Genomic DNA, 57,671 nt, shown 5'->3' on the forward strand with positions numbered 1-57,671 from the left:
AGATACGTACGGTGCATTGTTATTCAAAAAGTATAATGAGGGTGTTTCTTCCCCACTGACGCGGATCGCTGTAAGTATCGGTGGCGTTAATAAATGGGGAGTGGACGATGCCGGGAAACTGACACCTGAGTTCTTGACCACCGAATATGTGGATACGATGAAGCTCTTCAAGCGTCTGTTTAGCGAGGGACTGATTAACAGTGATTTCCCTGCCCTGGACCCTTCTGATGCGGACAAAAAAATGGATTCGGGCCTGGTTGGCATGAAGCTGAATGGTGTGGCTCAGAACGGAAAGTCCTCTCAGCAACGGCTTACGCCGAATGCTCCGGATGGAGAAATTGATGTAGCTCCGTTCCAGGGAACCGACGGCATTCGAATCGCCGGGGAGCCAGGAAACTACGGAATGCTGGTCATCCCGAAAGCATCCGTTACGGATGAGGAGCAGTTGAAGAAGGTTCTTACGTTTCTGGATCAGTTGATGGATGAGGAATTGAGCACGTTGCAGCTTCGTGGATTGCTCGATGTACACTATACCAAGACGGCTGATGGGAAAACCGAACTCAAAGATTTTGACGCTTATCAGCGTGAAGTGAAGCCGTATCGGGATAATTTGTTAAGCATTGAAGGTTATAACGTCGCTGAACTGGTTGATGTTCCCATTGGTATGAAAGGTACCAAGATGGCACGTGAGAATGAGCAGTACGCCATTGCCAATCCTGCCCTAACATTATCTTCGGCGATTTATACCGAGCGTGGTCAGGAGCTGGATCAGATGATCTGGGATGCGCAGACGAAGTACATTATGGGCAAAATCGATGATGCTGGTTGGGAGCAGGAAATCGCAAGCTGGAGAAAAGCCGGTGGTGATCAACTGATCACGGAATTGGAAGCATCCTATAAGGAATTGAACGGAACATAAAACTGGGTGAGAAAAAAAGGGTTGATCAAATGGAATGATATGGTTTATTCTATGAGTGAGTTCATTTTTCCAACAACATACGAAAGACCACACCCTTAAAGCATAAGGCTATGAATCTGCGGATTCATGGCCTTTTTTTGTGTTTTAAACGAATAAAGTGGGTCTGTGGAAGGAGTGTTGCAAGCCTTGAAGTGATGGGGACGAACGAAAAATAATACCAATAGCCTAGGTAGACATGGTAGAATATTGATTATTATGGCAAATTTAGGTTTTGGTTATGAAGAGAAGTGACTAGGTTGACCAAGTAAAGCATCCCCATACTAAGGTACATAGGAGCGTGAGTAGATTGAAGAAACGAATTGAAGGTCATGGGAAGAAGAAAAAACGGAACGTTTGGATAATTGGGTTATTAACTACATTCGTATTGGCAGGAACACTAGTGCCAGTTGAACCGGTAGATTTGGCGTCAACAGCCAATGCTGCATCGGGAACAAGTGACACGGCTCTGAGCAAGTTCAAGGATATTAAAGGCCACTGGGCTCAAGCGACGATTGCCAAAGCTTATGAAAAAAAATTGATCTCCGGTTATCAAGACGGAACGTTTCGTCCCAATGGCAAAATTACGCGTGGGGAATATGCGACAATACTTGCCCGCGCGACTGGACTAGAGAAGGTGCAAGGGCAGAATCCCTTTGCTGATCTAAATGGACATTGGTCTGAAGCGGCGGTTAGCCAGCTTGTAGGACAAGGATTCATTAACGCTGGCGATTACACCAAAGGCTTCAATCCAAATGCGGAGCTAACGCGTTACGAGATGATGAAGTGGATTGCCAATGGACTGATCAAGTCCGGCAGTAGCTTCCAAGACGCTTTTAACGATACGAAAAATACGCTACTTCCTACACCTGAAGTGAACCGCGGCACCATTCGTGCCGAGCAGATTCCGTATCTTGCCCTTGTTCGTGGTACTGGCGTTGTCGGAGGATTTCAGGATGGGACATTGAAACCCGCGGATTCCACCACACGTGCAGAAGTATCGGCCATTTTGCTGCGTTATATGGACGTGGAGGGCACGGATGCCGGGAAGTATAGTGACCTGAATGAAATGAGAGAGGTCGGCACGACGGGTACGAATTTAACGACGATTAGTAATTATAGGTATACTAAAAATTCTGTCAAAGTAAGTGATATATCTAAGGGAGATATAAAACTTTCTAACAAATCAGGAGTGCTTACAATTCATAGGTTTATTGTGGTGAAGGTTCAAAATGGTAAACCTCAAGGAGTATATAGTAAACTTTTTGTGGAATCTAATATCTCGAGTGGCGACTATTATTTAACATTTGCTGATTTATCTTTTATATCAAATACAGATAAGTCAGATCTGATTACCTACAGTAGTGGTTTAAGTAACGGATTACTAAGTTTTAGACGTCTAGATTTAGAATTTGCTGATAAGAACGGATTCAAAACTATTCCTAATAGCCCTAAAGAACTCATCATAAAAGGGAAAAAGGTTAGATTTTGGACAAGGTCAACTTTAGATTACAAGAATGGATCGTATCATGTTAAAGCTGAAGATGTAGGAGAAATGAAAATACAAAATATGTACCAGTAGTGAGGTGATAGCAATTTTATGAGAAAACGAATGCGGCTGTCCGTATTCATTTGGTCCAGATCATTGCTTATATTATTCCTTATAAGTTCTTACCTGATTGGGCTATCTATAAATGATTTTGTTTACGCTTCTAACGATCCGTACGGTCCAAAATCTATGAAAAGTCCTGTTCTTAAATCTATTCAAGCTGAGAAAACAGTGGGTACGCCAGGGGTATATTGGTACCAGGTTGATGATGGAAGATTTAGAGCGGATCACAGTGGTGGTCCCACATATTCCAATAATGCAGGAAGTTGTACAACTCCTTATCCTGCATTGAAGGAGGTACCAGATAGTGTTGACTTTTCACGGTGGCCAGCGGTTTCTTGGCCTGAATATAACGGCAATACATTACACTCCTCTAGTTTTAAAGAAGTAAAAATTAAAAGTGTAGAATATCAAACACCGCCTAATCAACAATCGTACACTGGCGTGGGAAGAACAGTTATTACACCTCCAAGCACAGTTGTTGGAATCAGGACATTAACTGGTGGAAATCATGAATGGACTCAGAATGATCCATTTGAAAATGGGGGAAGAACAACGGCAGGATGTCCTAAGCATAATGTTTCTTATTTTACGCCTATGGATATCATCTGGGAAGGCGATCTGGTTGAAGAGAAAGAAATCGATGTAACTCCAGATAAAACCCTTACCCTAGGTCAAACTCAGCAGATGGTAGCCAAGGTGAAGACGAAGGGTTATGGTGCGACAGCCTTTGGTGAAGGCATCGACGTATCCCGAAGAGAAGCAGAGATCAAATGGTTTTCTTCTGACGAGACGATTGCGAGTATAGAGTTGAAAACAGGGATGTTAAAAGCCGAGAGTCCAGGTACGGTCACTGTGCGTGCGATCTGGAACAATGGAACATATCTGATCTCGGATACTGCGACCATAACAGTCACGTCTGAGCCAGGACTCGTTGTGAATCTACCGAATGCGTGTAAAGTCAATACGACACCTCTACAGGCAGAAGCAGTTCTAACCAAACCGGATCGCTCTGTTCATAAACTGACGGCTCATCCCAAATTGACTTGGCAGAGTTCGAATCCAACTGTGGCCACGATCGGCGCCGATGGCAAAATTACGACAAAAGGGATCGTGGGTAGCACTACCATTAAAGCCCATTTTCTTGATTCTGCTCAGCAACTGGATGAACAAGGGACTCAGGTGCTTGAGGTGAAGGACTGTACGAATAATGGGGGAGGCGGTAATGGTGGCGATCCGGGGGGCGACCCTGTGAATGCTTGCCCTGTGACCATCAGCCCACCTTCTAGAGGTACCGTTATTGAAGCATCGGTGATGGACCCGTCTGTTCGAGGTGTATTGAAGGCGGACGATCGGGGATCGGAGAAGTTCGATGTTACCCGTGGTATTCCGACTTCGGAGGATCTCTATGCCAATGTCCTGGCGAAGGAATATCTGTTTCAGCACCGTTGGGTAAACATGACAGGAACGGTGACTTACACCGTTAATGTGAAAAGGGTTTATCATAAAACCTGGACAATCCCGGGAAGAGCGTCTAGTGGTGAGGGGGATCCTGGAACACCTCCCGAGCCCAGAGAACTTGATGTGCCTGGGGATAAAACCATGCAAGTAACAAGGACATATAGCTATTGGCAGATCGATAACCTGGAGGTATACAAGTTGAATCAGGCAAAGGTATCTAACTATGCACTAGGGGGTTATGGAGATACCGTGACCCTGATGCCCAACGCATATACGCCACCAACTCTGCAATCAGCTATGGATACTGCGGTTACCAATCATGTGAAACCTGCGCCATGTCAAGAAATTGATCTTGGCATCCAAGGGGTTCCGGGTGGTTCGGATGAACCGCCTACGCCGGATGAAACGTCATTGTTTCAATCTGAAGCTGAAGCGAAGGTTAGAGAGAACACTGTGAATAACGATAAGGTAACCTTTAATGGGACGACGATTATGGACCCCGCTCCAGTAGCAAAATCAGCTCCGCAACCGGGAACTATCCCCCAGCCTGGCATGATTGGGGATCTTGTTCTGTACCAGAACCGATTGACGATTAAGAACACATTGATGAACAAAGCTAACCAGCAGACCACGGGGGAGATTACGTATGGATTGCTCCCTGGCAATGTTAACGGAGGGCAAGATCAGAAGATCCCCATTCTGGGCCTCAACTCGGTGACAGTACATACTCCAGTTGTGAACTATGCCTGGGTATCAGATGATCAGCCGCATAATCAGAAGACTACGCCTGATCCGACCAGAGCTGCACTTATTCTAGAGCGTCCATTCATTGTACGAATCCCAACTTCAGGTCAACATTTGGATGCAGCGAGTTACCCTGGTTATGGAGACCATGATTATGCAAAATATTTTAGGATCAAACAGGTTCGTTTCCCATTCGATGTTTATAACGGTGCTAGAAGCCAGTTTATTCCGGCGCTGACACGGGTGGATATCCCGGTAAATCAGTTGGACACCCCTTTCTATCTTCCGGTGTGGGTCGATGAAGGAAATTACCAGATTGAGTTTCGTAATATTGCCGAAAATGCACCAGCAAATTTCACAGAACAACAGGATGCCAACACGAATCTGACTCATCATGTCGCAGCAGATACCGTTGCTGTAGAGGTTATCGGGAGATTGTATGATTTTCACATCACCGATATATCAGACTACAACTGGGAAAATGTGTTCCGTAAACGGATGGGCAGCCCGGAACCAACGGGTGTGAGCTACTGGACCGGAGGAAACAGTATCGACGGAGATCCCCGAGGTAATTTGGCTCCCTATGTCCTGCCTATTCGTCCCGGTAGCCATCCGGTACAAGGTTTCCGAAATGCAACGGTGAAGACGGGCTACCATTTCAAGTTCGACCTGAAAACCAAGGGCAATATGTTTGGGAAACAGGATGGTATACGAATCACGCCAACGTTCTCTTTTGTGAGCAAAGATGGCACCACCCGGCAAGAAGTGGATTTATACTATCATCGGGGACAGGAACGACTCATTCGTATCGGATCGGCACAAGATTTAGAGAAACGCTTTGTTGTGCTGAACTCACGGTTGCGGAATGTACCTGGTACGGAGTTGGGGGATACGGCGCGCTACCAGTATACCTATGAACTGTCGGAGGAAGAACGTATTCAAGGGTCACTCGCCGAACATATGGTTCGTTTCGTGGATCAGACATCTCATCATAAGACATGGGTAGGTCGTTATGACTGGATGATTCTCCCTTCACAGATCCGCACACTTATTGGCCCAAAAACAGATATTCCATCCAGTGTTAATGTGGATCGGGCGAATGCAGCAATTCAGCGCTGGTATGGGGAATATAGCTTACCAGCGGATGCATATGCGGTGCCCAAAGGAACCGATCTCGAATTACTTGCCAGACAAAACCAGTTGGATGAGAAGGCAACAGTATTTCTGAGGGACGGTTACATTGTAGTTAACTTCAATATCGAAACGTTGCGCAGCGGCAATACGAATGCTCCCCATCTGCAATATATTCATGCACCGTTGATGAATCAATGGCAATTGGAAGGTTATGATAACAACCCGGTAGATGGTCAGGGAAGAAGCTGGCCGATGCATGATGGGGACGTGGTTTTGTACCATGCCGATCAATCCAGCCGTAATGATTTCCAATCCCAGGTACCGCATTAGAAAGAGATCATTTTAACACTTCAAGAAGGCAGACGTGATGTGAATCCACATTGCGTTTGTCTTCTTTTGTGTAATTGGGATTATGGTTGGGCATCAGAACGGGTATAAAGACTAAAGAGCACTCGTATCATCCATATTCATAAACTCATCAATTTTCTCAACGAGAGGGGAACAATACACATGATTGAAGAAGATAAGCAGGGAGTAATAGTTCCAGAAGATACATACCAGGGTAGAGATTTAGGTGTCACAATAGAAGCACAGACCTGTCGCTTCAAAGTCTGGTCACCGCTAGCCGTTCAGATGGAGCTACTTCTGTATCCACCTTTAACAGGGGGAACTCCGGAGGAAGAGCCCAATCAACGGAAACAGCAGGCGCTACCGATGCAGAAGAAAGAACAAGGCATCTGGGTGCTGGAACTGGAGGGCGATTTAAATAGCTACCGTTATATGTACAAGCCTACTTTCGAAGATGGACATTCGACCAAAGCTGTAGATCCTTACGCACGAGCAGTGACCATGAATGGAGAAATGGGTGTAATTGTTAGTCTGGAGCAGACAAATCCGAAGGCATGGAATGAGGATTTTCGCCCGGAATTGACCAGTCCTGTAGATGCAGTCCTGTATGAACTGCATGTACGTGATTTTTCCATTCACCCTTCATCAGGGATAACGAATAAAGGTAAATACATGGCTTTTACCGAGACGGGTCTGCGTGATTCGGAGGGCAACACACTAGGGATCGATCATCTGGTTGAACTCGGGATTACCCATGTGCATTTGCTACCCGTATTTGATTTTGCGACGGTGGACGAATCCAGAGTAGATGGTGATACGACGGATGGCTCCAACTATAACTGGGGCTATGATCCGCTCCATTACAATGTCCCGGAAGGTTCCTATGCATCACGTGCAGATGATCCGGAGACACGAATCCGTGAGTTCAAATCCATGGTGCTTGCCCTGCATAACAAGGGAATAGGTGTCATTATGGATGTGGTATATAATCATACGTTTGATACGGCAGACAGCTCTTTTGAAAAACTTGTACCAGGGTACTATTATCGTCAAAACGCCGATGGGACCTATAGCAATGGTTCAGGTACAGGCAATGAGGTGGCTACTGAACGCGCCATGGTTCGCAAGTTTCTCATCGACTCGGTACGTTACTGGGCAGAGGAGTACCATGTGGATGGTTTTCGCTTTGATCTGATGGGCCTGATCGACCAAACTACGATGAAACAGCTTGCAGCGGAATTACACACCGAAGTGTCACCTTCCATATTGTTATATGGTGAACCATGGGGCGCACTGGATTCGCCTCTTGGGGATGATATGACCCTTAAAGGAACGCAACGCGGGGCGGGTTTTGCTGTGTTTAACGATAATTTCCGCGGCGTGATCAAGGGAGACAGCGATGGAATGGGTACGGGATTTGCGACGGGCGCGGAGGGGAAAGAAGACGAATTGTGGACTGGCGTCCGGGGGGCCGTTCAGGATTTTACGGATGGTCCATCCGAGACGATCAACTATGTAACGGTGCACGATAATCTCAACCTGTGGGACAAAGTCGCACGTACACAAGAACTCCACGATACCTTGAATTTCCTCACCTATGACGAGGATGGACGTATTCGTGGTTGCGAAAGTGTGGAAGAGGCTGTGGAGAAGGCTAAGCCTTACCTGCAGATTGATCCGGAACACATTCTGGGGAATGAGACCGTTAGGCGTTGTCTGCTTGCCAATGGTATAGTTCTTACCTCCCAGGGTGTTCCCCTGATCGCGGCTGGAGATGAGCTGCTTCGCAGCAAATATGGAGATGCCAACAGCCACCAGAGTGGGGACGTAGTCAATGCCATACATTGGGAGCAAAAGCAGCTGTTCAAGCCCGTGTTCGACTATTATCGCGGGTTAATCCTTCTCCGGCGGGAGCATCCAGTATTTCGGCTTCGTACACGGGAAGAGATCGAGAAGCATGTTCGTCTAATCGAAAAAGGTCAGGGGCTGTTGGCGTATGAATTGAACGGTACAGCAGCCAGCGATCCGTGGGAACGCATTGTCGTCATCTATAACGCGGCAAAAGAAAACCGCGACATCTCTGTTCCCACAGGCACATGGAATGTGATTGTAGAAAAAGGACAAGCAGGCGTGGATACGATACGTACCGTAAATGACGGACAGGTACATGTGAGTGCACTATCCATAACGGTGATGTATTCGAAATCCTGATCACTACAATACGTGCAAAGAAATGAGGTTTGTCATCTACAAAAGAGTGCTCATAAACACACTTCCAAGATGTCCCTATTCTTGGGTTCAAAATAATAACGATCCCCCTCTCAATTGGAAGGGGGATTTTGTGTCTGGCTGAAAGAGCGGTGGCTCACCGTATCAAAATTTCGTCATGCTCAAAAATGATTATATCATTCACCGGATTCGTGTGGAGTTTAGTATAGTTTTTTCGAATCACGCTCATTGGTATGATATTCGTGTATATTTTCAAACTTTTTTGTCGGGACAGGTACAAATGCTGTCAATCTATAGCGCTAATTTTCATATCTATATTTTGAAAGCGATTGCTAATTGAATACGCGATTTGAACCGATATGATGAGTACAGACAACCCCGGGTTGACAAATCACGTCCCACTCCGTAACATCGGGACAACACGAAAACAATGGATATAAAGGCGGTGGGAACGATGCCGGAATGGACTTCTTTTCGTTACGAAGGCAACGATCTTGGCTTAACATATACTCATGCTGCAAGTACTTTTAAATTGTGGGCACCTACGGCGCAACAGGTTGATATATTGGTTTTTGAAGATGAAGGGCATTACAACGAGACTGGCAAGGTGCAAGAACATGAAGGTGGAAGGGCACACTCCTTGACACGTGATGCGGACGGAATATGGACTTTGGAGCTTTCAGGCGATTGGGCAGGACATTATTATATGTACCGAATTATCCACAATGATCAGCGGATTGAAGTCGTTGTTGATCCTTATGCCAGAGCGGTAACGGCTAATGGGCAACGAACGGCGATTATCGATCCGGAGACCACCAATCCAGTCGATTGGGACCTGGATGTCAAACCTGCTTTTCTGCGTCCCGTCGATGCCGTGTTATATGAGTTGCATGTCCGTGATTTTTCCTCAGACCCACATGCAGATATTCCGTATAAGGGGAAATATCTGGCATTCACAGCAACCGGTTTGACGGATCAAGCCGGTAATAGCATTGGCGTAGACCATCTTGCCGAACTGGGAGTCACACATGTACATCTTCTGCCTGTGGCGGATTATCAGACCGTGAATGAGCTCGCTACGGCAGACGTTGGTTCGAATGTCAGAGCACCATACAACTGGGGATATGATCCGCAACATTATAATGTTCCCGAAGGTTCGTACGCTACCGACCCTCGTGATCCGGCAGTTCGAATTCGGGAGTTCAAATCACTCGTACAATCGCTGCACAGGCAAGGTATTCGCGTTGTACTTGATGTTGTCTATAATCATACGTATAGCGTGGAAGAAGGACCTTTTGAACGAATTGTACCGGGTTATTACTACCGTTATCGGGAGGATGGCACACTCAGTGATGGTTCTGGTGTAGGCAATGAATTGGCGACAGAACGTCCAATGGTACGAAAATATATTTTGGATTCTCTCCGTTATTGGGCAGAAGAATATCATGTGGATGGTTTTCGATTTGACCTTATGGCCTTGATTGATACGGAAACGATGAATGAATTGACACGCGAATTGCGGGAGCAGATCGATCCGGCATTTCTGATCTATGGGGAACCTTGGACGGGTGGAGATTCACCCTTGGACCGCAAAACATTAAAAGGAACCCAGAGAGGTCAGGGATTTGCTGTATTTAATGATCACTTTCGCAGCGCAATCAAGGGGGATAGTGATGGCAGCGGCAGCGGGTTTGTCACGGGTGCCGGAGGGCAGGAATATGAGATTCTCAGAGGATTAGCCGGAGCACTGGATGATTTCACATCTTCACCTGTGGAAGTCGTCAATTATGTAACTGCCCATGACAACCTCAATCTGTGGGATAAAATAGCGACAACAATGAACCTTAGACATGAATTAGGATTTCCCGTATGGAAGGACGGACAGCCCGTGGGTGGCGGGAGTGCTGAGTCTGCTGTAAAAGCAGCAGATCCTTATCGGTATGTAGATGCAGATGATGTTTTAGATCATGAGATGGTGCGTCGCTCGTTACTGTCTTCCGGCATTCTGCTTACTTCTCAGGGAATTCCATTTCTGCATTCAGGAGATGAGATGCTAAGGTCCAAAGCCGGTGATCATAACAGTTATCGGAGCGGCGATGCGGTGAACGCCATCACATGGGCGAACAAATCACGGTTCAGACCGGTGTTCGACTACTATCGCGGTCTTATTTATTTGCGGCGAACACATCCCGCATTTCGTATGATTGACGCTGAACAGGTACGAAATCACCTTCGTGTAATTCGCGCGGATGGCAATGTCGTTGCGTTTATACTTCAGGATGGTGCGAATCAGGACACCTGGAAACAGATTATGGTCATCTATAACGGAACGGAACATGAGCAGCATGTGGACTTGGGGGAAGGGGAGTGGCATGTCGTTGTCAATGATCATCAGGCAGGTACAGACCTGATTGAGACTGTTCGTGGTACTGTTCAGGTAGAACGATGGTCATTGATGGTATTGTATGACACAGAGCATGCTGGGGGTGCTGAACCGTTAACAGTGGAGATTAGTTTTCCTCGCCAGGTATATAGTCCAAAGGAGACGACTCGACTTCGAGCAATCGTACGGGACAGCATTGGCAATGTGGTAGAGAAAGCCCCGGTTACCTGGACTTCTTCTGATCCGAATATTATTCAGATCCAGCCTGATGGAACAATCCATGCAATGGAACGAGGGGAAGCATCGATTACAGTGCACTGCGGAAATATAACGGCAAACTGTATGTTACAAGTGGATCATCGCCATGCGGAACGAATAGAAATTGTGGGCGAACCCGTCATGTACATGACTCGAATCAGTCGCTTCCGTGCCTTGGTTCTGGATCAATTTGGTCAGCCGCTTCAGGATTCGAATATACGCTGGAGCTCTTCCCATCCAGAATTTGCAGCGGTGAGTGCAGCAGGAATCGTACGTGCGATAACATCTGGAGTAACCCGTATTATTGCTGAAGCTGGAGGAATCAGGGCATCTCTTGCCGTGACGATTCATAAACAGATTTCGCGAACCGTCACGCTCCGATACGAACGGGATGACCATCAGTATGAAGGTTGGGATGTCTGGGTATGGGGCACAGGTATGGAGGACGGAGCCGTACGTTTGGAACAAGTCGGAAATGCCGCAGAAGCCCGCTTCCGCGTTGCTCCGGGTCTGCATCATCTGGGATTGATCATTCGATTGAATGAATGGGAAGCCAAAGATACGTGCGGAGACCGTTACGTGGACATTGTACCTGAAGATGGGGACGTGCATATTATTGTCCGTAGTGGATCAGACGAGATGCAGATCGTTCGCGAAAGTGAAAAAATGGAGGATCGTGATAGCGCATAGTTTCTTTGTTGATACCATCGTACGTTGTTCGTCAACACCTTGATAAACCAGCAGCTGGAAGAGATTCCGGCTGCTTTTTTGGTTTAAATATATGAAGTCTGGCTTGCCTAAAAATAAAGAAATGTCCCGTATCGTGTTTTAGATCCTTAATCATTGGGGTAAATATAGATATGGCCCACGATTCGGCCAGAGAAAAAAAGACCACTATGGTCTACGAGAGAAGCCTTAGCGCTTTCCAACAAATATAATGTAGTGATCCCTTGAAGGAGGATGTTCAATCATGAAATCCAACGGAAAAATGGCTCAACTTACAGCAACGCCAAGAACTGAAAAGAAAGGTGCAGCATTGCGCCTGTTAAGACAAGGTGGACGAGTTCCGGCTGTCGTTTACGGCCCGGGACAAGAAGGTGCCTCCATACATGTAGATGAAAAGGAAATGCTGAAAGTGGCACGTACAGGCCGCTCCGAAATGTTCAACCTGAATGTTGAGGGTGGTAAAACGGTTCCGGTACTGATCAAGGATCAGCAAGAGCGTAACGGACGTTTGCTGCATGTCGACTTTTTGCAAATTTCCAAGAACAAACCAATCAGCGTAAGTGTAACAATCGACTTCCAGGGTACAGCAGCCGGTTCAAAAGCGGGTGGTGTATTCCAAACACAAGAAACACAATTGGAAGTAGAGGGTTTGCCAGCGGATCTGCCAACTTCCATTGAGGTTGATGTTAGCGGATTAGACATTGGTGATCGCTTGACTGCCGAGGATATCAAACTGGATAAAGGTCTGACACTGATAACATCACCTGAATCCATCATCGCTTCCGTTATGCCGCCACAAGCAGTTGAGGAAGAGCCAACGGCTTCTGCTGAGGAAGCTGAACCAGCAACTGAAGAAAAAGCTGCAGAAGAATAATTCAAGCTCAGGGATCTCATCAGATCCCATGCTTAGCCGTAAGCCCAGTCCTAGGACTGGGCTTTTTATATTCTCAGGTCAAGAGATTGTTGCTGGTCGCATGGAAACTGAGAATGTACTACAATACATGTTAAAGGGCAAGAAAGTAGGTTTAATGCAATGTTTGATCCAACGGTGTATGACAACCTGAAAGTCGGGTTTGAGAACTGTCTCTATGATATGGATAACCTGGATGAACGTATTCAGATTACGGGGCGTAAAGATCGGCTGGAGTTGGCTGTGATGTCCAGAGAATTCACATTACAATTCTGTCTCAGGGATCGCCCGGAAGTAACAGGAGAGGTCCTATTAAGCAGTTCCCTGGAGGAGCTTGCAGCGGAGATACTGGAGACGCCGGGAGCGCATCCAGGTTGCCGTTTGGAACTGCGGTTTGGTATGGTTGTGAATGAACCTGAGCTGAAGTGCCCGGCTATTCTTACGATATTACAGAAGAGCTGGCCTGAGCTGAGGATATGCCAGAACATTCGATATATTTTTGATGAACAACCAGTCACGTATAACGTCACCGCTCACGTTTATTTTGACCGCAGTGTGAATGAAGATCAGATGGGGGATATTGCTGAACTCTGTGAGCATATGGCAAATGTGATGAATCAATTATTACAGTTGCATAACTGTTAATTCCAAGAAAAGCCTTGTCTCCTTGTTGAGATCAGGGCTTTTTTTGTACTATTTTTAGAAAATTGTATAGGCTTTCAGGCTTAGGTTTAAAGGCTTTTGGGTTAATATTTTACGCAAGCAAGTAAGAGAATGTATATTAAGAGGGGGTAAGAGTGCAATTGGACTATACAAAAATGGTGAAATTGCGAAAATAACATTGGGACTAAAGATTTAGTTCTGTACTAAAGGAACTAGTTTTCCTTGCCGATAAAATATCGAAGGGGAGAAACTACATGACAGAGAAATTAATTCGTCTGCTGCGTATACTTCAGGCTATACAAGCAAATCCTGGAATTTCGGCCAAGGAGTTGGCGCTGAAATGCGGTACGACTGTACGCACGATTTATCGTGATCTCCGGATTTTGGATAGGGTGGCCCCGATTATGAATGAAGGATACGGCAAGGGATACCGATTTATTGGTGAGTTTGCGATGTATCCATTAGATTTTACTGAACAGGAAGCCATGGTCTTCTCCATGCTTCCGTCCGTAGTTGATACCTCCAAGTTACCTGCTGAGTTCGATTCAGCTTTTGACAAGGTCATGTCGGCTCATACCAAATTAAAATCAAGAAACAGTGACATTGTAGAGAATATTGCGGGAATTATTCGGATGGGCACGCCAGCTTATCGTGAAGAAGGGAAAGACCCCAATTTGCTGATTCCCATCATCGAAGCTATTTTAAGCCAGCAAACCATTCGTACTCAATATCATACGCTGACAAGAAATGAGATCACCGTCCGGGATATCGATCCCTATTATCTCATTCCACGGGATCAACGTTTTTATTTGATCGGATACTGCCATTTGCTGCAAAAAGTTCGATTGTTTCGGATCAGCCGTTTTTTAGATGTGACACGAACAAATGCCGATTTCGACAAGGGTGATTTCAACATAACGCAGTACATGAAGAATACATGGTCTATTGACCGTGGCGACGAACATATCCATTTCAAGGTAAGATTTTCTGAGAAAGCGGCCCCCTACATAAAGGAAGAAGAAATGTTTGTTCGCCCGCGAATGACGAATATGTCGGATGGGGGCTTGTTATTTGAAGTGACACTGAATAGCAGCCGAGAATTTTTGAAATGGTTGTATCAATTTGGTCCCGAGGCAGAGGTACTTGAACCTCCTGAGTTTCGTATAGAGATACGCAGGCAACTTGTCGAGTGGTTGGAACATTATGAAACCGATATTCCTATGTTAAAATTTTAATTATAAGAAATACCGGAAAAGGAGCAGGAATATGAGTACCAAATTATTTGCAGCTATGTATGGGATGGACCATTTCCATGGCGTGCAGGCTTTACATGTGGGGGATACCGTGTATCTCGTCAAAGATCCAGATAATCGCTTGGATCATCAAGCCATTAAGGTTGTTATTCCACCGATCGGAGCCGTAGGTTATATCGTTAATGATCCGCTTGTCGTACCGCATGGCTGTTGGACCGGGACGGCATTCTACGATGTATTTCATCAATTAACATGTGCCAAAGTACGATTCATGATGAGAGATATGGTTATTATGGAGTTAATTGAGATGAGTCACATTCCCGTTCCGCAGATGGATTCTTTGATTAAGGGATGGCAATTTCGTGAAAAAGCTTGATCATCTGGTATATTTTATTTTTGTCAAAATGATTCATATGACTGAAGAAGGCTCATTTACGGATGAGCCTGGTATAGGTCGCTTCCAGATGCATGGCTGTTCTGGCCCAACTGAAATGTGACCTTGCGCTGTCTCGGCCAGCCTTCCCTAACATCTCGGCAAAAGTGGGATTGCTCGCAAGTTTGTACAGACAAGAGGCGAAACGTTGGGGATGCTGATAAGTGGTGACAAGGTATCCATTGATACCTGATTCAATAATCTCACGAATACCTCCGTTATCAGAAGCAATGACGGGTAATCCTGAAGCCATGGCCTCAACATTAACCAGGCCAAAAGCTTCATGTTCTTGAGATGGACAGACCAGGCAATCGACGGCCCGATACAACTGATCGATATGCTCATGGTTTATCTGACCACGGAAGGAAACATGGACTTTTAGCTTATGGGCAAGTTCGCGAAGTTTACGCATGTAATATGGAGGTCCTTTGCCCGCAACAACCAGTTGAACAGGCATCTGTCGCTGCAGGATGGAAGTCGCACGAATTAATACGTCTACACCTTTTCCAGGGATAAGCCTGCCGACATACAGAATAGAGAATGGTTTAGTTATTCCAAATTGTGTACGAAGATGAACCTGTTCTTCGCTGGATTCAACAGGTCTGAATCGGCTTAAGTCTGCACCCAATGGTACAACACTCATCCGGCGTTTTACCAACGGAAATCTGCGGCCTAGCCTTTGTCTCAGGGATTGGCTGTTGACGGCAATCCAATCAGCTTTTTTCATCAATGTGAGTCTGGAAGGTCCGGGCTGAGCAAACGTTAACGAGTGAAGATAGAGTACAACAGGAGTTCGTGGAAATGCTCGTTTGATGGTCGCCATACTTCGTGGCCTGTTATCGACTTGAATTACATCGTAGGGTTGTTTGGCTAACAGACGTATGACTGCTTTGGTATACCTTTCAGGACTCGATGCAGGAACACGTTGGATGGTGATCCCATCGATCTGTTCCGTGGTGGCGAGACCGTCCATTTGACGACTTATAATGGTCACCTGATGGCGGTGTGCAAGTTCGCGTGCGATCCCCAGTATACAGATTTCCACGGACCCGTTGCCTGGCAGAGGTAATTTCTCGGGTGCAACCATAGCAATTTTCATGATGAGGCTCCTCCTTGTCCGACATCTTAACAATCTTCGTCATATATCTTATGAGAAGCTGAGGCATTTGGCTCCTGCAAAAAGGTAGGTGATCCACCCATATGAGTGTGCAGGAATAATCTGCTGCGTGGAATGAAGCGGAGATATTGGGCTTTTGTGATATACTGTACGGGAACAATTGAATTCGTTACATGTATAGAAGCAGGAGGAAAATAATGTTACATTCAATGCTGGGGCGCTTCCGGCTAATGTTATGGTTGCAGGGAATTTCGTACGTCTTGTTACTGTTTGTTGCTTTTCCGTTGAGAGATGCCGGGGTTATGCCGCAGGCTGTCACGTGGTTTGGAAACTTGTATGGTTTTTTGTTTTTAATGTACTTGTTATTTATGGTGAGTATGTACACCTCGCAGAAGTGGCGTCTGCGCCGTCCAATTGCGCTGTTCTTCATTTCTTTCATTCCATTGGGAAATATGATCTACGATATTGTCGTATTTCGTAAGCTGTACCGTCAATTAAATAAAGCTTGACTTTATTTAATATTATGAAATATGATGAATACAGATTAAACAACCCGTTTCAACTAAAACTACATATTCCTGTTAAAGGGGAGTAGCTTTTACAGTAAAGTCGTCAATTCGGGATTGCATCCCCGGCTTTATTGGCAGCAGATTTGTTGTTAGCGAGACCTTTACCAAGTTTTCATGCTCGGTAAAGGTCTCTTTTTGTGGATATAAAAGGACCTTACCAGCGATGGTAAAGGTCCTTTTTTTTGTACATCATAAGGATATTAAGGAGGAGTCAATGTTGGAAGTTTCATTGTTATTAGAATATGGGTGGGTGCTGGCTGTCCTAGTTGTGCTGGAAGGATTACTTGCAGCGGATAATGCATTGGTACTCGCAATTATGGTTAAACACTTACCTGAAGAAAAGCGCAAAAAAGCGTTGTTCTATGGTCTGATGGGCGCATTTATTTTCCGGTTAGGTTCGTTATTCCTGATCTCTTTCCTCGTCGATGTATGGCAGGTACAAGCGATTGGTGCCCTGTATCTCCTGTACATTTCGATTAACCACATCGTTAAAAAGGTACTGGGTAGTCGCAATAAGACAGATGAAGCAGCGGATTCAACGCCTAAGAAACCGAAAAAACAATCTGGTTTCTGGATGACCGTTTTCAAGGTCGAAGTAGCGGATATCGCATTTGCAGTCGATTCCATTCTGGCAGCTGTTGCTTTGGCCGTGGCGTTGCCACCAAGTGGATTGCCTGCAATTGGGGGACTTGACGGTGGACAGTTTATCGTTATCTTCCTGGGTGGATTTATCGGGCTTGTGATCATGCGTTTTGCAGCCTCTTACTTTGTAAAATTGCTTCATTCCCGTCCAGGGCTGGAAGTTGCGGCTTTTGTAATCGTAGGTTGGGTTGGGGTTAAACTGGCAGTTATTACACTTGCACACCCTTCGTTGGGTGTTCTGGATGAGCATTTCCCGGAAAATAAAATTTGGAAATTTGGATTCTATATTGTACTGATCACCATAGCGGTATGTGGTTGGTTCCTTTCTTCCAAAGTTCCTGCAAAAGAAGATGAGAATCCGGTTGAAGAGTTGGAAAAACAAGCTGGACTGTAATAATCATGTTTCGCTAACTACATCATGATTAGTTTTATAACAGGAGGTTGTCCCAGGACAGCCTCCTGTTTTTGTGCAGATATGAGACACACGCGAAGTCCCAATTTCCAAGAAAAGGGTTGACACATGAATTTCAATCCCTTTAATATAAGACTTAACATTAACGAAGGGAGGCCGAGAGACATGATGCTTGGTTATGATCTGAATCAAACAGGGCGCACAGTAGATACAACTGCATATCAGGCTCATCGTCTCATTGGCCTCATACGGTCGACATAGGAGATAGGCATATCGTTTAGCGGTTTTATAATCGATATGCGTTCTTCGCTTATATTATAGCGATGGATGACAGACACACAGCATGTTTATGCTGTTCTGTTCTCCATTATTGTCATTCAGTAGAAGTCATGGGCGACTAGCCTATGGCTTTTTTTATATTTATATTACAGATGAATCAGCAAACCGAATTTGCTGAACGTACAGGAAGGAATCAACATTTTTATGAATACAGAATTTAATTTATTTGCCAATCCCAATGAAACAACAGGTGCCTACCGGCATGAAGTGAAATTGCCCGCAGGGGACCTGACCGTATATGCTGCGCAACAGCTCTTTTCCTCGCTCGACTACAAGGTATTCGAAATGGCGAACAATAATCTGCAGATTCCGGGAATCTCTTATATGAGTTACACACCTGACGTACATGTCGGTGTAGGTACCTGTATTGGAACAACAGCCGTGTGGGATGCGCAGAGCGGATATGTATCTCCTTCCATCGTGGGCAGTGACATTGGCTGCGGCATGCGAGTGCATATGACGAACTTGCACCAAGACGAATTGAAGGATATCAAACTTCGCCGCAAACTCGTTAAGGCTATTGAAAAAGTATTGCCGATGGAGGCGAACCAGCGAGGTCATTACTCGGATATCAGACTGGAGCATATTGTTCGTAAAGGGCTGCATGGGTTACCCAAAAAGTATATTCCGGACAGCTATACCCCGAAAAAATCATCCTCGATGACGCATGTGGAAAGCAGCAAGTTCAGTTACGATGAGGATGTGTTAAATCACGTTCCCGATATGACGTGGCATCGTTCGCATCGGCAGCTAGGAACACTGGGTGGCGGGAATCATTTTGCCGAGATCCAGGCGATCGAGATCGCTGAAGAGAATCGTGAAATTGCCGAAGCTTGGGGAATGTTCGATGGACAGGTCGTGGTCATGATTCATTCCGGTTCTCGTGCATGGGGTGGTTATGTAAGCCAGACCAGTTCGTCAGCGATTGCCAAAGTCATGCAGCGACTTAACCTGGGAACATCCGATCCCAGACTGGTGTTTGCTCCATTGGAACATGCGGAAGGTCGTCATTATGTGAACATGATGTATTCTGCATTGAATTATGCTGTTGTCAATCGGCACCTGATTGCGTATGCTATTCGCGAAGCATTCCGGGATGTGTTTGGCTCCAAATGTGAATTCCGTACGTTATACGATCTGATGCACAACTATGCCTGGGAGGAGTCTCACGCAGATCAAGGTTCCGTTTTTGTGCATCGTAAAGGAGCGACACGTGCGTTGCCGGCAGGTCACCCGGACAATCCAAAGCCTTATCTGGCAACAGGACATCCAGCACTTATTCCGGGGTCCATGGGGACTGCTTCATATATTATGGTAGGTCAGCCGCAGGGTGCTGATAATTATTATTCAATATGTCATGGTGCGGGCCGCATTCGTTCACGGACGGCAACGAAACGATTGGTTTCCGTAGAAGATTTTGCTTCGGCACTGGGTGTAGGCACAGAAGATGAGATCGTGGTTAACCAGCGCTCACTTGAATCCATTATTGATGAATCACCTCAGGCTTATAAAAATGTAGATGAAATTATAGACAGTGTTACCGGCGCAGGCCTGGCTCAAGTTGTAGCCAAATGCAAACCGCTTGCAGCGGTGAAGGGAGCGAAATAATGACAGTTAACGAAAAACAAACCGATCCAACCCAGGCGATCTATACCTATGATGAACAGCATGATAACCGAATTCGAGTAGAAGGGTACGCCATCTATTCAAGGCTGATCCGTGGAATCAGTGAGGCACTGCATCAGCGCTATGGCATTGAATACAAGCTGTATGCCAGTTCTGACCCGAACAACGAATACTGGGAGTTACTCCGGGAAGACTTGCAGAATGGTAGTGCTGAAGTGGAATTGGTAGCCCGCATATTCGAGGATCTGGAGCTTCAGACGTTGCATTACGACGATGATGGCGATGTGCCCACGTATGGTGTGCATTACTCCATTCGCAACAACGTATTTGCCTATCCGAAATGGGGCGTAGCCCTTGTGCGGGTTCCATTTTTCCGAGAGAACGGAATCTACAGTGAGGACTTTGTCTTTGCTGTCGGTGATGAGGAGATGAAGCAGTTTCTGGGAAGTGTCCGCGAACGGGAACGTCAGCAAAATATGAAAAAGGTGACAGTATATACTGATGCTCGTAACGGTAGCGATCGTCATGTCGAATCCATTACTCGCTCCGTGGGAAGAGAGGATGTTGTTCTCTCAGCACAGATCAAACAGGATATTTTCCGCTCGCTGGATCAGTTCTTTGAAGCGGATCGTTCCTTCTACAGAGATTATGATATCCCGTACAAACGGGGAATTCTATTGTATGGACACCCCGGAAACGGAAAGACCACGCTGGTGAAATCCATTGCGGGAAGTATCCCGGGACCGGCTGCGTATTGGCAGATAACGGAGTATACCAACAGTGAATCGGTGCGTGAAGTATTCGAAGCTGCCAAACGGCTCGCACCGATGGTACTGATCATTGAGGACATCGATTCGATGCCGGATGAAGTTCGTTCCTTTTTCCTGAATACATTGGATGGAGCTACGTCGAAAGAAGGTATTTTCCTGATCGGGACAACGAATTATCCGGAGAAAATAGATCCTGGCCTCATGAACCGTGCTGGACGGTTTGACCGGGCATACGAAATTCCCTTGCCAGATGAGGCGCTGCGCCTGCAATATCTGCGTCAACGTGGCTTCACCGTATTCGCGGGTGAAGAGGGCACGATAGAAGCAGCTCGTCTGACCGATACGTTTTCTCTTGCGCAGCTAGGTGAGTTGTATGTGAGCGCTGCGCTGGAATGGCATCAGAATGGCCAGACCGACATTGTGAAAGTCATTCAGTCCATGCGTGGCGAGCTGGACAAGAGTCATAAACATACTTGGCTGGCGCAGCCAGGCAAGGGCCGTGCAGGCTTTTATTGATCAGACTTAATCCATCAATCCTATACTATGACGCAATGTTATAAATAATCCTACCTCAATTGGTGATACTAACCTTGTCTACTCTAACATACAATGACTTTCGGGAGGTACATAACGCAGCCCTGAGCTGGTGAGATGCCGGAAAGTAACTTGATCTGTTTCATACTGGGCTACGGCCTATTTTGCAGAGAAGAATGCATAGGACAAACGGTAATATGCAAAAATTTTTATGCCAATTGTTTAAATGCTTCTGTAGCGGTTAATAGTAGACAGACAACAACAAAAACTTTAATTAGAGGTGAATGATATGGGTTGGTTATGGTCATTAATTATCGGTGGTATCATTGGATGGTTGGCAGGTTTAATCGTAGGTCGTGACATCCCGGGTGGTGTTATTGGTAACATCATTGCCGGTTTCATTGGTGGATGGTTAGGTGGAGTAATCCTGGGCGATATGGGTCCTGAGATGGGCGGATTCCACATTGTACCTGCATTGATTGGTGCGATTGTTCTTGTAGCGATCGTAAGCTTGATCTTCCGTTCGATGGGACGTAGTCGCGGGTAACCAGTTCAAGATAACTTCTTGAACAAGTTGTCAGCCAAAATGAATCACCAATGAAGAGGTTGATTGAGAGCCATAACGATGGCTTTCAATCAACCTCTTGTTGTTTTAGAATATATGAAGATATGCGTATCAGCTATCTATATAAATTGAACTAACATTTACACGAGAAAACGTAGAGGACAGAAATAACCTGAAGAAGCGGAGTTAAAAGCTTTCTGAAAGAAAGCTACTTCGTAAGCATAGACATCGCCTTTATCACCAGATTTCCCCTTGTAAAGCCAAATAAAAAATCTGGGGATAACAGCGATCGGAAGGTTGTTCTGTCATCGGAGTGGCAAGTGTAAAAGGTAGTTTTGATAAGAGGGGATGAAAGTAATGGAAAAAGCTACATTTGCCGGTGGATGTTTCTGGTGCATGGTTACACCGTTTGAAGAACAACCGGGCATTCATGGCATTATATCGGGTTATACTGGCGGTCACGTCGAGAATCCAACATATGAGCAAGTCAAAACCGGAGAGACCGGACATGTCGAAGTGGTTGAAATTACATTTGATCCGGATGTATTCCCTTATGAACGACTGCTGGAGCTGTACTGGCCTCAGATTGATCCGACAGATGACGGAGGACAGTTCCAGGATCGGGGGACACAGTATCGTACGGCAATCTTTGTGCATAATGAACGTCAACGTGAGCTTGCTGAACAGTCCAAGCAGGAACTGGGAGCGAGCGGACGATTTAATCAACCGATTGTTACGGAAATACGTGATGCAGCTGTATTCTATCCGGCTGAAGACTACCACCAGGATTACCACAAGAAAAACGAGAAACATTATAAGGAAGACCGTGCGTTATCCGGACGGGACGAATTTATAGACGAGAATTGGAAATAGGATAATTCGATCCTACGCATGCAAAAAGCCGGGAGGGCTCCTTATGGAACTCTCCCGGCTTCTTATTGAATAGAGATTATTATTGGGGTCACAGGCATATAACTAGCCAGTACGACTCTTTTTATTTTGCAGAGTTGGACTTCAGTACATACTTGGACAATGTCTCATCGTTCATGGAATAGATGACGTCATCTACATAGGTGGAGACACCTTCTAATGAAGGAACTGTGGCACTGGTCGTGTAGATATGCACGTCTTCCAGCGTCTGCGGATCAAGAATGTATCCTGTTTTGGCAAAATCAAGCTGGTACTGACCATCCTGGGTCTGGTCAACATGCATCAATGCAGGCTGTGCGTCCTTGAACGTACGCTCAGTCACTTTGCCCTTCATCGTGTACAGTTCCAGCTTCTGCCCTGTAAGGACCGTATAGCCGTTGCCAGCCGTTTGGATGTAGGCATCGCCAGCAATGGCACGTCCCCAAGCAAGCCTGCCATCGGTGCCAAAGCCCATCAGCCGGTTACCCGTATTCTCGAAATTGGCACGCATAAGGATGGAACCATCGTCCAGAATGGCCAGCGATTCGCCGCCGCCATCTCCCAGTGTATTTGCATTGGCAGGAAACTGGTAGAAGGACAGACGATTCAACGTACGATCATAGATTTCCACCTTGGGATTCGCAGCTTGCTGCCAGAAGTTGCCTACCTTGGTTTGTTTGCTGGCATCCACTACAATTCGACCATGATCAGCCTTGAGCACGTTGCCGTTAATGGTCTTTTCGGTAATCAACTTGCCCTTTTTGTCATATAACGAGATGGCTGAGCGAACGGAACCATTCGATTGTACACCCTGACTTGAAGCAACCATCAGTGTATCGTTATCCAATAGGGATATGCTTGCAGGTGAATTCACCGTTTTGATCCAGTTGGTTTTACCGGATGTATTGAATGAGTACAATTTTTTGGTTTTGTCCGAATATTCCATATACACATATGCTGTACCGTTGCTGGCATATACCGAATCGGAGTAGGTGGTGTAAGGGCCACTTTTCTCATGGAATATCGTATTCCACTTCAATTGTCCAGTTGTAGCATCGAATGCCTGGAGAGAGTCCAGTTGCCAGTCCAGTGTTGTTTTGCTGCTTGTTTTCGTTACGGGCTGGGAGGCATGTACATATACAAGATTTTTGGATGGCACGGCATGGATTCCCTTGATCAGGACATCTTTCTCTGTATTAGCCTCAGAGAGCATCAGGGAAGATGACGTCCACGCGGGTTTTGGCATGGACTCGGGTGAAGCTGCAGCGTAACTCGTTGTATTCATGGTGAAGAGCAGCATGCCGCTAAGAATGAGGGCAGCCCATGTTTTGGACTTGTGTTTGGTCAATGTATGCAAGTGATAAACCACCTTTCTTCTTCGGTTCAAAAGGGAACCGATTGTTGAATTTTACCATTGATGTCATATTGAATTCAACCGAACGCACTGTAACCTTTTATCATTGGTTTGTCGATATAACCATGTTTGGTGAAGCATGACGGTTACAGGGAATTCATCTTCTTTCGATGAAGGTGGAAGTCTGATATATTTAGTGCGGTGATAAGCCATATCTGCGTAAAACGTTGGATAGAACATAGGGAATAGAACAAGGAGAAGAGCTATGAACTGGAGTGAAAATGTGACCCTATGGGTCATAGGAATTATTGTCATATTATTGCTGCTGGCCTGGATTATTCGGCGTGTTATCGGGCGTGGGCAGCGAATACGTAGTGAAGCCAATCCCCGGAAAATTACGATAAAGGACATCGACAAGATGGAGGATGGTTCGGAATTTGAATTATATCTCTATCATTTATTCGAAGAGCTCGGGTACGATGAGGTTCATAAAACGACGAGCAGCCGGGATTTTGGGGCCGATCTGGTGTTTGTCGATAGACTTGGCAGACGAAGTGTTGTGCAAGCGAAGCGATATGGTGCAAACCATCCGGTAGGGTTAAGTGCCGTGCAGGAAATCTATACATCCATGCGTTATTATGAAGCCGACCGGTCGATAGTATTAACGTCAGCCCGATACACCGAAGCTTGCCGAACACTTGCAGCAGTCAATGGAGTGAAGTTGCTGGACCGGGAAGACCTGATGGAATTAATTCTGTTATTCAAAGCCAGAAGAGTAGAGGAAGCATTGGAACTGATTGAAGAAGATGATCACGAACCCATCGAGACTTGGCAGTCCCGGCGAAAACGGCAATCCCGCTAAGATCTTAAGTGGAAGCCTTTATAATTGGGTACATGCCCATTCCAGTAGAAAGCACCTTCACTTGCGTAGCTGCACATGATATATTGAGTGTATATCAACCAAAGGAGTGTGTAATCCAATATGGCACGTACACAAACACAAAAAGCATTACGCAAAGCAGAGCTTTCAGGTCAATGGTGTTCGGAACAGAGCCGGAGAGTGAACGGAGATTATGGTGCGTTATCCCAGCATGTACGGCTTATGCCTACGAAGCAGGAAAAATTGCAAAAGGTCAAACACAAGAAGCAGATCATCCAGGATGGTGGTGCTTCTTTTTATTTTGGAAAGAAGTTATACATATGACAACAGCACTGCACATGAATAAGAAAATCGTTCGGCGTTTTTTGCTGCATACGCAAGCTTTACTGGGACGTTGGCCCGCAGTTTCCTTCCCTTCGGGACCCGATCAAGTTTTAAGTTTGATTCGCTCCCTCGGCTGCGTGCAGATCGATCCTGTCGCTGCTGTAACCGGGAACCAGCATTTGGTGCTGGGTGCCCGTGACCCGGGTTATACAGCTGACAGCCTGAATGCGCTGCTCAGTGATCACAAGGTGTTTGAATATTTTGCAAATGCTGCTTGTGTCATTCCAATCGAGGATTATGCTCTCTTTGAACCTGTGCGTGCCCGGTTAAGGGAGCGTCTGGCTCCCTCCTTGCAAGGTCTGGAGAAAACCGTGCAGCATGTGTTACAGCGTTTGAAGGAAGAAGGCCCTTTACCTTCAAGAGCTTTCCGTGCTGTTGAACGGGTAAGTGGTTATTGGGACAGTGCAGATGTACCGAAGACGAAGGATACCACACTTGCTCTGAATCTACTGTTAGACTCTGCTGTGATTCGTGTGGTGACGAGACAGGGGAACGAACGTTATTTTCATATTACCGAATCCGTATTGCAGCAACAGGGACTTCCGATGGAAGAAGATATGGATGTGTTGTCCCAGAGACAGGCTCTGTTGGATAAATACATTCATGCGTATCGTGTCGTGGATGCCCGGGATCCCCGTCTGGGTTGGCTAAAATCTACAGCGGCTGAACGACGCGCCGATATTGCTGCCCGTGTGTCAGATGGGCGAATGATCCCGCTTAAGGTGGAGGACGTAACGACGCCTTATTATATACGTGCCGAAGATGAGGATTTGTTATTACACATGGAGAGGGAAGAGCCACACTATGATCCATCAGGCCCGGTCCGTTTCCTGCCGCCACTGGACAACCTGTTATGGAGAAGAGAACGGATTGTCGATTTGTTCGATTTTCATTATAAATGGGAGATCTATACGCCAGAGGTGAAAAGAACCTACGGTTATTATGCCATGCCGATTCTTCATGGTGATCGGTTAATCGGACGTATGGACCCGCGACTTGATCGTAAAACAGGAGTCCTTACGGTCCGCTTGTTGTCCATGGAAGAGACTGCTCCGCCTGTGGAGGAATGGATTACGGATTTTCGGGAGGGGCTGCAATTCTTTGCAACCATGCATGGAGCGCGTTCCATCTCTATTGAGAAGACGGTGCCGAAAGAGCTGAAAAAGCTGCTTAAATCAATTTGAGCAGGGGATATACGACAGAATGTATGGATACGGAAATTGGAATGGATGAAAGGAATTAGGATGAAAGGATCTAGGATCAAAGGATCTAAAAAGGACATAAAAAGAGGGAACCAAATGGTTCCCCCTTCATTGATTCTAGAATCATATGTGTATCATTTGCATTGCATCAGTAGCAATAACGAACCCCAAGCTTACGTCCATGCAAAAACTTCTTTAGTTCACCAGATGGGGCACTTCAACGTTTGGATCAACGTCTGCTTCATAATCCACACCATCGGTCTCAAAACCAAACAGTTGGAAGAATTCGCGACGATAACCTTCCAGATCGGACAGATCGTAGATATTCTCTGTGGTCAACTCATTCCAGAGTTTCGCCACTTCTTCCTGAACGTCAGCTCTCATCTCCCAATCGTCAATGCGAATGCGACCTTCGGCATCGGTTGGAACTTCTCCACCAGCATACAGGCGATCAGCAAACAGACGCTGCAATTGCTCGATGCATCCCTCATGCAAGCCTTTTTCTTTCATGACTTTGTACAAAGCAGAGATGTACAGTGGCACCACTGGAATCGCGGAGCTGGATTGAGTCACAAGCGCTTTGGCTACAGTTACGTAAGCACGTCCGCCTTTGGCACTTAAACGATCGTTCAGCTTGTGCGCCGTGGCTTCCAGATGATTTTTGGCCTGACCGATGGAACCATCACGATAGATGGCATGGGTAAGTTCGGGTCCGATATAGGAGAAAGCAATCGTTGTTGCATCATCTGCAAGTACGCCGCCTTGTTGCAGGGCATCCATCCATAGTTCCCAATCGTCGCCACCCATTACGGTTACCGTCTGACGAATTTCCTCTTCAGTTGCCGGCTCCAGAGTAACCGAGCTGATTTCGCCTGTGTGGAAGTTTACCGTTTTGTTCGTGTAAGATTGTCCAATAGGCTTCAACACAGAGTTGTAGACTTCGCCCGTGTTTGGATCAATACGTCGTGCGGACGCAACGCTGTAGACAACCAGATCCACTTGACCGAGTTCACTGCGAATCAGTTCAACGGCTTTGTCTCGTGTTTCGTTTGCGAATGCATCACCTGTAATGCTGTAAGATTTGAGTCCTGCTTCTTCAGCAGCTTTCTCAAATGCAGCGGAGTTGTACCATCCTGCTGACGCTGTACGTTTTTCTGTAGAACTGCTCGGACGGTATATGCCGATCGTATTCGCTCCTGCTCCAAAAGCAGAGACAACGCGTGACGCCAGACCGTATCCGGTGGAAGCACCAATCACGAGTACGTTACGCGGTCCTTTTAGCTCCGGTTGGGATTTCACATAATCAATCTGTTCCTGCACTTGCGCAGCGCAACCTACAGGGTGGGAAGTGGTACAAATAAAACCACGTGTTCTTGGTTTAATGATCATTTATTTGCATCCTTTCATATTCAGCTCATGTTTCAGCATTTCGATAAAATGCTCCTATACATACCTCCTTATTGTAAAACAATTACCACGGAAACGGAAACCGTTTCGTTTGATTTCGCCGGAAGAATGGCGTTATATCTTCAATTTTGCGATGATGTGAATAGATTGTACTCGCTTGTTACAATAGAAAGGACAGGGTTACCATGCTGAAGGAACGTATTGAACTGCTAAGCAAAAAGAAACAAATCTCCCGTAAAGACCTCGTGGAAGGTCTGGTCACACAGGCCCACTTTGCCAATATCCTGGCGGAACGTTATCCGCTCCCTGAGGACTTGGCAGAAGCGATTGCCGAGCGTCTTGGGGTAACTTCTTCCTATATTACGAAGGCTGCGAATCAGGACGAGGAGACACTCGAGCGGGCAGAGGTTATTTTTGAACAAATGTCCGTTCCAGCGTCAGCGATTTCCGAAGATACGGTGCATGCGCTGGCAGATCGGGATGACACGCTGACGGTTGAGCTGACAACGGCCTTGATGAAGGCGGTCTATTATCAGCAATTAAACGATGCAACGGCTCATGAGTATATACATACGTCCTACCTTAATTTTTACCTGGAGAAATACGGTCGTCCAGACGATATTGATCTGCCGCGTCCGTTAGTTAAAGCACTTTTGTTCTATAAAATACAATATTACCGCTCCAAAATGGCCTTTGTGGATGTATTAACTCATGCAACCCGGCTCAGTGAGCTGGCACTTCCCGGCAGTGAATTCTGGCTGTCTGTGCAAAATATCAAGATGGAAGCCTACATTCAGGTTAAACAGTATGAAGAGGCAAAACAGGTATTTGAGCTTACGATGCGTAATGTCTATGATCAGCGGATGTTCCATCGGTTGTCCGGGTTATATGTGGCATATAGTGGATATTGCTTCGCGATGGGGCTGGTTCAGGAGGCACTCTCGGCATTAACAATGGCGGAGGCAAACCTCGTGTATGCGGGCAACCAGGGAGATCTGGTGACGGCAATTGCCAACAATCGAATTGTCATGCTGACGATGTCAGGCGAACTGGATCAGGCACAGGCGGAGATTGAACGATTTGAGTCACTGTTGCAGCAGGAACCGGTGGAAACCCGGCAGGCCATGCAGCCGCTCATCAGTGTTTATCGATGTGAGGTGTCTCTGGCACGAAAGAACTGGGGCGCGCTTGCACAGAGTGTAGATCAACTTTTGAAATGTGCAACAACACAGGATCAACAGATGAGTGCAATGTTTTACCAGAGCCAGCTGTCTCTGGCGCACGGGGATCGGGAAGTTTTCATGGAGCGGGCGCTTGCCTGTCTGCCTTATTATGAATCCGCGCAACATGTCATGCGGCTTGAACCGTTATATGAGGGGATGGCCGTAGTATCCGAGGATCAGCGGAAATACAAGGAAGCAGCCATGTATTATCGAAAATTGGTATATTTGTTACGCAAAAAATAGACTGACTGAATTTGAACGTAATTTTAGTAATAAATGGTGTTAAGCAGAAGGGGTACAAATGTTGAATAACGCTACTGACATACCGTTGTCAGTAGCGTTATTTTATCATCACTGAAGGAAACATAAAGAGATGAAAGGCCGATTCTAGCTCAAAAAATGATAGGTAACCTATCATTTAACAGGAAGGGTTGTATTTTTATGTATTTTGCTTCTGTACGCATTATTACCGACGACGTGGATCGTCTTGTCGAGTTTTATGAGAAAGTCATGGGTGTTTCGGCGGTACGCCCCGCGCCTGTCTTTGCAGAACTCGTTATGCCATCGTGCACCCTGGCGATCGGCCACTCCCAGACGGTGCCCCTGTTTGGCATTGGTTCTGCAGTGGCAGCCAACAATCACACGGTCATCCTCGAATTTCGCGTCCGCGATGTGGATGCCGAATACGAGCGCTTGAAGCCTTTTGTGGACGAGTGGGTAAAGGAACCGACCACGATGCCGTGGGGTAATCGTGCCGTGCTGTTCCGTGATCCTGATGGCAATCTCATCAACCTCTTTCAGCCAGTGACAGAGGAAGCGATCAAACGTTTTAGCGGCAGAGGCTGATTCAAGAGGAACAGCTTGTTCAGTGTAAAGGTTGAAACAACGTATGTATTCGCAATGCTTATGCTTATGGGTTGAAATTCTACTGTTTTTGGCAAGATTTTGGCGTTGCCAACGCATCTGGTACAAAATATGGTTGCTAATCGTGAAATGAAGATCGAATTAGCGGATCTTTTTTGCGGAATTAGCTTAATTCCTTCCCAAAGAAACGATTATCCGGTATTTCAATTGCCGGATTTTTCGTTTTTTTTGTATGCGGCCAGAAGGGTATTCAAAGACAAGCTGTGGTGTTTATAATTTAATTATAAATAAAAAATGACAAATGAGGTGCTTGATATGGGATGGTTCGGTAAAAAGAACAAGCAGGAAGATGCGATTGCCAAAGCGGATAAAGTAATGAATAAAGGACTTACTGGCATGATGATGAAAGGTTTTGTATCGAAGGAACATCGGGAGGCCATCAACCAAAGTCTGGATTCGGCGAAGCAGGCGCAATTGGCGGGAAGTGGTTCACTTCCATTAACAGCTACAGCTACGGTGGTGACAATCACCGATACAGGCAAATTGATCAATTTTGATCCGATTGTTGTGCTTGTCTTGGATGTGACGGAGACAAACGGTAACCAGTATCAGCGAACACTAGAGACACTGGTGTCCAAAATGCAGATTCCACGAGTTGGAGATCGGGTGGGATTGGGTCAGAATCCAGCGAATCCGACTGAACTGATCTATATGGGGTTGTTGTCAATATAGAAGAGAGCGGGTACGAGGAGATAATAACCAACCAATTAATGCGTATAACAACGGATGAAGAATGACACAGAGATATTCATAGATAGATTAGGAGAGGGTGGGATATATGGTAGGTTTCCTGAGATTCATTGGCGTAATAACGGTATTCGGTGTGGGGTTCTCCCCGTTTCTCGCACAGCAACTGTGGAATGATCCATTTATCATCATGCAGGCATGGTGGTATAAACCGGCGATCTTTGCCGGGTTCGCACTGATTTTTGTTCCTGCAATTTTGAGTAATATTTTCGGCGTGGGTCGAGTTAAGACAGGATTACCTGCAGTGGGGGTCATTAAGAGCATACAACAGACAGGCACGTATATTAATGAACAACCGGAGGTTCGATTGGGTCTGACGGTGTCGCGTAAAGGGCGAGAGAAATACGATACCGAGATGAAAACCGTCATCCCACTAACCTCCATGGCACAGTTTCAGCCGGGAAGTTTCATTCCGTTAGTGGTTTCAGTGAAGGATGAGCGCAAGGTAGGACTTGATATGAAAGGGCAATTATCACAGGAGGATATGCAGCAATTGCTGGATGAAAAGATGGTACAACAAGGAGTGTCCCCTGAGATGATGGATATTGCAAGAACAGGCGAAAAAGCGATGGCCAAGATTCTTGATGTCACTCCACTTGGGAGTGGAGGCAGTAATAAGATCAAGCTTCAGCTCAAACTCAGCATAACCAAGACGAACGGTGAAACCTTCAATGTGACAACGCAAAAAGAAATTCTGTCATCTGCGCTGCCGCAAGTGCAGCAAGGTCATATCATTAATGTCATCTATTCAAAGCAGGATCCGACGAGATTAGTCCTGGCATTGAATGCACAAGAACAACAATTAAGTGACTTGTTCTCTTCATGAGGAGGTAGATAAAGGGAGGTCGTACAGGTCATGTTCATGACGTGTACGACCTCCCTATTGCATTTGGTATGTACGAGAGATGCAAGCAACGTACTGCTTTCAGACAATACCAAGGCGCATGCGATAAGAAAAGAGTACTTTTCTTGATTGTCCGTCAAATACCCGATCAGCCAGTGCTCTGAACTCGTCGGCAGCAATTAATAGATCATCGGCTCCGAGCTTCAACGCCGTTTGCAGCCCGCCTTGGCTCAGGGCGAGATTGACGTATCGATCAGCAGTGAATGTCTCATGGTGATGAAATACGATTTCCCGCACATATCGGAACAGACCGGATTCCTGAATCTGCTGCAAATGCCCATCCTTGCTCCATTTGTGTGCCTGGCTATCCTGAGGAGCCAGACTGGCTGCTCGTTGATCTGCTTCCTTATTCAGCTTCAGATAAGCTTGTTCTAACTGCCAGTCTAACATTGGCGGCCAGTCGCAATCATAGGCAGCAAATATGCCCCCGGTGCGAAGAACACGTGCGAACTCGCGTAGCGTGGGTTGCGGCTCCATCCAGTGAAATGATTGGGAGCAGGTTAGCACATCGACACTGCCGTCGGGGAGTCCGAGATCATGAGACAAGCCGGATACAAACCGCAGATTATCCGGCTTCCCGGCAGATTCCCACTTGAATTCTGCTACAGACCTCATGTCATCACTGGGTTCGAAGCCGATGATGCGTTCTGCCTCATTAAGCCAGATCCACGAGGATAAACCGGTGCCACAGCCAACATCTGCGACCATACGCGGAGTGCTTCCAAGATATGTCGTTAGAATATCCACCACTTCGGTGGGGGCAGCTGGTCGGTTCTGATCGTATAACGTACCGAAACCTTTGAAACGTTCCACATTGTTGCGTCTAATGTCTTGCATGGATAAGCCTCCTTCGTTCAGTTAGATGACGGAGAGTCAGCTGTGATCAAAAGTTGTATAGGCCTATATTATATCATTCATTGTTGGGTAGTTTGTTCATGACATTCTGCAAATGTTCAACGGCTTTGATGTGACGTCTGAGCAGTTCCTGTCCAACATGAACAGGCTCGATTACGGTCAGCTCGGAACCAAACGACAGCAGGAAGGAGTAGAGCCATTCCCCTACATTCAGTTCGAGAGACACACGGAGCCTGCCATCAGGCTCTTTTTTTATGAGTGACGGTTCAAAAAAATCATGCACCCGGTATGCAATGTTGCTGGAGAACGAGAGTATAAGAGGAGTCAGCACAAGGGCTGCGTCTGATTCAGGGTGGGTTGACCCCATAGTAACAGCGTGATCGTGTTTTCTCGTTAGAAACGTCAATTGGGTGATTCTCTTCATCTTGAATGTCTCGAATTCTTTCCGATCAGGGTCATCATGAATATAACCTTTGAAGTACCATGTACTATTTTTAAAAATAAGCTTCTGTGGCTCCACCGTTGGAATGCTTTTCTCACCATCCGAATTAACATAATGAAACGTAATGAGTTGATTTGTTAATATGGCTTGCTTCACCTGATTGAACAGTTCTCTCTCTTGCAGGGGAATGCTGCCCCAGGGTGAGAAATTGAATTCGATCCAGTCCAGCTTGTGATCAAACAAGGCGGTTAACCGTTGCAGCATATGGGCACTGTTAAGATGGGGGATCGCGCTGACGCTATAGAGTCCCATCAGAATTTCGTTCTGGTCTTCTTCGGACAGCAGGGACTTGTCCATGACATAGTTGTCCATGAGATGAATGCCGCCATGCTTGCCGGTCGTCGTATAGACGGGGATGCCCGCAGCGCTCAGCCGGTCGATATCGCGGTACACCGTACGTACAGAAATCTCGAACATACGGGCGAGTTCTGGTGCAGTGGCCTTCTTTTTCTCCAATAACAAAAGCAACATTCGAAATAATCGGTTATTTTCCATGCTCTGATTATACCATGACAATAGGTGTCAGGGTATGGGTGGTACACTGGTTACATAGTCTTGTTGAGATATGAAGGAGGAATTAGTCATGACAATGAAAGAAGGATTTTACTGGGGCGGCGCAACGGCTGCCAATCAATTCGAGGGTGGATGGAATCAGGGTGGCAAAGGGCCAAGCACGTCTGACATGATGACAGGGGGAACCCACACGATTCCACGCCGGATTACGACGGTATTGGAAGAGGGCACGTATTATCCGAGCCATGAAGCGGTTGATTTCTACGGGCATTACAAAGAAGATATTGCCATGATGGCAGAGATGGGCTTCAAAATGTTCCGCATGTCCATCAACTGGTCCCGCATCTATCCGAACGGTTACGATCTGGAGCCAAACGAAGAGGGCTTGCAGTTCTACGATAATGTCTTCGCCGAGTTGAAAAAGTACAATATTGAGCCGCTCGTAACGATCTCCCATTATGAAACGCCATTCGGGCTGACACAGAAGTATAACGGCTGGGCTTCCCGTGAAGTCATCGACTGTTATATCCGTTATTGTACAACGCTCTTTAACCGCTACAAAGATCAAGTGAAATACTGGCTGACATTTAACGAGATCAACTGTCTGACGATGCCGTTGGGTGCTTATATGGCTGGAGGCATTCTGTTTGAGGGCAAAGAGACGCTGGTCGACGGAGTGGATGATCCACAGACTCGATTCCAGGCATTGCATCATCAATTTGTCGCGAGTGCCAAAGCGGTGAAACTGGGACATGAGATCAACCCTGATTTCCAGATCGGCTGTATGGTTGCTTTCATGACCACCTATCCAAACACATGTAACCCGGACGACATGTTGCTTGCACAGAAGAAAGATCAAATCTCCAATATGATCTGTGGTGACGTACAAGTTCGTGGTGCATATCCAGGCTTCGCCAAACGTTTCTTCGCCGAAGAAGGCATCCAGATCGAGATGCAACCGGGAGACGAACAGACCCTGCGTGAAGGTTGCGTCGACTTCTATTCCTTCAGTTATTACATGTCTTTGGTTGAAAGTGCGGACGAGTCCCTCGAGAGAGCAGAAGGTAATCTGCTTGGGGGTATTAAAAATCCATATCTCGAAGCTTCCGACTGGGGATGGCAGATCGATCCGAAAGGACTGCGTTACACGCTGAATCATCTATATGATCGTTATCAGATTCCATTGATGGTGGTTGAGAACGGACTTGGCGCTGTTGATGTGGTTGAGGAAGACGGCTCCATTCAGGATGACTATCGCATTGATTATCTGAAAGGTCACATTGAACAAATGAAAGAAGCCGTAGCTGATGGCGTAGACCTCATTGCCTACACGATGTGGGGATGTATTGACCTGGTTAGTGCCTCCACTGGAGAGATGAAGAAGCGTTATGGCTTCATTCATGTCAACAAGGACAACGACGGTAAGGGAGATTTGAGCAGAACACCGAAGAAGAGCTTCCACTGGTACAAAAAAGTTATTGAATCGAATGGTGAAGAGTTATAATTGGTGTGAAAAAAACCAGATCCGCCTGTTCCCTTAAATGGGACAAGCGGCCCATGTGGTCCTGAACGAATTCAGGACTACTATATATGAATATAAAAATACCCGGCTATCCTTCAGTTAAGGAAAGCCGGGTATTTCTATGTGCACGGATATTGGAGATTATGCCAGCCTTCTGCTATGCAGTTGGGACATGCGCTCCAAATGCCGCCGATAAAACCATATGCATGTAGAGAGCCAGCATCCACTTAAGAAGTATCCGCCAACGATATCACTTGGATAATGTACACCCAAGTAGATACGACTTATACCAATGGTCAGTATAAAGACGGCGCCGGCAATAATCATCAGCATACGTCCCGTGACGGTGGGGACATGTTTCCAGATGAGAAAGGCCAGTCCACCATACAGGCTAAATGCGGCCATGGAATGTCCGCTGGGGAAGCTATAGCCGCTCACTTCGATGATCCGGTTAATGGTAGGTCTGGCACGTTGAAATACCAGCTTGAGCAATGCATTTAACAGGGTTGAACCGGCGAGCACACAAGCGAGAAAAAGGAGTTCGCGTTTGTGTCGCAGGCAAACGTATAACACAATCATGGCAATGATTGTAATGATAACCACGGGCATTTCACTGCCGATCCAGGTGAAAAACTGCATGAATTGTGTCATGCCGGGAGATTCCAACCCCTGAATCCAGCCAATTAACGTATCATCAAATCGATGAATCTGGTTGTCGCTGATGGACAGGGCGATGCTTACAAAGGCGAGCATGCATAACGCTGCAACGAGCAGCGGGAATGAGATGTTCTTTTTCCAGTTGTGCATCAAATGTTGTGTTCCTCCGTGATGTGGGATTTCGTATGTTGTGTCCTTGCGTATGTCGGACATAATCATATTCTTATTATGCTATAATTTTACAATAAATATTGTAGCAATAAAAATATGTAACCTTAACAACGGTTGTTCAAGCAGAGAATGCAGGAGGGGAGCGGTCGGAATGAAACGACGGTTGGTGGTGTTTATTTCGGTTTTACTGTTGGTTACGTCGGGGTTAGCTCTATTTCCAGGAGAGAAAGTGTATGCTTGCAGTTGTGTGGAGAGTGATGTTCAGAAGAGGTTGGAAACGTATACTGCGGTATTTACAGGCGAAGTGGTGAAGAAAGGCCCATCGCAGCAATCGAAGAATGATGGCCTGTTAACAGAGTATACCTTTGATGTAGATACGGCATGGAAGGGAGTCGACGCCAAAAAGATGAAAATCATCGCGAGTGATGGTGGGTCTGAATCATGTGGTATTCAATTTGAAAAAAATCACTCCTATCTGATCTATGCTTATCAATATGAAGTGGATCATAAGCTGCATACGAATCTGTGCAGTGGCAATATTCTAATGGAACAAGCCGGAAATGATCTCAAATTGCTGGGCGCAGGCAAGGTTGTAAGTAAAGAAGATTTTGGAGAAACCAGTAATGATGGTGGGCGAAGTGTGCCTTTCGATCTCATCTTATACGGTGCAGTCATTTTATTAGCAGCATTGGCAGTCGTGTGGTTTTGGAGACAAAAGAAAAGAATATGATTGCAGGTCTGATGAAAACTGAAAGTTGGATTGTGTTTGCAACGGTGAGGGGATGATCGAGCTGCTGCAATTAGTTCAGTTGCAACATGTATTCATAGGCTGTGACACCAAATACCCGTTTGAAATGTCTATTCAGATGGGTCAGATCCACGAATCCACACTCGGCAACAGCAGCGTAGACGTCCTTCTGCATTTCAATTGATTGACGGGCGCGCTCCACCTTGCAGTTTAAGAAAAACTGGTAGGGGGATATGCCGGCTTGTGCCTTGAATTCACGGATAAACTGAAACTTGGACATGCCAAAGTCGGAGCTCAGATTATCCAGTTTGAGTACATCTTCGGTGCTGCACAACATGATTTCCTTGGCTCTTCGAACCAGACTGTCCTGAGGCAGCCAGATCTTGGTATCCATTTCCTTCTGAGCCAGAAGGTGAACCAGATCAAAGACCCGTTCGCTGCACTCGGCTTCGTCCTGTCTGAGTTGAACAGCGTCATTCAGCATCAGGATCTTACGTGCAAGCTCGGGATCATAGACGATGGGACTTCCAAAACGCAATTCCTTTTTGCCGATAATCTCCTCAATCAGATCCGGTTTCAAATACAGCATCACATAATCAATGCCGGCCTTATCATAGGAGCTCCCGTCATGGTACTGTTCACGATTGAATAACATGACACCATTTTGGTGAGAAGCCTGATAATGTCCGTCCAGGTTATATTGTTGAATTCCGCGCAGGGTCACGCCAACCGCATACTCTTCGTGGCAATGTTTTTTATATGCAAAATCAGTAAAGCTGGCCGAGAGTGCCAGCACGTCCTGCGACTTTTTATAGTTAAATCGTTCCATGCAGCACACCTCCCAAGCTTTAGATTAATCCGGATACTATAATGGCTGAGTATAACAAAAAAAGGGCCATGAGAATACTCAGTAATTTTTGGTGCCGATTCAACAGCGTTCTGAAAACCGTGCCAAACACAACCCAACTGGAATAGGCCAGAAAACCAATGAAAGTAATGAGCAAGACGAACAGAAACGATGAGAATGAACTTTGATAAAAAGGCAATACATAACTTGGAATGACCGTGAACGTAAACAAGACCACTTTTGGATTCACAAATTGCATGATGAAACCGTTCCAGAATCCGGTCACTTGGTTTGGTGCATTCTCGGTGGTACCCATCTTGTAAATCTGGTACGCCAAATATACCATGTACAGGCCACCGACAATCTGCATCACCTTCAGGATTCCAGGCAACACGCCGGCAAGAAGGTGATTAAGAAATGCTGATGCGGTAAGCAACAGACCAAATGCCAGTGTAGCTCCCCAGACATAGCGCATTGTTTTTCGTGCGCCAACGATCTGTGTAGAAGAAAGAATTACAATATTGCTAGGGCCGGGGGTAAATGTAACAACGATGCAGTAGATTAAAAAAGATGCAAGATTCATAATGATGATGCTCTCCTCTGGTTGTAGTCTAGTTCCATGATCATACGTCCAGAGGGAGAAACCATATAGTACATTATTGCAGCAGATACACCGTTAGCAGCGGGAGCTTTCTCTTAAAAGATAAGGGGTAGTTTTCTTTTTGAATGATTGCGTTTACAATTTAGACGATATACAAGGTGCTCAGACTACTTGAGGAAGTGAACGGAATGAAAAAAATGCTGCTGGTTTATATTCTACTAATCTCAGCCTTTGCGTTGTATGTGTTGAGATTCGAATACAACAGTCAGGTAAACAGTTCATGGGAGGACCGGGGACTGCGTGGTGATATCGGAGAAACGTATATCATGATTACCTTCCAGTCCGGGCTGGAGTATTGGAAGAGCCCGCTCAAAGGTTTCGAGGACGCCGCGGATGCGTTTGGCGTGACCGTAGAATATCGCGGAGCTACCCGCTATGATGCGAAGGAGCAGACCATGGTGATTGAGCAGGCCATTGCTCGTAAACCGGCGGGCATTGCCATATCGGCGATTGATCCGCAATCGTTAGTTCCAGCGATTAACAAGGCAATCGACGCAGATATCCCTGTTGTATTATTTGACGCGGATGCGCCTGGTAGCCAAGCCTATTCTTTTCTTGGGACAGACAATTACAAGTCGGGTGTAATGGCCGCCGATAAAATGGCTGAACTGCTGGGTCGTGAGGGAGAGGTCGCGGTATTGACCTTGCCTGGACAACAAAATCATGAAGAGCGCACGAAGGGCTTCCGCGATACGATCAAGGATAGATACCCTTCCATGGAGATCGTTGAAGTTGCAGACGGACACGGTGATGCGATGGTATCCAAAGACGAAACACTGAGAATGATGAAGGAACATCCGGAGTTGGCGGGTATTTTTGTAACTGAAGCTACCGGAGGAGCAGGAGCGGGGGAAGCCGTTCAGACTGTTGCGGACAGACATCCATTGCAGATTATTTCGTTTGATACGAATAAGGATACATTGGACATGATCAAGAATGGTACAATCTCAGCTACGATTGCACAGGGAACCTGGAATATGGGATATTGGTCACTTCAATATTTGTTCCATCTGCATCACCAATTAACGGTTCCTGCCCCTTCCTCATCCGGTGAGAATGCACCGCTTCCCGTGATGGTAGACACAGGGATTTCTGTGGTGACACGCTCAGATGTGGATGATTACTATGCCAAATAACAACGGAGATTTCAAGAGTCCAAGGTCTTGGAGCAGGAGAGCAATCCGTTCAACCTTCAGGAATGGAATTCGGCGTTTACGCTTGCGTAATATGCCCCTTCGCTACCAGCTGATGCTGCTATTTCTGTTATTCGCCATTGTACCTTCCGTAGGACTCGGGTTGCTTGTGAACTGGACGGTGGAGCGGGTCGTTGAACGACAGGTTGAAGGGCATACCATGCAACTGATTGGCAAAGTGAATGAAGCGTTGAACAGCAAAATGGAGAATTTGCAGAACATGACCTATTTGATTGCATTTGATCCGGATATTGCTGCTTTTATGGACGACAACATGCCACCTAACGATGATGCAGGCATGGAACCTATCAACACGGACACCCGTGCCGAAACGGAGCAAAACCGGTTATATGGCATCAAGCAAACCTTGCAGGGGTTCACAACGTTGTATCCTGAAATCGCCGGGATTGTTCTCGTCAATGGAAGTGGTGACTATATTAGCAACGAGATGTATCCCCGAGCGGAGCAGAGCCTGACCCAGGAAAATTGGTATCAAAAAGCGTCGGCCAATCCAGGCATTTTCATGGTATTAGGCCAGCCGAAAGAGCGTAATCTCACGACACATGTACGGTACAAGGATGATGAGATTGTATCGGTTGCGCGTTCCATCACGGATGAAGCGTCAGGACGAGTGCGAGGCGTTATTATGATTGATCTTAAACTAAGGTCCGTCTCGCAGGCTGCCCGTAATGTAACCCTGGGGAAGTCCGGTTATGTGATGGTGACGGATGCAGAGGGTCAAAGTGTATACAAGCCTGAGCATCCGCTAATCGAACACATTCCCACAGACTGGTTCCCCTCCGGCGAGAGTGGAACGTTTACCGCCGAAACAGAGGGTGGAACGTTATTATTCATGTATCAGTCATCTACTTTTACGGGTTGGAGAACAGTAGGGGTATTTCCCACCAGAGACTCGATATCCGAAGTACGCCAGATCCAGTTTTACGTGGTTAGCTTTGTATTTGTGGTGTGTTTATTCGGCCTGAGCGCCTCTTTATGGTTCTCCCGTTCAATTGCTCAGCCCATTTTCCGGCTCATGTCCTATATGCGCAGGGCGGAGACCGGCAATCTCAGACCAGGTCGCTGGAGCGATCGCGCTGACGAGATTGGCATGCTTGGCAACAGTTATAACCGAATGCTTGCACAGATACGACAACTGATATCATTAAATGAATTGCGGGAGCGGCAGAAACGTGATGCTGAAATGCGAAGTTTGCAGGAGCATATCAAACCGCACTTTTTGTACAATACCTTGGATACGATTCATTGGATGGCACGCAAAGAGGGTGCAGAAGATGTATCTGGCATGGTTGGCGCGCTGTCACGATTATTTCGTATAGGGCTTAGTAAAGGACAGGATTACATTCCGCTGCATTCCGAGCTTGAGCATATGACCAGCTATATGCAAATTCAGCAGACACGATATCGAGATCGTCTTCAGTATACATTGAATATTCCAGCGGAATTGCGTGACCTTTTCGTGTTAAAGCTGTTGCTTCAGCCCCTGGTAGAGAATGCAATCTATCATGGCATCAAGGGCAGGCGCGGCCCGGGACACATTCGGATGGAGGCCAGATTGGAACATAACAGATTACTGCTGACCGTTCAGGATGATGGAGCAGGGATGTCCAGCGAACGGCTAGCCGAGATGCGGCATCTGCTCGAAGCTCCTTTGGCAAGTTTGGAAGCGTCTTCGCCTGGGATTACAGGCAAAAGTTATGGCATGTTGAACGTGCAGGCCCGTCTCCGGCTGTCCTTTGGCGAGGAGTACGGTATCGTGCTGGAGAGCCAGGAAGGCGAAGGAACTCGGGTGACCATCATTCATCCGTTGATGCGAGAGCTCCCCACAATCCAGCAAATCAATAACGAAGAGAGGCAGGAGAATGAATGGGAAAATTCATAAAATCGACCCCGACAACTTCCACTGAAATAGATGAGACAATCGCATCAACCACGATCATGGAGATTACACCGGATAGCCAGGTGACGAAGAAATACCGCGTGCTCATCGCTGATGATGAACCGATCATTCGGGAGGGGATTCGGGATGCCATTGACTGGACAACGCTCGGGATGGAGGTTGTAGGTGAAGCGGAAGATGGCGAGGAGGCGCTGGAACGGGCAGCTGACCTGGATGTGGATATTGTTCTCGTTGATATGAATATGCCATTTCTGAACGGAATCGAACTCATTCGTGCCCTTCAGCAGAAGTGTCCAGGCTGCCGTTACCTGATCATCTCGGGACATGATGAATTTGCATATGCGCAGGAGGCGGTTCGTCTTGGCGTAGAGGATTACATCTTAAAGCCTGTGCAAGCAGAACAATTGTATGCGGCACTTGAGCGATTGCATCAGCGACTAACGGAGGAGCACCAGAGGACGGCATATGTACAACAGGCAGCCCATCAGATTGAACGTAATATCCCGCTGCTTCGCCAGCGATTTATGATGGAGTGGATGGAAGGGCAGGCGGAAGGGAAGGATCTGACGGAGCAGCTTGTGTTTTTGCGTCTGCCCGCCGTCCCACCTGTGCAGATTGGGATCGTGCGCTGGCCTGCTGCTGAAGCGCGTCAGACGATACTGAGAGAAAATGATCGTCAGCTGTTTCTGTTTGCAGTGGAAAATATAATGAGTGAACTGCTGGCAGACCTGCCACATGTCCTGTTCCGGGATGTAAGCGGATCGATCGGCATGTGTCTGTGGCAGGAAGCCTCCGAAGAAATAGAGTCCCTTCTGGAAAAGCAGATCAGTTCTTGCCTGAATATTGCCATTCATGCTCATGTGGAGACACATACAGGAACACTGGAGGAAATACCTGATACGTACCGTCATTGCCGTGAACGGGTATACGAAGAGGTGCAGTTGTCCCCTCTCGTTCGCCGGGCAAGACAACTTATTCACGAAGAGTATGCCGAGCGGGAACTGACCCTGGAATCGCTCGCTTTCCGTCTACAAGTATCTGCTGTATACCTTAGCCGTGTGCTGAAGAAAGAGCTGAATGATTCCTTTGTCACGCTTGTCACGCATGCCCGCATTCGCAAGGCTGTACAATTATTAGACGCAACGACGCTACCAATTCACACCATAGCTGAGCGTGTAGGTTATGATACCCAGCATTATTTTAGCACCGCGTTCAAAAAAACGATGGGTATTTCGCCTGCGCAGTATCGAAAGAATGGAGGGACAGCTGATCGTCCTTCGGCGAATCGAAAATAATTACACTTGATCACTAATAGGTGATGTACGATGAATGAGAAGGATGTGTTCTACTTCGTGTGAAGCGAAGTGGAGCATGTCCTTTTTTTTGGACTCTGAAACGATCCTTCGTCGACTTTGCTCGCAATTCTCGTTTCCATCAAAAGTTAAATTTTTATAAAAAAGGTTCAAAACGTGCAAAGACCTTGTGGCATCCCGAATGCTACCATTGGTCTCAGACAGGAACAGCAAGCAACAGAATGCACTATATGCATTGTAAGCGTTATCTTATAACTCATTCAGAACCGTATGACGTGAGGAAAGGGGAACTTCATATGAAAAAAGGAGCAATGCTCATCTGGCTTCTGGTGATGATCTTGATGCTCTCGGCCTGCAATCTGGCAGAGAGTGGCACAGGCAGCAAGGAAAAGGGATATGTCGGTATATCGATGCCAACCAAATCATCAGAGCGATGGGTGGGAGACGGGGAGAACATGGTGCGTCTGTTTCAGGAGCAGGGGTACAAAACCGATCTTCAGTACGCTGAGGACGTGGTTGAGAATCAGATTTCACAGATTGAAAACATGATCACCAAAGGCGTAGATGTGATGGTCATCGCATCTGTGGATGGCAACACACTAACGGATGTCATCAAGAAGGCGCATGACGAGGGGATCCAAGTGATCTCATATGATCGGCTCATTCGCAATACGCCTTACTTGACCTATTACGCTACGTTCGACAATTTCAAAGTGGGTGTGCTTCAAGCCTCCTACATCGAACAAAAGCTAGGACTCAAGGATGGAAAAGGACCGTATAACATTGAGTTGTTTGGTGGCTCCCCAGACGATAATAACGCCTATTTCTTCTTCGATGGCGCGATGTCTGTGCTTAAGCCGTACATTGAATCCGGCAAACTGGTGGTACGCAGCAAGCAGATGACGATGGCCCAGATCGCGACCTTGCGCTGGGACGGAGCATTAGCCCAGTCACGAATGGATAACCTGCTGAGTGCCTATTACTCAGGTGATCATCTGGATGCCGTGTTATCTCCGTATGATGGAATCAGTATTGGTATCATCTCATCTTTGAAAGGGATCGGTTACGGTACTTCGAACAAGCCGCTGCCCGTTATTACAGGACAGGATGCCGAACTTGCCTCAATCAAGTCGATTGTGGCCGGGGAACAGACGCAGACCGTGTTCAAGGATACGCGCAAGCTAGCCGAGAAGACCGTAGAGATGGCCAATAGTATTTTGCAAGGAAAACAGGCGGAAGTGAATGATACAAAATCATATAACAACGGGATTAAGGTCGTTCCGGCGTATCTCCTGGATCCTATTTCCGTAGATCGTACCAATGTGGAACAGGATATCGTGGGTACCCAGTATTACACGAAGGAAGAGATCGGACTGAAATAATAAACGAAAGGAGCACATCCCATGGCCGGAATCATTCTGGAAATGAAGAACATCACCAAAACCTTTCCTGGCGTCAAAGCGCTGGAGAATGTCAATCTGAAAGTCCGTGAAGGCGAAATTCATTCCATATGTGGTGAAAATGGTGCAGGTAAATCTACGTTGATGAAGGTGTTAAGTGGTGTATATCCACATGGCACGTACGAAGGCGACATTTTATTTCAGGGCAAAAAATGTGAGTTCAAGGATATCAAGCAGAGCGAGGATCTGGGAATCGTCATTATCCATCAGGAGTTGGCCCTGATTCCCTACCTTTCGATCGCAGAGAATATCTATTTGGGCAATGAGCGTGCGAACAGAGGAATCGTCGACTGGAAGGAAACTTTTGTGGGTACCCGCGAACTGCTCTCGAAGGTGGGATTAAGCGAAAATCCGAACACGATGGTATCCAGCATCGGGGTAGGCAAGCAGCAACTGGTCGAAATTGCGAAAGCGCTCTCCAAGAAGGTAAGACTGCTTATTCTGGATGAGCCAACGGCTGCGCTGAACGAGGACGATAGTGAAAATCTGCTGCAATTAATGTTGGAATTCAAGAAGCAGGGCATCTCCTGTATCCTGATCTCGCACAAGTTGAATGAAGTATCCAAGGTATCCGATTCCGTAACCATTTTACGGGACGGCAAGACGATAGAGACATTGGATATGAAGAAGGAGAAAGTAACAGAGGACCGGATTATTAGCGGAATGGTAGGACGTGATCTCACCAGTCGTTACCCGGAGCGTCATGCCACCATAGGGGAAATCATCCTTGAGGTGAAGGACTGGACGGTATATCACGAACATCATGCCGAGCGGAAAGTACTGGATCAGATCCATATGAATATCCGACGTGGTGAGATTGTCGGAATTGCCGGGCTGATGGGGGCTGGGCGTACCGAGCTTGCCATGAGTATCTTTGGCAAATCCTATGGCCGGAATATTACGGGACAGCTCATCAAGAATGGTAAACCCATTCAAAACAATACGGTCACGGAGGCCATTCAGAATGGATTCGCTTATGTGACAGAAGATCGTAAGGAATACGGACTCATTCTGATGGATGACATCAAGCGCAACATCTCCTTAACGGGTCTCGGCAAGCTGACGCGAAACGCGGTAGTGAACGAGCGCGAAGAAGTGCTGGTCGCGGAAGAGATGAAGAAAAGCATGAATATCAAAGCACCAAGTATTTTGCAAAAGACTGGCAATCTGAGTGGGGGCAACCAGCAAAAAGTGGTGCTGAGTAAATGGATCTTTGCCGGACCGGATATTCTTATCCTGGATGAACCCACCCGGGGTATTGATGTGGGAGCGAAATTCGAAATCTATACGATCATTCATCGGCTTGCTACGGAAGGCAAAGGCGTACTGGTAATCTCATCCGAGCTTCCGGAGGTTCTTGGCCTGTGTGACCGGATCTACGTAATGAATGCCGGACGAATCACCGGTGAAGTCAGCCGGGAGCAAGCATCGCAGGAAACATTGATGAGATATATGACCAAGTCTGGAGGCGGCAAGCATGGAAATGATAACTAAACTGTTCAAAAATAATATCCGTCAATACGGCATGATAATTGCCCTGGTAGTGATTATGCTCTTGTTCGAGGTACTGACAGGCGGGCTGTTGCTCAAGCCGATTAATATTACGAATCTGATCTTGCAGAACAGCTATATATTGGTGCTGGCCATCGGTATGGTGCTGGTCATCATTACCGGGCATATTGATCTGTCTGTCGGTTCCATTGCAGCCTTTGTTGGTGCAGTTGCCGCAATTATGATGGTTGATTGGCAGCTTCCGGCTTGGCTTGCGGTTATCGCTTCCTTGCTGGTTGGCGCTCTGATCGGTGCTTGGCAAGGCTTCTGGATCGCGTATGTGCGAATTCCGGCATTTATCGTGACACTGGCAGGGATGTTATTGTTCCGAGGTTTGACGATGATCGTGCTGGAGGGGCAGTCCATCTCTCCTTTTCCGGCTGGATTCCAGAAAATAAGCTCGGGTTTCCTGGCAGACATTCAATTCTCGGGCTTCGGTCTGGTATCCATTATTGTGGGTCTTGTGCTCACCGTCTGGTACATCGTTAATGAAGTGCGGGAACGCCGCTCCCAGCGAAAATATGGATTTGAGGTCGTTTCACAGGGACTGTTTTTGCTCAAGCTGATTGTGGTGGCTGTCGTGACGAATCTGTTTACCTTTGTCCTTGCGAGTTATGCGGGTATTCCGAATATCCTGGTTCTGCTGTTTGTCCTGATCGTTGTGTATTCCTTCGTGATGAATCGTACCGTTATGGGACGTCATGTGTATGCGCTTGGAGGTAATGAGAAGGCAGCCGGTCTGTCCGGAGTCAAAACGAAAAAGGTAACCTTCTGGGTGTTCGTAAACATGGGTACACTTGCCGCAGTATCCGGGTTGATCTTCGCCGCACGTCTGAATGCTGCTACGCCAAGGGCGGGTACCAACTTCGAGCTGGATGCCATTGCGGCCTGCTTCATCGGTGGTGCTTCCGCTTCAGGCGGTATAGGTACAGTATTTGGTGCCATCATCGGTGGTTTGGTCATGGGTGTACTGAATAACGGGATGTCCCTGATTGGTCTCGGCATTGACTGGCAGCAGGGAATTAAGGGATTGGTACTGCTGCTGGCTGTAGCATTTGATATCTATAATAAAAATAAAAGATCGGCGTAACACGTGCTACAATCCAAAAACAGACCTTGATCTCAAGATCAGGTCTGTTTTGCCGTATGCACCCTTTTTATTTACATCAAGGCATCGAGGAAACGTGTCGCGATTCCAAAATAAATAAACAGGGACAAGATATCATTCAATGTGGTGATTAATGGGCCAGAGGCGACAGCGGGGTCGACTTTGAAACGACTAAGCAGAAGCGGTATGCAGGTACCGGTCAGTGTACCGATGACGAGAGTAAGGAACAGAGACACCCCAATGATGGCACCCAGCAGCCAGTCCCCTTGCCAGAAATATGCAATGACGGTGATCAGTAACCCGCATACCAAGCCAATCATTGTGCCTACTTTGATCTCCCGACCAATCAGTGCGAGTACGGTGGCTTTGTCGAGCTTGCGCCCGATCAGTCCACGTACCACAACAGCCAGAGATTGTGTTCCTGTATTACCGGTCATACCCGCGATCATCGGCATGAAGAATGCCAGTGCCACAACCTGATTCAGCGTATCCTCGAAGAAATCCACGATGCTTCCCGAGATGAGTCCAATCAGCAGAAGCAGAATGAGCCAGGGGAGTCTGCGTCTGACGGCAACGAGTGGTTTGGTATCAAAGTCGATATCCTTGCCGCCACCACCCATCTTGGCCAAATCTTCACTTGCTTCATCCATAATAATATCGATGACATCATCCATCTGAATGATACCGCATAACCTGTGATTCTCATCCACCACCGGAAGCGCAATAAACTCATAACGCTGCAGAAGCTGTGCTGCTTCTTCCTGGTCCATATCCACTGTTGCATGGATCACCCGCCGGGTCATCAGTTCTTCAACCTGGGTCTTGTCGTCTGCCAAGGCAAGGGAGCGATAACTCACGACACCCACCAGTTTACCTTCATCATCCGTTACATAGAGGTAACTGGAGGCGGAGATATGCATGGTACCTTGCGATTGCCGCAAGGCTTCCTTGGCTGTCTCATGGGAGAGCAGGGTCCGGTACCGGTCTGTCATGATACGCCCTGCTGTCTCCGGCGGATAATTAAGCACGGACCGAATAATGGCAGAGTGGTCCAGGTTCATGTTGGACAGCAATTCTTCTCTGCGTTTGGCAGGCAAATCGTGCATGAACCGAATCAGATCACTTTTGTCCATCTGCTGCATGACTTCAAGCGTTCGTTCCGGCCCGAGTCGTTCAAACAGTTGAATCTGTTCTTGCAGCTTCAGGGTCTCGGCGAGATCCGCCAGGGCATCGGGTTTGAACAAGAGCAGAAACCGATTGGTTTCTTCTTCAGGGAACTTTTTATATACGAGTGAGAGGTCGTAGGGATGCAGTTCTTTCACCAATTTATAGAAATCGGGAAGGTTCCGGGATTGCACATGTTGAACGAGTTGTTCGGTGATCTCCTCTACGGAGAAATCTTTCTTGGTATGAGGTCCGTTCATATCGACACTCCTTTCTAAACGGTCAGCTCCATATTTTTAAACGAAATCGGTTGGCGGTTAAACAAATGAAGGGAAAAAGGGATTGCCCAAGAGGATATTGTAATCTTGCTCAAACATTCGATATGGGCTTACAAACTGGCGCTGCGAGGATATACTTGTTGTACAGCAACAGACGAGGAGGAAATGCGCTAGTGGAAGTAGATATCAGAACACAATTGCTCAGCTTGGCTGAACCGGAATATCAGAAATTCTCGGCTGCGCTCATTCCCAACATCACGAATGTACTGGGTGTAAGGCTGCCTGCCTTACGTAAAATTGCCAAGCAGCTTGCTGCGGGGGACTGGCGCACATATCTGGAGACGGCAGAGGATGAATATTTCGAAGAAGTGATGCTGCAAGCCATGGTCATTGGGCATGTTCAGGCGGATCTGGACGAGCTGCTGAAGGCGATTGAAACATTTGTACCGAAGATTGACAACTGGTCGGTATGCGACAGCTTCTGTGCGGGACTGAAATATACGAAAGTGCATTCGGAGTCGATGTGGGCATTCTTGCAGCCGTATCTGAAATCAGATCAGGAATATGAAATCCGGTTTGGCGTGGTGATGCTGTTGAATTTCTATCTGGATGAGAGATATATAGATCGGGTTCTATTCGCATTGGATCAGATTCGACACGAAGCGTATTATGTGAAAATGGCGGTTGCGTGGGCCATCTCGATGGCTTATGTGAAACAACCCGAGGTGACTCTGCGTTATCTGAAGCACAATACGCTGGACGATTTTACGTATAATAAGGCACTTCAGAAAATCACGGAATCGTATCGCGTTGATCCGGAGAGCAAGCAGATGATTCGTAGTATGAAACGTAAGGTGAAGAAGCAAGGTACCTCCTAGTCCTAGCAATAAGCATTCCACCGGGAAGAGGCGATAAACGGATGAGAAAAAAGTTGATGTACACCACGATGCAGTTGGACGGTCGTCCATGGGTGCTGCTTGCTACGGAGCATGGATTGTGCCGAGTGGTTATGCCGAATGAAACACTGGAGGATTGGAACGGCTGGATACAGAAAGTAGCACCTGGCGTGGAACTGGAAGAGAACGAGCATGCTCTGAAACAAACAGGTATGATGGACTGGTTGCAGTCCTACTTTGCAGGGGAACCGATGGCTTATACAGACGCCATCCCTCTGGATTTGATTGGAACGAGCTTTCAGCAGGAGGTATGGCGAGAATTGGGTCGTGTGCCTTACGGTGAAATTCGAACCTATGGTGATATAGCTGTTGCGATTGGAAGACCTTCGGCTGTGCGAGCAGTTGGGGCTGCCAATGGGGCCAATCCAATTCCGGTTCTGCTACCATGCCACCGCATTATTGGGGCTAATCGCAAGCTGACCGGGTTCCGTGGAGGCCTGGAGATGAAGCGCAGACTGCTGGATATCGAACAGATTGAAGGCGTGACCGATGGAGGGCATGCGCGATTTCATTTTTAATAGACTGGCGTGACCAAGAAGATTAAGGGGATAGGGCAGGCACGTATTGTGCCTGTTTTTTGGCATGTATTGAGAAAGGAACTGGTAAGGAGCAAAAGCTTGAGACTTATTATGAATAATATAAACTGAACGCCCTCCTTCAGCGAATTTAAAGTCCATTAAATCATAAGGAAAGTGATGCCTCCAATTTCCTTCTGCAAGGTTTCTATCTGGTCTACGTTGCTTAAATTATTTCTAAAGGATATGCTTCTTTATCACGGCCAGTCAGCATGCTCAATGTCCCACCATTTGGATGCCAAAGACAAAGAAATAAGCTCCTTGAAGGAAAACAGTGGGCTGCTGCTGGAGTTCTAGCAATCGGTGGTGTCATTTTAAGTCCCGTAGCCATTTTTGTATTTGGCTTAACGTGTGGAGCGGCACCAGCCGGCTAAACGGATCTATCCAAATCCCTTTTGTATGTTGCGGCATACAAAAGGGATTTTTCTGTTTTCTTAAAAATTGTATATTATGTATAATAAGGGTTTTCAAAGCTGTTGATTTCCTGGTGATCGCTAATGTAACCAGGAAGACAGGGAAGGAGATGATTAAGATACTCATGTTAAGCACACTTAATGATTTAGGAGTGATTTTTTTACTTGTTGGTTCCTTTTTCTACTTCCTACACTTAAGAAGAATTAAAAGACAAAGGCCATTAACAGGTATGGAACGCTCAATGTATATCATCACCCAAGTTGGGTATTTACTTTGGGCTGGAAGTAAGTTGCTTATGTTAATCTCAAATTGAGGATAGGTATTCATAATTCATTCCGAAAAGTGATAAAACATATAAATGAAGAAATAAGCCAGCTCGTACCTCTTACAAGCGGCTTATTTCTTCATTTTCAAGTACAATTTAGAAAAATGTTTTGAACTTGTATCGTAGTAACGAATAGACCTTTATAGATGATGGTACATCACACTTGATGTTAAATAGCGGGAAGATAACAATCAAATAAACTAACCCACAATAATCATAGTAATGGTCCTGCAGTAGACAAGCCTTTAAGAACCATCCGTCAAATTTATGATATGTGTACGTGGTACGACGATTGTTATGATACATACAACGGAGTAATGGTGGGACCCATGTTGCTTAATGATGAGAGTGCAAAAATGTACACGAGTGGAGTGGAAGGTTGGCGGTTGAATGGGTAAGTGTTAGTATGTTAATAGATAATATAATTAATGTTAAATTTACCATAACTGAATAACTACAAATTGCGAGCACGCGATTATCCTATACTAACAGGGATAATTGTGTGCTTTTTTTGTTTGTAGTCTCAGTCAGTCATCATCGAATACAAACGTTCCGCATATGGAACACCAACGTTTTACGTATTTTTGCCCGGTGAAACGGTATGGTACCATGGATCATAGATTAACAATCGGCATCCGGAAGACGTAATGTCGGGTGAGAAAAGAGGAGTGACATGATGAAGCAGGCGTATTGGTTAACAAACGTGATTTTGGAGCGGAGTTATGTTCGGGAAGGGGAACAGGTAACAGGGACTCGGACAACCCCTGCTCATCTGCGGATTGAAGATGGAGTGATCGCCGCGATTGCGGAAGGAGACAAGCCGTTATCTAGCGATCTGCCACAAGTAGATGGCAAGGGACTGTTGCTGCTACCTACGTTCGAGGAGGCACATATTCATCTGGACAAAACGTACTACGATGGTCCGTGGACAGCGGTTAAACGGATCTCCAGTATTTTCGATCGCATTGAAGAAGAGACGGTGCTGTTGCCCAAGCTGCTTCCAGATGCAAAGCGTCAAGCGGAGAGTATACTAGCCTCGATCCAGGGATACGGCTCCACTCATGTACGCAGTCATTGCAATATCGAACCCGTCAGTGGCTTGAAAAGACTGGAAGCGACGCGGCAGGCTCTGGAATCTTTTTCGGGCAAAATCTCTTCGGAAATCGTAGCTTTCCCGCAACATGGGCTGCTTCGCTCCAATTCAGTGGAGCTTATGGGTCAAGCGATGAGAGAAGGTGCAACGCATGTGGGCGGACTTGATCCTCATACGGTGGACGAACAGATGGAGAAATCACTGAATGCCTTGGTTGAACTGGCCGTTCAGCACCAGGCGGGCATAGACATACACCTGCATGATGGCGGGCAGGCTGGTAAACAAACGCTGCTGGAACTCGCCGATCTGACTGAAGCAGCAGGGATTCAGGGCAAAGTTACGGTGAGCCATGCGTTCTGGTTCGCCCGCGCAGAGCAGCAGGAAGCAGAAGATATGGCGCAGCGCATGGCGTCGCTTGGCATGAGCATTGCTTCCACTGTGCCGATCGGCAGAACGATGATGCCTCTTCCCATGCTCCACCGTATGGGTGTGAACGTGAAGCTGGCGACAGACAGTCTGACGGATCATTGGTCTCCTTTTGGTAATGGAGATCTGCTTGAGAAAGCGGGACGCTTCGCAGAACTGTACGGATATAGCGATGAACTGTCCTTGTCTCAATCTCTGGCATTCGTAACAGGGGGGATCACACCGCTGGATTCACAAGGAGAACAAGTATGGCCGAAGGTGGGAGACACAGCGAGTTTTGTATTGGTGCATGCAAGTTGTTCAGCTGAAGCCGTTGCGCGGCGATCTGCGCGGCAGGCCGTATGGTACAGGGGGCAATTGGTGAGCGGATCGACATCGGATGGAGGAAAATAGAGCGGGTACAGCCACGGGAAACCGTGGTTTTTTGGCATGGGGAAAAAAGAGGAAGGAACTGTTCGCAACTACCACATTTTGGGTTATGATGGAGGTATCGAAAGCTGGGTTATGTTGACGCAGGGGCTCTGTTGCTGGATACACAACCTTTGGAGATTATATTGTTCAAGAAAATCTAGTGATAAGTTTCAAGGAGAGAGGATGGTAGAAATGGAGCAAGTGACGTTACAACCTATAACGGAAGAAAATGAACACGAGTGCATCCATCTTAAACCACGGGAAGATCAGCTGGATTTGGTTGCAAGCAATGCGGATTCATTGAAGCATGCGAAGAAGGAAATTACGTCCAAACCATACGGCATCTTCGCAGAGGATCAGATGGTCGGTTTTATTTTATATGATAACGAGGTCTATCATGACGGATATTACTGGATTCTGCGCTTCATGATTGATGAGAAGCATCAGGGGAAGGGCTACGGTAAACGTGCCATCCAAGAAGTGATTCGTACGTTGCAATATAGAAGGGACTGCCAGCAAATCAGTGTATCCCATGTCCCGCATAACAGTGCGGCAAATGCGCTGTATAAGCGTTGCGGGTTTCAGGACACGGGTGAATTCGAGGACAACGGGGATACCATTTTAAGTTATCAACTAGGTAATAGGGAGGGAGCTTAATGATAAGAGAAGCGGAAGCCAGGGATGCAGCGGTGATCGAAAGGCTGTATAGAGAATTATTGCCGAACAACCTAAACACGAAGGTGCTTGCGGAGCGTATTGAAGAAGTTCGAAATAACCCAAACAGTTTCTTGTTCGTATATGAATTGGGTGATCAGGTGATCGGCACGGCTCATTTACATATTTGTTTGGATGCTTTGGTGGAAAATAGACCCTTCGGCGTCGTTGAGCGGGTTATTATTACGGAACATGTGCAGAGCAAGGGATATGGTTCTGAATTGATGAAATATGTAGAGCATGTATGTGTACAGAAAAATTGTGTGAAGGTGTTTCTTACGAGCGGATCATCCAGACACGAAGCACATCATTTTTATACGAAATTGGGGTACAGCGGAGAATCCAGCAAGGCATTCAAAAAGTATTTATAACTTATAACATCATCGAGGAAAAGGAAGTAGAATCAACGAAATGAAAGTTAACCAACATCCGGTTCAAGATCTTCGACTCATCGTTACCTTGATCGTGGCTACTTTTTGTTGTCTAGGTGTAGTGATGTATTTACGGGCCCAAACAGATACGAATATGTATCGATTTTTAAGTTGGGATATGTTTCTGGCATGGGTACCATTCATCATCTCATCCTGTATTAGATACATATTCAATAAGAAATCAACCACAACGAGCGTTATATGTATGTGGTTGATGTGTGCAGTTTGGCTCTTTTTTCTGCCGAATTCAGCCTACCTTTTTACAGAGATCCTGCACTCATTCAGATATTTTGATGCTCAAGGGGAGGTTCGATTTTGGGTTAATATTGATTTTTGGTATGGACTCACCCTGACGTTTGCCGTAGCGATCATAGGATTGCTGCTCTCGACTTGTTCGATTATTCAAATCCACGGCATGTTAGCCAAATTAGTAAATAAGTACATTAGCATGGTGGTTGTGGGCGTTATTCTGCTATTGAGCAGTATAGGAGTCTACATTGGTAGATTTAATCGCTGGAATTCGTGGGATGTATTATCCAGGCCCGGGAAGATCTTCATGGATCTTGTGCATGATTTCAATGCAGCAAACAGCATAATGGTTGAGTTTGTCGCTATTGTATTTACGGTTCAACTTTTTGGTTATGTTATTCTAACTTTGCTAACCGCAAGGTCTGGCAGTTCATCTTCATTTGAAAGGGCAAAGGGTCTGAAATAATGAAATCGATACCTCAGAAAATTACAGAAGAATTATTAATGGCAATGGATATGTACGAAAAAATTGCGCGGCAGTTGATCAACCAATTGATATTGGAAACCGATCAGTCAGATCGGACGGCAATTCTCGCAGGTGCTTACGATATGCTGACCAATGCAGATGTAATCCATGAAGGAGAAGAATTAACGGGCAACTGGTATTTTGATGTTCATGGCGAGCACTGTATGTTCAAGAATACAGAAACAGGCCAGACATTGGAGGTTGCTCTGGGTAGTCCAGCGGATGTAGGCAACATGGACCCCTACTTTTTTTACAATTTTATTAAAACAACACCTGAGCTTGCACACCTGACTTCGTACTTTGATCATCCGTTCCAGGACATGTTGGATTTCTTCGAACATCTGGAGGCACAGCAGGTGTTATTTCATGTTCATGGGGTAGCGTATAGAAAGCTTCTTTAGTTGCTGTGCATTTATTTGAAATTGAGGAGGAATGAAGTATGAGTCTAACGGAATGGTCCACAGATATACTTCAATATGATCTATCGGATGAATATTCGATTCGCAGAGCTGATTTTGCCGAATGGGGATTATATTGCACGGTTTATTATGATATGCGTTATGTCGGGTTTTTCAGGGAGGAAGAGTTTAGTTCTTCCAAGATCAGTGCGTACTGGATTTACAAGGGGGAAAGCAAAATAGGTGGCGTGAGAATGGAGCCTAACCGGATGTATCATTTGTTTTTTATCCCGCCATTCCAGCAGTGCTTTGAGGTATTGAAGCTTCTGAAGCATACATTAATACAGTGGTCGGATCGCACCAAACGCATTCTGACCTTTGAGATTCTTCCGGACCAAGTCGATCTGTTCGCAAGAGCCGGGTTCTGGCCAGTGGAGTTCAGATGTCGCTGGATGCAGCGGCCTACAGATCATTTTGACATCGAATGGGACAGCAGGGTAACCGTGAAGAGTCCAGAGATTATCGAAGGCCAAACCGGCAACAGAAAATATGCGAATGAAGATGAAATTGCCAGATGTGACATGGAGAGTTTTGCAGGAAGTCTTGAAGCTACACGAAGAAAACATACCACTCTGTCAGATTTTATACCAAGCGATGACCCTAATTATACGAATGAAATTCTGACCCATGCTTCAACGCTTGTATACGATAAGGAAACGGGACAGCTTATTGCCAATTGTCGCTTGTGCTTGCAGGATAATCAGGCTGCTGTATACAGTATCGGAGTACTCCCTGCTTATAGAGGCAGAGGTCTGGCTACGCTGATGTTACAGAGAGCATTAAATGAACTTAAGGGTAAGTATCCTGTTCTGCGATTGTATGTGATGCAAGGGAATGATGCCGAGTCTGTGTATCTGAATCTGGGCTTTATTCCGGGGGTACAGGAGATTCAGACGATGTATATCCCAGAGGAGGAGTCTCAATGAAGGTTGCCGTCTTAACCGATATTCATGGGAATGTTCCTGCACTTCAGGCGGTACTGGCTGATATCGATTCCAGAGGGAATGTTGAGCATACATTTTGCTTGGGGGATATAATCGGTATTGGCCCTTACTCCAATGAAGTGATCGAGATGTTGTACAGTCGTAAAAATATGATAGCGATTTCGGGGAATCACGAAGAGGCCGTATTGAGTTTGCTCCAAAATAAGGGTCCATTAGAAGGGCATAAAGGCATAGCTGAGCATCATGAATGGATTGGTCAACATTTGAGTGCGGAATCGATCAAGAGAATACAAGCTCTACCGAAATTCATTGAAAAAGAGGTAGAAGGACGTCGGTTCCTTCTCACTCACTATCATATGAGCAACGACAAGCTGGATGTTATCGATAAAGAACCATCCGGAACCAAATTGGACGCGAAGTATCAGGGGACGGCCCATGATTTGGTTTGTTTTGGTCATCATCATATTCTTCATTACTATAAGACAGACCAACGAATCTATATGAATCCGGGAGCCTTAGGCTGTAATGATCTTGCCATTGCCAGATATGGCATTGTGGATCTCCGAGAGGGGAACATTGATGTGAAATTCATTGGCGTTCCATACGACAACAGGGAGTACCTGCGATCGTATGAACGGTTAAGCGTTCCGGATCGTGCTTTTATTTTGAAGGTATTTCACGGGAATCAGTTGGAAAGAGAGGGTGTATAATTTCCCAATAGAGATTATGAAAAGATGCTTTAGGCACCGGTTGCTGCAAAAGCCTAACCTACATGCTGCGTGTGTCTGACACTTTATGACAATGGGAGAGTGGATTTTCAATTGGAAGACGTATTTACTCTAAAAGTTATATCTGAGATAATGTGAAAGCTGTTAGATTTATCCTGCTGGAGAGGTTGGTGGTAGTATAAGAATGTTATAGAGCTTCAATTATCTAAAGAGACATACATACTAGGAGGAATACCAAGTGCATCATCAACAGCATAATCTTTTTAAAAGGATTTTTGTTATTTTTAACGTGTTTATTCTATTGTTTGTGGTAGCGGTTCAAGTAAAAGCAGAGGCTGCAAGTAGAGACTTTGCTTCTGGTGAACTGGAAGCGGGTGCTATCATGCAGTGGGGTGGAACAGCACTCCTTGCAGCAGCGGGGAACGCAACCGGTATTGAACCCGCTATTATGGAGCAAGTGCATGACTTTGGAAAACAGGCTTGGCAAGATGCGGATACGGCTACAAAAGCCGCTATTACGTCTTCAATCAAGGGTTTAGATGATCTTTGGGGGACAAATAGAAAATATAGTCTTCAATGGGACTCAGATGCACAATTTTATCTTGTGAAAAAATTCGATGAATATTTTGGTGCGGGAATCCGGATCAATGCTTCGACCAATAAAATAGAAAAAGTGGCTACGATTAATTCGGTTATTACGAATTCATATGTGGATGCATCAAAAGAAACAGTCGGATTTGGTGAACTTGGATATATGAAGAATTCGTCTGGCAAAGATATTTACCTATTGCAGGTACAGGTAGATGATATTGGAGCTATATATAGGGTAGGCTTTAATGAAACATACTCGTTACCTAGTTCTAGCCCCTTAAAAAATAATAAATACCCTAATGCATTAGCCGCTTATCATGCAGTAGTAAAGGAGTTAGGTATAAAGCCTACTTTAAGAAGTGTTAAGCCAACGTTTTTTGTGCAGTATCCTTTTGCTCATTATAAACCCTTGTCTTTCCCTGAAAATTTTCCAACACGTTTGACAATCCCCACGTTAAAGGGAATTGTGAATAACCGTGGTGAAATAACGACTCTTGAGAAACCGAACATCGGTCGGGTTGGGAATAGCCTTACAGGAGAAATTGCGATTAGTTATCCTACCTATATTGGAGATACGGGTACGTTTACTTCGGCAGACGCTGTGACTGTTGCCCCTCCTGAATTGCCGGTCGATGGAGGAAATGGTAATGGTGACGGGGAAGCAACGGATTCCCCAACGTACTCACCACTTGATCTAATTGTTTACAAAGCAATGTTGCAATTTATACAGGATTATCGAGTTAATCATTCAA

General features: G+C 46.3%; 49 protein-coding genes (2 of these 49 running past the window's edge). 40 read left to right on the forward strand and 9 right to left on the reverse strand.

The genetic code is table 11. The features are described from left to right. The 9 genes from ACTHPG_RS14550 to ACTHPG_RS14590 all read left to right on the forward strand — a co-directional run. Nucleotides 1–919, forward strand: partial view of an extracellular solute-binding protein gene (locus ACTHPG_RS14550; protein WP_440390317.1) — the 3' portion only. It extends 593 nt beyond the left edge of the window; 919 of the gene's 1,512 nt are visible here — the last part of the coding sequence; its start codon lies beyond the left edge, outside the window; it ends in the stop codon at nucleotides 917–919. 337 nt (nucleotides 920–1,256) lie between these two features. After that, nucleotides 1,257–2,537, forward strand: coding sequence for an S-layer homology domain-containing protein (locus tag ACTHPG_RS14555; protein WP_440390318.1), 1,281 nt, complete (start codon nucleotides 1,257–1,259; stop codon nucleotides 2,535–2,537). An 18-nt stretch (nucleotides 2,538–2,555) separates the two neighbouring features. Then, nucleotides 2,556–6,233 (forward strand): DUF5704 domain-containing protein, encoded by a 3,678-nt coding sequence (locus tag ACTHPG_RS14560; RefSeq protein ID WP_440390319.1) that lies wholly within the window; start codon nucleotides 2,556–2,558, stop codon nucleotides 6,231–6,233. A 180-nt stretch (nucleotides 6,234–6,413) separates the two neighbouring features. After that, the gene (gene pulA / locus ACTHPG_RS14565) at nucleotides 6,414–8,462 is read left to right on the forward strand and encodes a type I pullulanase (RefSeq protein ID WP_440390320.1); all 2,049 of its coding nucleotides are present in this window, start codon (nucleotides 6,414–6,416) and stop codon (nucleotides 8,460–8,462) included. Between the two features lie 472 nt (nucleotides 8,463–8,934). After that, nucleotides 8,935–11,811, forward strand: a complete 2,877-nt coding sequence (gene pulA / locus ACTHPG_RS14570) for a type I pullulanase (RefSeq protein ID WP_440390321.1) — start codon at nucleotides 8,935–8,937, stop codon at nucleotides 11,809–11,811. 280 nt (nucleotides 11,812–12,091) lie between these two features. Continuing rightward, nucleotides 12,092–12,721: a 50S ribosomal protein L25 gene (locus tag ACTHPG_RS14575; RefSeq protein ID WP_440390322.1), complete on the forward strand. Its 630-nt coding sequence runs from the start codon at nucleotides 12,092–12,094 to the stop codon at nucleotides 12,719–12,721. Between the two features lie 159 nt (nucleotides 12,722–12,880). After that, nucleotides 12,881–13,402 carry a hypothetical protein gene (locus tag ACTHPG_RS14580; protein ID WP_440390323.1) on the forward strand — a complete coding sequence of 174 codons (522 nt, stop codon included), beginning with the start codon at nucleotides 12,881–12,883 and terminating at the stop codon, nucleotides 13,400–13,402. Between the two features lie 272 nt (nucleotides 13,403–13,674). Next, nucleotides 13,675–14,655, forward strand: a complete 981-nt coding sequence (locus ACTHPG_RS14585; RefSeq protein WP_440390324.1) for a helix-turn-helix transcriptional regulator — start codon at nucleotides 13,675–13,677, stop codon at nucleotides 14,653–14,655. A gap of 31 nt (nucleotides 14,656–14,686) precedes the next feature. Continuing rightward, on the forward strand, nucleotides 14,687–15,049 hold the full coding sequence (locus ACTHPG_RS14590) for an HIRAN domain-containing protein (RefSeq protein WP_440390325.1): 363 nt from the start codon (nucleotides 14,687–14,689) through the stop codon (nucleotides 15,047–15,049). A gap of 52 nt (nucleotides 15,050–15,101) precedes the next feature. Here ACTHPG_RS14590 and ACTHPG_RS14595 read toward each other — a convergent pair whose 3' ends face one another. Beyond that, entirely contained in the window at nucleotides 15,102–16,205 is a 1,104-nt protein-coding gene (locus tag ACTHPG_RS14595; RefSeq protein WP_440390326.1) for a glycosyltransferase family 4 protein, read from the reverse strand. Between the two features lie 215 nt (nucleotides 16,206–16,420). Between ACTHPG_RS14595 and ACTHPG_RS14600 the strand changes: the two genes are divergently transcribed. The 6 genes from ACTHPG_RS14600 (at nucleotide 16,421) to msrA (ending at nucleotide 22,553) form a co-directional block, all read left to right on the forward strand. Beyond that, entirely contained in the window at nucleotides 16,421–16,732 is a 312-nt protein-coding gene (locus ACTHPG_RS14600; protein WP_440390327.1) for a DUF3817 domain-containing protein, read from the forward strand. Nucleotides 16,733–17,009: 277 nt separating this feature from the next. Beyond that, nucleotides 17,010–17,828 carry a TerC family protein gene (locus ACTHPG_RS14605; protein WP_440390813.1) on the forward strand — a complete coding sequence of 273 codons (819 nt, stop codon included), beginning with the start codon at nucleotides 17,010–17,012 and terminating at the stop codon, nucleotides 17,826–17,828. A 501-nt stretch (nucleotides 17,829–18,329) separates the two neighbouring features. Next, on the forward strand, nucleotides 18,330–19,793 hold the full coding sequence (locus tag ACTHPG_RS14610; protein ID WP_440390328.1) for an RtcB family protein: 1,464 nt from the start codon (nucleotides 18,330–18,332) through the stop codon (nucleotides 19,791–19,793). Then, the gene (locus ACTHPG_RS14615) at nucleotides 19,793–21,097 is read left to right on the forward strand and encodes an ATP-binding protein (RefSeq protein WP_440390329.1); all 1,305 of its coding nucleotides are present in this window, start codon (nucleotides 19,793–19,795) and stop codon (nucleotides 21,095–21,097) included. Before ACTHPG_RS14610 ends, ACTHPG_RS14615 begins: the two co-directional genes overlap by 1 nt. A 307-nt stretch (nucleotides 21,098–21,404) precedes the next feature. After that, nucleotides 21,405–21,662 (forward strand): GlsB/YeaQ/YmgE family stress response membrane protein, encoded by a 258-nt coding sequence (locus ACTHPG_RS14620; RefSeq protein ID WP_062835823.1) that lies wholly within the window; start codon nucleotides 21,405–21,407, stop codon nucleotides 21,660–21,662. Between the two features lie 375 nt (nucleotides 21,663–22,037). Continuing rightward, complete coding sequence (msrA, locus tag ACTHPG_RS14625) at nucleotides 22,038–22,553, forward strand: peptide-methionine (S)-S-oxide reductase MsrA (protein WP_440390330.1); 516 nt, start codon at nucleotides 22,038–22,040, stop codon at nucleotides 22,551–22,553. 121 nt (nucleotides 22,554–22,674) lie between these two features. On the opposite strand, the gene ACTHPG_RS14630 is transcribed toward msrA, so the two are convergent. Next, nucleotides 22,675–23,946, reverse strand: coding sequence for a hypothetical protein (locus tag ACTHPG_RS14630; RefSeq protein WP_440390331.1), 1,272 nt, complete (start codon nucleotides 23,944–23,946; stop codon nucleotides 22,675–22,677). A gap of 262 nt (nucleotides 23,947–24,208) precedes the next feature. Here ACTHPG_RS14630 and ACTHPG_RS14635 point away from each other — a divergent pair, with 262 nt between their 5' ends. The 3 genes from ACTHPG_RS14635 (at nucleotide 24,209) to ACTHPG_RS14645 (ending at nucleotide 26,391) form a co-directional block, all read left to right on the forward strand. Then, nucleotides 24,209–24,805 carry a restriction endonuclease gene (locus tag ACTHPG_RS14635; RefSeq protein ID WP_440390332.1) on the forward strand — a complete coding sequence of 199 codons (597 nt, stop codon included), beginning with the start codon at nucleotides 24,209–24,211 and terminating at the stop codon, nucleotides 24,803–24,805. Nucleotides 24,806–24,925: 120 nt separating this feature from the next. Further along, nucleotides 24,926–25,147 carry a hypothetical protein gene (locus tag ACTHPG_RS14640; protein ID WP_440390333.1) on the forward strand — a complete coding sequence of 74 codons (222 nt, stop codon included), beginning with the start codon at nucleotides 24,926–24,928 and terminating at the stop codon, nucleotides 25,145–25,147. Further along, a complete protein-coding gene (locus ACTHPG_RS14645; RefSeq protein WP_440390334.1) occupies nucleotides 25,144–26,391 on the forward strand; it encodes a winged helix-turn-helix domain-containing protein in 1,248 nt (415 codons plus the stop codon). The genes ACTHPG_RS14640 and ACTHPG_RS14645 overlap by 4 nt, the downstream gene beginning before the upstream one ends. A 213-nt stretch (nucleotides 26,392–26,604) precedes the next feature. Here the strand turns inward: ACTHPG_RS14645 and fabV are convergent, their stop codons facing one another. Continuing rightward, nucleotides 26,605–27,798, reverse strand: coding sequence for an enoyl-ACP reductase FabV (fabV, locus tag ACTHPG_RS14650; RefSeq protein WP_440390335.1), 1,194 nt, complete (start codon nucleotides 27,796–27,798; stop codon nucleotides 26,605–26,607). Between the two features lie 203 nt (nucleotides 27,799–28,001). Between fabV and ACTHPG_RS14655 the strand changes: the two genes are divergently transcribed. The 4 genes from ACTHPG_RS14655 to ACTHPG_RS14670 all read left to right on the forward strand — a co-directional run bounded on the left by ACTHPG_RS14655 (nucleotide 28,002) and on the right by ACTHPG_RS14670 (nucleotide 31,536). Then, nucleotides 28,002–29,282, forward strand: coding sequence for an XRE family transcriptional regulator (locus tag ACTHPG_RS14655; protein ID WP_440390336.1), 1,281 nt, complete (start codon nucleotides 28,002–28,004; stop codon nucleotides 29,280–29,282). Nucleotides 29,283–29,480: 198 nt separating this feature from the next. After that, the gene (locus ACTHPG_RS14660; RefSeq protein WP_440390337.1) at nucleotides 29,481–29,885 is read left to right on the forward strand and encodes a VOC family protein; all 405 of its coding nucleotides are present in this window, start codon (nucleotides 29,481–29,483) and stop codon (nucleotides 29,883–29,885) included. Between the two features lie 333 nt (nucleotides 29,886–30,218). Beyond that, nucleotides 30,219–30,635, forward strand: coding sequence for a hypothetical protein (locus ACTHPG_RS14665; protein ID WP_440390338.1), 417 nt, complete (start codon nucleotides 30,219–30,221; stop codon nucleotides 30,633–30,635). 106 nt (nucleotides 30,636–30,741) lie between these two features. Beyond that, nucleotides 30,742–31,536: a hypothetical protein gene (locus ACTHPG_RS14670; protein ID WP_440390339.1), complete on the forward strand. Its 795-nt coding sequence runs from the start codon at nucleotides 30,742–30,744 to the stop codon at nucleotides 31,534–31,536. Nucleotides 31,537–31,635: 99 nt separating this feature from the next. Here ACTHPG_RS14670 and ACTHPG_RS14675 read toward each other — a convergent pair whose 3' ends face one another. Next, complete coding sequence (locus ACTHPG_RS14675; protein WP_440390340.1) at nucleotides 31,636–32,451, reverse strand: class I SAM-dependent methyltransferase; 816 nt, start codon at nucleotides 32,449–32,451, stop codon at nucleotides 31,636–31,638. A 73-nt stretch (nucleotides 32,452–32,524) separates the two neighbouring features. After that, a complete protein-coding gene (locus ACTHPG_RS14680; RefSeq protein WP_440390341.1) occupies nucleotides 32,525–33,466 on the reverse strand; it encodes a helix-turn-helix transcriptional regulator in 942 nt (313 codons plus the stop codon). An 88-nt stretch (nucleotides 33,467–33,554) separates the two neighbouring features. Between ACTHPG_RS14680 and ACTHPG_RS14685 the strand changes: the two genes are divergently transcribed. Beyond that, nucleotides 33,555–34,988 (forward strand): glycoside hydrolase family 1 protein, encoded by a 1,434-nt coding sequence (locus tag ACTHPG_RS14685; protein ID WP_440390342.1) that lies wholly within the window; start codon nucleotides 33,555–33,557, stop codon nucleotides 34,986–34,988. A 159-nt stretch (nucleotides 34,989–35,147) separates the two neighbouring features. Here the strand turns inward: ACTHPG_RS14685 and ACTHPG_RS14690 are convergent, their stop codons facing one another. Beyond that, entirely contained in the window at nucleotides 35,148–35,813 is a 666-nt protein-coding gene (locus ACTHPG_RS14690) for a phosphatase PAP2 family protein (protein WP_440390814.1), read from the reverse strand. 172 nt (nucleotides 35,814–35,985) lie between these two features. Between ACTHPG_RS14690 and ACTHPG_RS14695 the strand changes: the two genes are divergently transcribed. Then, a complete protein-coding gene (locus ACTHPG_RS14695; protein ID WP_440390343.1) occupies nucleotides 35,986–36,564 on the forward strand; it encodes a hypothetical protein in 579 nt (192 codons plus the stop codon). Nucleotides 36,565–36,634: 70 nt separating this feature from the next. Here ACTHPG_RS14695 and ACTHPG_RS14700 read toward each other — a convergent pair whose 3' ends face one another. Together ACTHPG_RS14700 and ACTHPG_RS14705 are read right to left on the reverse strand one after the other, a co-directional pair. Then, a complete protein-coding gene (locus ACTHPG_RS14700; RefSeq protein WP_440390344.1) occupies nucleotides 36,635–37,411 on the reverse strand; it encodes an AraC family ligand binding domain-containing protein in 777 nt (258 codons plus the stop codon). Nucleotides 37,412–37,430: 19 nt separating this feature from the next. Next, entirely contained in the window at nucleotides 37,431–38,012 is a 582-nt protein-coding gene (locus tag ACTHPG_RS14705; protein ID WP_440390345.1) for a LysE family translocator, read from the reverse strand. A 206-nt stretch (nucleotides 38,013–38,218) separates the two neighbouring features. On the opposite strand from ACTHPG_RS14705, the gene ACTHPG_RS14710 reads away from it, so the two are divergent. The 6 genes from ACTHPG_RS14710 (at nucleotide 38,219) to mmsB (ending at nucleotide 46,618) form a co-directional block, all read left to right on the forward strand. After that, nucleotides 38,219–39,226 carry a substrate-binding domain-containing protein gene (locus tag ACTHPG_RS14710; protein WP_440390346.1) on the forward strand — a complete coding sequence of 336 codons (1,008 nt, stop codon included), beginning with the start codon at nucleotides 38,219–38,221 and terminating at the stop codon, nucleotides 39,224–39,226. 91 nt (nucleotides 39,227–39,317) lie between these two features. Continuing rightward, on the forward strand, nucleotides 39,318–41,186 hold the full coding sequence (locus ACTHPG_RS14715) for a cache domain-containing sensor histidine kinase (protein ID WP_440390815.1): 1,869 nt from the start codon (nucleotides 39,318–39,320) through the stop codon (nucleotides 41,184–41,186). Next, complete coding sequence (locus ACTHPG_RS14720) at nucleotides 41,171–42,499, forward strand: response regulator (RefSeq protein ID WP_440390347.1); 1,329 nt, start codon at nucleotides 41,171–41,173, stop codon at nucleotides 42,497–42,499. Before ACTHPG_RS14715 ends, ACTHPG_RS14720 begins: the two co-directional genes overlap by 16 nt. A 314-nt stretch (nucleotides 42,500–42,813) precedes the next feature. Beyond that, the gene (gene chvE / locus ACTHPG_RS14725; RefSeq protein ID WP_440390348.1) at nucleotides 42,814–43,899 is read left to right on the forward strand and encodes a multiple monosaccharide ABC transporter substrate-binding protein; all 1,086 of its coding nucleotides are present in this window, start codon (nucleotides 42,814–42,816) and stop codon (nucleotides 43,897–43,899) included. A gap of 21 nt (nucleotides 43,900–43,920) precedes the next feature. Beyond that, nucleotides 43,921–45,471, forward strand: a complete 1,551-nt coding sequence (gene mmsA, locus ACTHPG_RS14730; RefSeq protein WP_440390349.1) for a multiple monosaccharide ABC transporter ATP-binding protein — start codon at nucleotides 43,921–43,923, stop codon at nucleotides 45,469–45,471. Then, entirely contained in the window at nucleotides 45,455–46,618 is a 1,164-nt protein-coding gene (gene mmsB / locus ACTHPG_RS14735; RefSeq protein ID WP_339306177.1) for a multiple monosaccharide ABC transporter permease, read from the forward strand. Before mmsA ends, mmsB begins: the two co-directional genes overlap by 17 nt. A gap of 71 nt (nucleotides 46,619–46,689) precedes the next feature. Here mmsB and mgtE read toward each other — a convergent pair whose 3' ends face one another. Further along, nucleotides 46,690–48,060 (reverse strand): magnesium transporter, encoded by a 1,371-nt coding sequence (gene mgtE / locus ACTHPG_RS14740; RefSeq protein WP_440390350.1) that lies wholly within the window; start codon nucleotides 48,058–48,060, stop codon nucleotides 46,690–46,692. Nucleotides 48,061–48,251: 191 nt separating this feature from the next. Here mgtE and ACTHPG_RS14745 point away from each other — a divergent pair, with 191 nt between their 5' ends. The 10 genes from ACTHPG_RS14745 to ACTHPG_RS14790 all read left to right on the forward strand — a co-directional run. Further along, nucleotides 48,252–48,956 (forward strand): DNA alkylation repair protein, encoded by a 705-nt coding sequence (locus tag ACTHPG_RS14745; protein ID WP_440390351.1) that lies wholly within the window; start codon nucleotides 48,252–48,254, stop codon nucleotides 48,954–48,956. A 41-nt stretch (nucleotides 48,957–48,997) separates the two neighbouring features. After that, nucleotides 48,998–49,552, forward strand: a complete 555-nt coding sequence (locus ACTHPG_RS14750; RefSeq protein ID WP_440390352.1) for a methylated-DNA--[protein]-cysteine S-methyltransferase — start codon at nucleotides 48,998–49,000, stop codon at nucleotides 49,550–49,552. 1,472 nt (nucleotides 49,553–51,024) lie between these two features. Next, a complete protein-coding gene (locus tag ACTHPG_RS14755) occupies nucleotides 51,025–52,260 on the forward strand; it encodes an amidohydrolase (protein WP_440390816.1) in 1,236 nt (411 codons plus the stop codon). Nucleotides 52,261–52,461: 201 nt separating this feature from the next. Next, nucleotides 52,462–52,935: a GNAT family N-acetyltransferase gene (locus tag ACTHPG_RS14760; RefSeq protein WP_440390353.1), complete on the forward strand. Its 474-nt coding sequence runs from the start codon at nucleotides 52,462–52,464 to the stop codon at nucleotides 52,933–52,935. Beyond that, nucleotides 52,935–53,363 (forward strand): GNAT family N-acetyltransferase, encoded by a 429-nt coding sequence (locus tag ACTHPG_RS14765; RefSeq protein WP_440390354.1) that lies wholly within the window; start codon nucleotides 52,935–52,937, stop codon nucleotides 53,361–53,363. The genes ACTHPG_RS14760 and ACTHPG_RS14765 overlap by 1 nt, the downstream gene beginning before the upstream one ends. A 40-nt stretch (nucleotides 53,364–53,403) precedes the next feature. Then, nucleotides 53,404–54,138, forward strand: coding sequence for a DUF1361 domain-containing protein (locus ACTHPG_RS14770; protein WP_440390355.1), 735 nt, complete (start codon nucleotides 53,404–53,406; stop codon nucleotides 54,136–54,138). Next, nucleotides 54,138–54,599 (forward strand): DUF6896 domain-containing protein, encoded by a 462-nt coding sequence (locus ACTHPG_RS14775; protein ID WP_440390356.1) that lies wholly within the window; start codon nucleotides 54,138–54,140, stop codon nucleotides 54,597–54,599. The genes ACTHPG_RS14770 and ACTHPG_RS14775 overlap by 1 nt, the downstream gene beginning before the upstream one ends. Before the next feature lie 38 nt (nucleotides 54,600–54,637). Continuing rightward, complete coding sequence (locus ACTHPG_RS14780; RefSeq protein WP_440390357.1) at nucleotides 54,638–55,582, forward strand: GNAT family N-acetyltransferase; 945 nt, start codon at nucleotides 54,638–54,640, stop codon at nucleotides 55,580–55,582. Next, nucleotides 55,579–56,310 (forward strand): metallophosphoesterase family protein, encoded by a 732-nt coding sequence (locus ACTHPG_RS14785; RefSeq protein ID WP_440390358.1) that lies wholly within the window; start codon nucleotides 55,579–55,581, stop codon nucleotides 56,308–56,310. Before ACTHPG_RS14780 ends, ACTHPG_RS14785 begins: the two co-directional genes overlap by 4 nt. Before the next feature lie 256 nt (nucleotides 56,311–56,566). Next, on the forward strand, nucleotides 56,567–57,671 hold the 5' portion of the coding sequence (locus ACTHPG_RS14790; RefSeq protein ID WP_440390359.1) for a hypothetical protein. 95 nt of this gene lie beyond the right edge of the window; 1,105 of the gene's 1,200 nt are visible here — the first part of the coding sequence; its start codon is at nucleotides 56,567–56,569; its stop codon lies off the right edge, out of view.

Origin of the sequence: Paenibacillus sp. SAF-068, assembly GCF_051967555.1 — a bacterium.
GTDB lineage: Bacteria > Bacillota > Bacilli > Paenibacillales > Paenibacillaceae > Paenibacillus.

Bases quoted from the DNA above. Each gene is read 5' to 3' on its own strand.
- ACTHPG_RS14755 (WP_440390816.1), top strand. From the start codon at position 51,025: ATGAAGCAGGCGTATTGGTTAACAAACGTGATTTTGGAGCGGAGTTAT.
- ACTHPG_RS14675 (WP_440390340.1), bottom strand. From the start codon at position 32,451: ATGCAAGACATTAGACGCAACAATGTGGAACGTTTCAAAGGTTTCGGT.
- ACTHPG_RS14710 (WP_440390346.1), top strand. From the start codon at position 38,219: ATGAAAAAAATGCTGCTGGTTTATATTCTACTAATCTCAGCCTTTGCG.
- mmsB (WP_339306177.1), top strand. From the start codon at position 45,455: ATGGAAATGATAACTAAACTGTTCAAAAATAATATCCGTCAATACGGC.
- ACTHPG_RS14685 (WP_440390342.1), top strand. From the start codon at position 33,555: ATGACAATGAAAGAAGGATTTTACTGGGGCGGCGCAACGGCTGCCAAT.
- ACTHPG_RS14595 (WP_440390326.1), bottom strand. From the start codon at position 16,205: ATGAAAATTGCTATGGTTGCACCCGAGAAATTACCTCTGCCAGGCAAC.
- ACTHPG_RS14585 (WP_440390324.1), top strand. From the start codon at position 13,675: ATGACAGAGAAATTAATTCGTCTGCTGCGTATACTTCAGGCTATACAA.
- ACTHPG_RS14780 (WP_440390357.1), top strand. From the start codon at position 54,638: ATGAGTCTAACGGAATGGTCCACAGATATACTTCAATATGATCTATCG.
- ACTHPG_RS14645 (WP_440390334.1), top strand. From the start codon at position 25,144: ATGACAACAGCACTGCACATGAATAAGAAAATCGTTCGGCGTTTTTTG.
- mgtE (WP_440390350.1), bottom strand. From the start codon at position 48,060: ATGAACGGACCTCATACCAAGAAAGATTTCTCCGTAGAGGAGATCACC.
- ACTHPG_RS14575 (WP_440390322.1), top strand. From the start codon at position 12,092: ATGAAATCCAACGGAAAAATGGCTCAACTTACAGCAACGCCAAGAACT.
- ACTHPG_RS14635 (WP_440390332.1), top strand. From the start codon at position 24,209: ATGAACTGGAGTGAAAATGTGACCCTATGGGTCATAGGAATTATTGTC.
- ACTHPG_RS14670 (WP_440390339.1), top strand. From the start codon at position 30,742: ATGGTAGGTTTCCTGAGATTCATTGGCGTAATAACGGTATTCGGTGTG.
- ACTHPG_RS14580 (WP_440390323.1), top strand. From the start codon at position 12,881: ATGTTTGATCCAACGGTGTATGACAACCTGAAAGTCGGGTTTGAGAAC.
- ACTHPG_RS14690 (WP_440390814.1), bottom strand. From the start codon at position 35,813: ATGCACAACTGGAAAAAGAACATCTCATTCCCGCTGCTCGTTGCAGCG.
- ACTHPG_RS14775 (WP_440390356.1), top strand. From the start codon at position 54,138: ATGAAATCGATACCTCAGAAAATTACAGAAGAATTATTAATGGCAATG.
- ACTHPG_RS14590 (WP_440390325.1), top strand. From the start codon at position 14,687: ATGAGTACCAAATTATTTGCAGCTATGTATGGGATGGACCATTTCCAT.
- ACTHPG_RS14720 (WP_440390347.1), top strand. From the start codon at position 41,171: ATGGGAAAATTCATAAAATCGACCCCGACAACTTCCACTGAAATAGAT.
- ACTHPG_RS14560 (WP_440390319.1), top strand. From the start codon at position 2,556: ATGAGAAAACGAATGCGGCTGTCCGTATTCATTTGGTCCAGATCATTG.
- ACTHPG_RS14600 (WP_440390327.1), top strand. From the start codon at position 16,421: ATGTTACATTCAATGCTGGGGCGCTTCCGGCTAATGTTATGGTTGCAG.
- ACTHPG_RS14760 (WP_440390353.1), top strand. From the start codon at position 52,462: ATGGTAGAAATGGAGCAAGTGACGTTACAACCTATAACGGAAGAAAAT.
- ACTHPG_RS14770 (WP_440390355.1), top strand. From the start codon at position 53,404: ATGAAAGTTAACCAACATCCGGTTCAAGATCTTCGACTCATCGTTACC.
- ACTHPG_RS14640 (WP_440390333.1), top strand. From the start codon at position 24,926: ATGGCACGTACACAAACACAAAAAGCATTACGCAAAGCAGAGCTTTCA.
- ACTHPG_RS14680 (WP_440390341.1), bottom strand. From the start codon at position 33,466: ATGGAAAATAACCGATTATTTCGAATGTTGCTTTTGTTATTGGAGAAA.
- msrA (WP_440390330.1), top strand. From the start codon at position 22,038: ATGGAAAAAGCTACATTTGCCGGTGGATGTTTCTGGTGCATGGTTACA.
- ACTHPG_RS14615 (WP_440390329.1), top strand. From the start codon at position 19,793: ATGACAGTTAACGAAAAACAAACCGATCCAACCCAGGCGATCTATACC.
- ACTHPG_RS14695 (WP_440390343.1), top strand. From the start codon at position 35,986: ATGAAACGACGGTTGGTGGTGTTTATTTCGGTTTTACTGTTGGTTACG.
- ACTHPG_RS14610 (WP_440390328.1), top strand. From the start codon at position 18,330: ATGAATACAGAATTTAATTTATTTGCCAATCCCAATGAAACAACAGGT.
- pulA (WP_440390321.1), top strand. From the start codon at position 8,935: ATGCCGGAATGGACTTCTTTTCGTTACGAAGGCAACGATCTTGGCTTA.
- ACTHPG_RS14665 (WP_440390338.1), top strand. From the start codon at position 30,219: ATGGGATGGTTCGGTAAAAAGAACAAGCAGGAAGATGCGATTGCCAAA.
- ACTHPG_RS14705 (WP_440390345.1), bottom strand. From the start codon at position 38,012: ATGAATCTTGCATCTTTTTTAATCTACTGCATCGTTGTTACATTTACC.
- ACTHPG_RS14620 (WP_062835823.1), top strand. From the start codon at position 21,405: ATGGGTTGGTTATGGTCATTAATTATCGGTGGTATCATTGGATGGTTG.
- ACTHPG_RS14655 (WP_440390336.1), top strand. From the start codon at position 28,002: ATGCTGAAGGAACGTATTGAACTGCTAAGCAAAAAGAAACAAATCTCC.
- mmsA (WP_440390349.1), top strand. From the start codon at position 43,921: ATGGCCGGAATCATTCTGGAAATGAAGAACATCACCAAAACCTTTCCT.
- pulA (WP_440390320.1), top strand. From the start codon at position 6,414: ATGATTGAAGAAGATAAGCAGGGAGTAATAGTTCCAGAAGATACATAC.
- ACTHPG_RS14660 (WP_440390337.1), top strand. From the start codon at position 29,481: ATGTATTTTGCTTCTGTACGCATTATTACCGACGACGTGGATCGTCTT.
- ACTHPG_RS14750 (WP_440390352.1), top strand. From the start codon at position 48,998: ATGAGAAAAAAGTTGATGTACACCACGATGCAGTTGGACGGTCGTCCA.
- ACTHPG_RS14785 (WP_440390358.1), top strand. From the start codon at position 55,579: ATGAAGGTTGCCGTCTTAACCGATATTCATGGGAATGTTCCTGCACTT.
- fabV (WP_440390335.1), bottom strand. From the start codon at position 27,798: ATGATCATTAAACCAAGAACACGTGGTTTTATTTGTACCACTTCCCAC.
- ACTHPG_RS14700 (WP_440390344.1), bottom strand. From the start codon at position 37,411: ATGGAACGATTTAACTATAAAAAGTCGCAGGACGTGCTGGCACTCTCG.
- ACTHPG_RS14715 (WP_440390815.1), top strand. From the start codon at position 39,318: ATGCCCCTTCGCTACCAGCTGATGCTGCTATTTCTGTTATTCGCCATT.
- ACTHPG_RS14765 (WP_440390354.1), top strand. From the start codon at position 52,935: ATGATAAGAGAAGCGGAAGCCAGGGATGCAGCGGTGATCGAAAGGCTG.
- chvE (WP_440390348.1), top strand. From the start codon at position 42,814: ATGAAAAAAGGAGCAATGCTCATCTGGCTTCTGGTGATGATCTTGATG.